Genomic DNA, 54,461 nt, shown 5'->3' on the forward strand with positions numbered 1-54,461 from the left:
CTTCTTTGCCTACTTTCTTGGCGAGACAAGAAAGTAGGTCGCCTCCCCGCAGGGGAGGTGAAACTGCCTTTGACTTTCAGCTTCTGACCTTGAAGTCGCAGGTTAGAAGTCAGTATGGCTCCACCCGGCTGCAGGTCACACAGCTACACCTAGTCTTTGATCTTGACGTTGCCGTCCACCAGATAAGGATCCGGGAAGCCCAGCGCTTGCAGCGTTTCCGTCTCGATGGCTTCCATCTCTTCCGCTTCGCCATCTTCCTCGTGCTCGTAGCCTTGCGCATGCAGGACGCCGTGCACGATCAGGTGTGCGTAGTGCGCTTCAAGCGACTTTTTCTGCTCGCGGGCTTCCTGCTCCACGACCGGGCAGCACAGGACGATGTCGCCGCTGACCGGGTCGGACTCGTGCTCGGCATAGGCGAAGGTCAGCACATTGGTCGCGTAGTCCTTGCCGCGGTAGCTGCGGTTCAGGCTGCGGCCTTCTTCCTCGCCGACGAAGCGGATGGTCAGCGTCGCATCGGCGTACAGCGCTGACTTGGCCCAGGTCTGGACCTTGCGCTGGGTCGGCAGGCCGCGCTGTCCCTTGATGCCTTCGCCATATTGCAGTGCCAGCTCCAGGGATGGCGGTGTGGCGGGGGTGCCGGTGGTGGTGACCGTAGGCGTGGCGGTAACGGCGACCGACAAGGCGTCGTGGTTGTCCGGGCGTACCAGCAGGCCGGCCTGCTGGCGGTCGTCGGTGTGCTCGGCCAGCAGCGCGACTACGCCGTCGGCGGCTTGCGACAGGTCCACGGTGATGCTGCGGCCGTCAGGCAGCTGCACGCGCAGGGCGTGTGCCTGGGTCTTGCGCGCACGGCCTTCGGCGTCGAACAGGATCAGGCTGGCGGGGGAGGAGGATTTTGTGTTCACGATTGGGCGGTTGATCAAGCGTCTCGATGTTGAGCGTGATATTCGTCATAGGCATCGACGATGCGCGCCACCAGCGGGTGTCGCACTACGTCGGTGCTGGTAAAGCGGGTCATGGCCACGCCGCGCACTTCACGCAGCACGTGCTGGGCTTCCACCAGCCCGCTCTTCTGCCCGCGTGGCAGGTCGATCTGGGTGGTGTCGCCGGTGATGACCGCCTTGGAGCCAAAGCCGATCCGGGTCAGGAACATCTTCATCTGCTCGGGCGTGGTGTTCTGCGCCTCGTCCAGGATGATGAAGGCGTGGTTCAGCGTGCGCCCGCGCATGTAGGCCAGCGGCGCGACCTCGATCATCTGGCGCTCGAACATTTTCTGCGTGCGGTCGAAGCCGAGCAGGTCGTAGAGCGCGTCGTACAGCGGCCGCAGGTAAGGATCGATCTTCTGCGCCAGGTCGCCGGGCAGGAAGCCCAGGCGCTCGCCGGCTTCCACCGCCGGTCGCGTCAGCACGATGCGCTTGACCGAGTCGCGCTCGAGCGCGTCCACGGCGCAGGCCACCGCCAGGTAGGTCTTGCCGGTGCCGGCCGGGCCGATGCCCAGAGTCAGGTCGTGCGCCAGCACGTTGCGCAGGTAGTCGCGCTGCATGGGCGTGCGCCCGTGCAGGCCCGCGCGGCGCGTATGCAGCACGGGGGATTCGTCATCGTCGCTTCCGGTATCCGCGCTTGCGCCGTCGGGCACATAGCCGCCGTGCGCGGCGACCTGGCGCGCCTCGACCAGGCCGAGCTGCACGTCGTCGATCGACAGCGCGGTGCGGGCGTTGTTGTAGAAGCGCTCAAGGGCCGCCGCGGCGTCGCGGGCGTAGGCGCCGCGCACGGTCATGCGATGGCCGCGGCGCTGGATGGTGACGTCGAGCGCTTGCTCGATCTGGCGCAGGTTCTCGTCAAGCGGCCCGCACAGGTTCTGCAGGCGGGCGTTGTCGTCCTTGGGGGCGACGAATTCGGCTGAAGGGATTTTCATCTGGGTACGAGTGGCTGCATCAGGCTGCATCGGGCGCGGGTTACTGGCGCACGACGATTTCGCCGCGCAGCGAATGCGGGAAGGCTTCGGTAATGGCCACGTCCACCATTTCGCCGACCATGCGGTCGCGCCTGGCCTGGGGCACGCCGGGCAGCGCGAAGTTCACCACGCGGTTGTTCTCGGTGCGGCCGTGCAGTTCGGTCGGATCCTTGCGTGCCGGGCCTTCCACCAGGATGCGCTGCACCGAGCCGACCATGCCTTTGCTGATGCGCTGCACGTTTTCCTCGATGGTGGCCTGCAGATGCTGCAGGCGCCGTAGCTTGACCTCGTGCGGCGTGTCGTCGGCCAGGTTGGCCGCCGGCGTGCCGGGGCGCGGGCTGAAGATAAACGAGAACGAAGTGTCGTAGCCGATCTCCTCGATCATCGCCATCAGCTTGTCGAAGTCCGCCTCGGTCTCGCCGGGGAAGCCGATGATGAAGTCGGATGACAGCGACATGTCCGGGCGCAGCGCGCGCAACTTGCGGATGATGCTCTTGTATTCCAGCACGCTGTAGCCGCGCTTCATCGCCATCAGGATGCGGTCTGAAGCGTGCTGCACCGGCAGGTGCAGGTGGTTGACCAGCTTCGGGCAGCGCTCGTACATCTCGATCAGGCGCGGCGTGAATTCCTTCGGGTGGCTGGTGGTGTAGCGGATGCGCTCGATGCCGGGGATCTCGGCCACGTATTCGATCAGCAGCGCGAAGTCGGCGATCTCGCTGGTGCCGCCCATGGCGCCGCGATACGCGTTGACGTTCTGGCCCAGCAACGTGACTTCGCGCACGCCTTGCCCGGCCAGCCCGGCGACTTCCGCCTGTACGTCCTCGAACGGGCGGGAGACTTCCTCGCCACGGGTATAGGGCACCACGCAGTAGCTGCAGTACTTGGAGCAGCCTTCCATGATGGAGACAAAGGCGCTCGGGCCATCCACGCGTGCCGGCGGCAGGTGGTCGAATTTTTCGATTTCGGGAAAGGAAATGTCCACCTGCGAGTGGCCGGTCTGCTGGCGGCGGTTGATCATGTCAGGCAGGCGGTGCAGCGTCTGCGGGCCGAACACCACGTCGACATAGGGCGCACGCTTGACGATGGCGGCGCCTTCCTGGCTCGCCACGCAGCCGCCCACGCCGATCACCAGGTCCGGCTTGACGGCCTTGAGCGCCTTCAGGCGGCCCAGTTCGGAGAACACCTTCTCTTGCGCCTTCTCGCGCACGGAGCAGGTGTTGAAGAGGACGACGTCCGCTTCTTCCAGCGTGTCTGTCTTCTCCATGCCCTGGGTGGCATGGAGCATATCGACCATCTTGTCCGAGTCGTACTCGTTCATCTGACAGCCGTAGGTTTTGACGAAGACTTTTTTCATGGTGCCGATCTCAGTGGTTGACCTGGGGGCATCAGGGTTTCATGGGGACGAAAGACATCCGGGCCTCGGCGCGCCGCCGCGCCCCGGACTACGACTATTGCGCTGCTTTTTGTTCCTGCTCGGTCAGCACCCAGGCCGTCAGCAACTGGCCGTAGAGGTCGAGCTTGAACCGCACCGGCAGCTTCTGGCCGGCCACCGCCCCGATGGGCAGCAGCTGGTTGTCCGTGCCAAACAGCCGCAGGCCCGGCGCCACGCCAACGGTCTTGCCGTCCAGCGTGGCCGACTGCGGCGCGCTGGGCGACTGCGCGGCGAGCACCAGCTTGGCCTTGGCGGCGTCCGCGGGGATCACGCGCAACGCCTGCTGCGCATACGCCGTTGGCGGCAGCAGCGCGGCAGGCAAAACAAGCGATGCAGCTAGCAAGGTGGCCCGGACCAAAGCGAAAAGGGCGGGACGCGCGGCACGGTTGGCTGGCATGGAGGCTCCGGCAGAAACGGTTCGGAAAACGAAAGCGGAAAACGAAAGCGATTCGGGTCTTCTCCCCGGTGGCGCGGGCCGGGCAACCTAGTATTCTACCCGGTCGCCCGCCGGCCGCGCGGCGCTAGAACAGCCCGGATGCTTCCTGCAGCACACGCTGCTTGGAGACCGTGCCCATCAGCTCGCGCCCGGCCGTGTCGCGGATCAGCGGGATCCGGTTGAGCGCGTGATGGGTGAACAGCCGCAGCGCGTCGGGCAGCCGCGACTCCGGCGTCAGGGTGGGGAAATCGCGTTCGCACAGTGTCAGCAGGCCCACGTGCGGCCGCTCGCGCAGTGCGCGATGCACCGCATGGATCGACAGCGCGCCCAGCAGGCAGCCATCCGGGCCAACCACATAAAGATAGCGCGTGCCGGTCTCGGCGAACTTGTCGCTGGCCTGCTCCAGCGTGGCCTCGGGGCCGATGACGGTGTCGGTGGCGTCGCACAGCCCGGCCAGCGTCCGCGCCCGCGCGCGTTCCGCTGCGGCGGATGCCTGGGAGCGCTCTGCCACCACGCTGTACAAGGACAAGGTCTGGCAGCGCGATGCGGTGTAGTAGGCCGCAGCCGCGCCGATCATGCCCGGCAGCAGCAGCGCCGGGGCCAGCGTCATCTCGAACACCATCAGCACCGACATCAGCGGCGCCTGGCTGGTGGCGGCCAGGAAGGCTGCCATGCCCACCAGCGGCAGCAGCGGCGCGCCGCTGCCGCCCGGCACGGCGGGAGCCAGCAGCTGCCCGAGCGCCGCGCCGACGAACAGCGAAGGCGTGAACACGCCGCCCACCGCGCCCGAGCCCATGCTGAGCACGGTGGCCAGCAGCTTGGCCAGCAACACCGCCGCCAGCGATACGCTCAAGGGGTGCGCCTGCAGGATCGACTGGATGGTGTAATAGCCGTTGCCGACCACCTCGGGCACCCAGATCGCCAACACGCCCACCATCGCACCGCCCAGCGCCAGGCGCGGCACCAGGCCGCCCGGCACCCGGGCAAAGGCACCCTTGGCCAGGCTGGAGGCGCGCATGAAAAGGGCGCCGGACACGCCGGCGAGCACGCCGAGCAAGACCGCCGCCAGCAGCATGGGCGGATGCAGCAGGTCGGCGGGCACGCTCAGGCCGGGATAGAGCGGCTGCAGGCCACCATGTAACTGGCTGACCACCGTGCCCGCCACGGAAGCCAGGAACAGCGGCATCAGGCGCTGCACTGCCACTGCGCCGAAGACCACCTCGGCCACGAAGACCGCCGCCGATAGCGGCGTGTGGTACACCGAGGCCAGCCCGGCGGCGGCCGCGCAAGCCGTGAGCATGCGCCGCAGGTTGGTGTCGCCGTCCGGCCCGCAGCCACCGCGCGCGGACGGAAACACCGATCCGCACAGGGCCGCGAGCTGGATCATCGCGCCTTCCTTGCCCACCGAGCTGCCGGTGACGATGGAGCAAAACGAAGACAGCGCGCGCAGCAAGGTGATGCGCACCGGCAGGCGCCCGGTGCCGCTGGCAACCGCTTCCATATAGTCGGAGACGCCTGGCTGCGCGGCGTTGAGCTTGGCTGCCGCCGTCAGCAGCAAGCCCGCGATCACGCCGCCAAGCGTCGGGATCGCCACCCGCCAGATCAAGGCGAGGCCTGCGAATACCATGACGATATCGGCATGCGTGCCAAACATCACATAGCCGCTGGCGTCCAGCGCCTCCTTGAACAGGGTGGTGACGATGGCCGCGGCAATCCCTACCGGGATGGCAGTAAAGAGGGTGACTTCCTGGTCTTCGATAAACCTGAACCGCATCGTGTCGGCATCCGGGGGCTGGGATGGGCTGGGCCGGGCTGGCGCGCGCCCGCGCGGTGCGTGGGCTCACCCAGGCAGGGGCCAGGCGGGGGATGGCCGCCATCATAGCGCAGCGGCGCGCGCGTCCCTCGGGGCGCAGCGCGCGCGTGAAAGCGCCAGGCTGGTACACTAGCGGTCTTTCCTCCTAAAGAAGCGGGGGCAGTCGCCTCGCTTCGCCGGTCGGTATTTCCGGTTTTCGGTTTTCTCACTCACGTCGCCCCCGCGATTGGCGCACCACATGCGCAAAGGGCGGCCGAAGCGTCAATTCATGTCTTTTTCCGAACTTGGCTTGTCCGACAAGCTTATGCGTGCCGTGGCCGAACAGGGCTATACCACGCCGACTCCGATTCAAGCGCAGGCGATTCCCGCCATCCTGAAAGGGGGCGACCTGCTTGCCGGCGCGCAGACCGGCACCGGCAAGACGGCCGGCTTCACGCTGCCGCTGCTGCAACTGCTGTCCGAGTCCTCGGCCGGCCGCGAACCCGCGCGTGGACAGCGCCTGCCGGTGCGCGCACTGGTCCTGACCCCGACCCGCGAACTGGCGGCGCAGGTGGAAGAAAGCGTCCGTAACTACGGCAAGTACCTCAAGCTGCGCTCCATGGTGATGTTCGGCGGCGTGGGCATCAACCCGCAGATCGAACAGCTCAAGCGCGGTGTCGATATCGTGGTGGCCACGCCCGGCCGCCTGCTCGATCACCTGTCCCAGCGCACCATCGACCTGGCGCACGTGGAAATGCTGGTGCTGGACGAAGCCGACCGCATGCTCGACATGGGCTTCATCCACGACATCCGCAAGATCCTCAACGTCTTGCCGCCGAAGCGCCAGAACCTGCTGTTCTCGGCCACCTTCTCCGACGAGATCCGTGGCCTGGCCGACCGCCTGCTGGACAACCCCGCCTCCATCGAAGTGGCGCGCCGCAATACCACGGCCGAAACCGTGGCACAGCGCGTCTACCCGGTGGACCGCGAGCGCAAGCGCGAACTGCTGGCCCACCTGGTGCGCGAGAACGACTGGCACCAGGTGCTGGTGTTCACCCGCACCAAGCATGGCGCCAACCGCCTGGCTGAGCAGCTCGACAAGGACGGCCTGTCGGCATTGGCGATCCACGGCAACAAGAGCCAGTCGGCCCGCACGCGCGCGCTGACCGAGTTCAAGGCCGGCACGCTGCGCCTGCTGGTGGCGACCGATATCGCCGCGCGCGGCATCGACATCGACCAACTGCCCCACGTGGTCAACTACGACCTGCCCAACGTGCCCGAAGACTACGTGCACCGTATCGGCCGTACCGGCCGCGCCGGTGCCGAGGGTGAGGCGATCTCGCTGGTCTGCGTGGATGAAATCTCGCTGATGCGCGATATCGAGCGGCTGATCAAGCGCCAGATCGAGCAAACCATCTTGCCGGGCTTCGAGGTCGATCCGAGCATTCCGGCCGAGCCGATCCAGAAGGGTCGGCAGGCACGTGGCCAGGGCCAGGGCAATGGTGGTGGCCGTGGCCGCGGCCAGGCTCCCGCCGGCGGCCAGCCGCGCGGCCGCGCACCGGCAGCGGACGCCGGCGAGCGCCAGCAACGTCCGGCACGCGCGCCGCAAGGCCGCGGCCAGGCTCCGGCCGCGGCCGATGGGCAAGGCCAGCGCCGCGCGCCACAGGCACCGGGCCAGCGCCCTGCGCAGGGCAGCGGCCGGCCGGCTTCGGCCGGGCAAGGCAACCCGCGCAACGGTCAGGCCAATGGCAACCGCACCGGCGAGGCCAATGGCAACCGTGCCGCTGGCAATGGCAATGGCAATGGCAACCGCGATCGCAATGGCGATGTCAACGGCAACCGCGCCGGTGTCAACACCCATGCCGCGCAGCCGCGCACCGGACAGGATCCGGCACGCGGCCGCCGTCCGGCGCCGCAAGCCGCGCTGCTGGGCGGCCAGCGCGCCAAGCCCACGCGCTAACTCCACAACCTTCCCCAACGGCTGCCACGCGTAATGTCCAGTTCAGGGTTTGACCTTCAGGTGCCCGGCGACGGTGGCACGTCCACCGACGGCGATGGCGTGCCCTACGCCCGCCTCACGCCGGACCTGATGCTGGATGCGATGGAGGCCGCCGGTTTCGAGCCGGATGGCCGCCTGCTGGCGCTCAATAGCTATGAGAACCGGGTCTGGCAGGTGGGGATCGAAGGCAGCGCGCCGGTGGTGGTCAAGTTCTACCGCCCGGGGCGCTGGAGCGACGCCGCCATCCTGGAAGAGCATGCTTTCGTGCGGCAACTGGCCGACGCCGAGATTCCGGCGGTGCCGGCCATCGCGCGCGACGGCGCCACGCTGCTGGCGCATGCGGGTTTTCGCTTCGCGGTGTTTCCCCGCTGCGGGGGGCGCGAGCCGGAGCTGGATCGTGCCGATACGCTGACCTGGCTTGGCCGTTTCATCGGCCGCATCCATGCGCTCGGCGCCACGCATCCTTACCAGGCGCGACCTGCCATCGACGTGGACACCTTCGGGGTGGCCCCGCGCGACTGGCTGCTGGCGCAAGACTGTATTCCCCCCGAACTGCGCCCGGCCTGGCAGGCGGTTGCCGATCTCGCCGTGGATGGCGCTCGCCGCTGCTTCGAGCGCGCGGGCGACGTCGCGCAGCTGCGCCTGCATGGCGATTGTCATCGCGGCAATGTGCTGTGGATCGAGGAGTCACATGCGGGTTCGCGCCCGCCCGGGCCACACTTTGTCGATTTCGACGATAGCCGCATGGGGCCGGCGGTGCAGGATCTGTGGATGCTGCTGGAAGGCGACCGCGCCGCCCAGCAGGGCCAGATGGCCGACATCCTGGCCGGCTATGAGGATTTCGCGGAATTCCAGCCGCGTGAGCTTTACCTGATCGAGGCGCTGCGCACGCTGCGCCTGCTGCATTACAGCGCCTGGCTGGCCAGCCGCTGGCGCGATCCGGCCTTTCCGGCGGCATTCCCGTGGTTTGGGACTGCCCGCTACTGGCAGGACCGCATTCTCGAACTGCGCGAGCAGGTCGCGCTGATGGACGAGCCGCCGCTCTGGCCGGTCTGACCTGGCACCGGCCAGCCCAGGCCGGCTGCCTTACTTCTTGCCCGGGGCCTTGACCAGGACTACCGGGCACGGGGCGTGCGCCAGCACCCGTCCCGCCACCGAACCAATCACCGCATCGAAGAACGAGCCGCGGCCGTGCGTGCCCATGACGATGCCGCGCGCATCCACGCTGGCGGCGTAGGCGACGATGCGTTCCGGCGCAAAGCCGTGCAGCGCGTGTTGCTCGAAGGCGACGCCCGCGGCGCCGAGGATGTCGGCCACGGACTGCATGGCCTTACCGCTTTCTTCCTGATGCCAGGCATCGATGGTTTCCTTGCTGACGAAGGCGCGTACCTGTCCGGTGACATCGGGCGTCACATGGACCACATGCACGGTAAAGCCGCTTTGCAGCAGTTTGCCTTCGGCGATGAAGCTGGCGGCTGCGTCGGAAAAGGGCGAACCGTCGGTGGCGAGCACGATGTTGGTCATGGCGGCTATCTCCTGTATTGGCTGTGATCGTTGTCGGCATGGCAACCCCCCGCCGGGGTGGCTCGGGGGCGGCCACTACAGTGATCATGGCATCCTGCGGGCAACCTTGCCTGGATCCAGATCAAGTCGGGCGCAATCGCCGGCGCCTTCCACGAGCCTTCCACGAGCCTTCCAATTTCCCGTTTTGACGGTTTCTTTGCACCGTGCCGTGGCATCTCGGCGCCTTTTTGATGCGGGGAAATCTACGCTGCAGATAGGACAACTCTGTCGGATGTTCCGGCTTGCCGTCATGTGGATCTACTATCGGTTGGCGATCGGCGCGCTGGCCATGCTCGCGCTGATCCTGCTTTTTGCCATGGAATTCGGGCTGGCCAGTGCCATTGCGCGCCGCGAGGAGGGCTTTTCGCAGTCGCCCGACGAGCAGGGTCCCTGAAGGGGCCTGCGCGCCGCCAGGGGCGCCGTGCGTGGACAAGTTGCATGTAGCGGTTCAGACTGCCGGGTGCCGGGCCGCGCGGCTGTCTTGCGGCCCGCCCGTCGTATCCGTCGACATGCACTTTCCTATCCAACAAGAGCCATGAGACTACGTTCCCGCGCCCGCGCGCCAGCCAGCGCGCCGCATCGCGCCCCCCTGCATACCCATTCCTGCATCTTCAAGTTCCCCTTGCGCAGCGCTGTCCGCGCGACCGTGTGCGGCACCCTCGGCGCCGTGCTGCTGGCCGCTGGCGCGCATGCCGCCACGCTCGACCGCGTGCAGCTACAGCAGCAGGCCGACCAGGCCGCGGCGCGCAGTTACCGCGAATGGGTCGAATTGCTGGCGCTGCCCAACGACGCCACCGTGCCGGCGGATATCCAGAAGAACGCGGACTGGCTGGTCAAGGCTTTCGCCCGGCGTGGCTTCCAGGCGCGCGAGCTGCCCAATAACGGCAAGCCGATGGTCTACGCCGAGTATCCCGCCAGCACGCAGCAAAGCGCTGGCCCGCGCAAGACCGTGCTGTTCTACATGCATTTCGACGGCCAGTCGGTGACGCCGTCGCAATGGGCGCAGCCCAGCCCGTGGGGGGCTACGCTCAAGGCGCGCAGCGCCGATGGCAAGTGGGAAACGCTGCCGCTGGACAAACTCTATGCCGGCCAGGTCGATCCCGAGTGGCGCGTGTTCGGGCGTTCGTCGTCGGACGACAAGGGCCCCATCGTGATGTTCCTGGCCGCCATGGATGCGCTCAAGGCCGCCGGGGTGGAGCCTGCGGTCGATATCAAGGTGCTGCTGGATTCCGAGGAAGAGAAGGGCTCGCCGTCGCTGGGCAAGGTGATCGCGGACAACCTGGCGCTGCTGCGCAATGACGGCATGGTGATCTTCGATGGCCCCATGCACCAGAGCAACCAGCCCACGCTGATCTTCGGCAACCGCGGCGTGCTGCTGGTACAGCTCAAGGTATTCGGCGCCAGCCAGGGCCTGCACAGCGGCCACTATGGCAACTATGCCGCCAACCCCGCGCAGCGGCTGGCGAACCTGCTTGCCACCATGAAGGACGACGACGGCCGCGTCACCATTGCCGGCTACTACAAGCCGGTGAAGATCGATGAACGCGCGCGCCGCATCATGGCCGCCGTGCCCGACGACGAGGCCGCGCTGCGCCGCCGCCTGGGCATCGCGCGCGCCGAGCGGGTTGGGGCCAACTACCAGGAGGCCATGCAGTACCCCACGCTGAACGTGCGCGGCATGGCCGCCGGCGACGTGGGCGAGAAGGCCCGCACCATCATTCCGGAAGTGGCGGTGGCCGATATCGATATCCGCACCGTGCCGGAGACCAGCCCGCAATCCCTGTTCGCCCTCGTCAGGCAGCACGTGGAAAAACAGGGCTACCACCTGGTCAAGGGTGAGCCCACCGACGAGGAACGCGCGCGCTATCCCAAGCTTGCCGCGGTCACCGCGGGCGAGGTCTCGGCCTCCAGCTCCGCCGCGCGCACGGACCTGTCGGCGCCGATCAGCCAGTGGCTCACACAGGCCATGCAGCAGTCCTACGGCAAGGCGCCGGTGCAGATCCGCATGATGGGCGGCACCGTGCCGACCGGCGCGGCGGTGCAGGCGCTGCAGGCGCCGTTCGTGATCGTGCCGCTGGTCAATGCGGACAACAACCAGCACAGCTACGACGAGAACATGCGGCTGGGCAACTACCGCGATGGCATCCGTACCGTGATGGGCATTCTGCAGACACCGTTCAAGTAAGGCGCAACGCCGCAGGCGCGCCGCGCCTGCCCGACCCATGCCATCACAGGAGATAGCAAGATGACGCAAGCCAGGCAAGATCCCGCCGCTTACGCGCAAACGCCGGCCTTCGAAGCCGGTCGGCAGGTACGTTCGGAAGTCATGGGCGAACAATACGTGCAGCGCGCGTTCGACGCCGCGCAACAGCAGGGCGACGTTGGCCTGCAGCAACTGGTGACGGAGTTCGCCTGGGGCACGGTGTGGACGCGTGACGGCCTGGATCGCAAGCAGCGCAGCCTGGCCACGGTATCGATGCTGATCGCGCTCAACCGGCCGCAGGAACTGACCGGCCATCTGCGCGGCGCCCTGGCCAACGGCGTGACGCCGCAGGAATTGCGTGAACTGGTGGTGCACAGCGCGGTGTACTGTGGCTTTCCGGCGGCGCTGGACGCGGGGCGCAAGCTGGCCGAAGTGCTGGAGGCCGCCAACGTGAAGGGCTGAGCCGGCGGTAGCCGGCGCGGGACAGGCTTGGGGCAGAGAGATAGGGGCGTTCCCCCAGGCTGGCATTCGTGCCATCCCTGAGATAGGCGCGCGGCCGCAGGCAGTACAAGTGGTACGGCAATGCCGTGCAACGACGCCAGAATTTCCTTGAAATGGCCTCTAGCGCTGCAGCGCCTGCGCGGCGAAAGTCACGAGGTAGCCGCTGCCCAGGCAGGCGGCGATCCATCCGGCGAGGATCAGGGCGGTGTCTTTGATGGTCATGATGTGTTCCTGCTATCCGTGCTGTCTGTGCTTCCCGTGCTGTCTGCGCGGCGCTTGCTGGATGCTCACACGGAGAAACCGAACGGATAGTCGTGCTTGACCGTGCGGGCGCCGTCGCTGAACGCGTCGACCTTGCGCGCGCCATCGGTGTAGGCGTCGGCCGAGCGGTGCACGTAGCCGTAGTTGTCGCCGGCATGGGTGCCGCGGGCGTCCGCGGCAAAGGCGGAGTTCAGGGAGAGCAGGGCGGTGCCAGCGATGGCGGCAGCGAAGAACAGGCGGGCGGTGGTAATTCTCATGATCTATCTGCCTTGTTGAAATTGGGAGAACATGTTCCGTCTCCATGTGACAAAGGATAGATCCGGCGCGAGATCGATAAGGGCCCTTGTATCGTATTCGATGTTCAAATTTTCTGATTAATTATCCCGTGCGTCCCGTGCGTCCCGTGCAAGCCCCGGGGCCCGCCCGGAGGCCTGCCGCGCAGCAAAATCCTGCGCCGCCGCCAGCAGCCAGGTCCGCAGGCGCGACATCGCATCGCTCATTGGCCGCGAGTCCGGCGCCACCAGGTAGTAGGCGCGCTGCGAGCGCATGGCCCGCGCCACCGGCATCGCCAGCAGGCCCAGCGCCAGGTACTCCTCCACCAGGAAGCGCGGCACCAGGCCCACGCCCAGCTTGGCGCGGGCGGCGCTGATCACCATGCTGTGGTGGTCGTAGCGCGTGCCGCGCATGGCGTTGACGTCGCCCACGCCGGCCGCCTCCATCCAGTTCTTCCAGTCCAGCCGGCGCGTCGACAGGTGCAGCAAGGGCGCCTGCGCGATCCGCTGGGCGCTGACCGGCCCCTCGCCGGCAAACAGCTCCGGATGGCAGATCGGCACCGATTCTTCATCGAACAGCGGGTCGGCGCGGCCGCCCGGATAGTTGGCTTCGCCGTAGTGGATGGCAGCGTCGTATGGTGTGCCGTCGAACAGGAACACATCCGCTTGTGCGCTGAAGTTGACCACCACCTGCGGATGTTGCGCGTAGAACGCGGGCAAGCGGGGGATCAGCCATTCCACCGCCAGGGTCGGCACGCAGGCCAGTTCCACGATACCGCCCGCGCCCTCGTGCGCCATGATGTCCAGGGTGTCGCGCTGCAGCTTTTGCAGGCTTTCCCGTACCTGGTAGCCGTAGAGCGATCCGGCCGGCGTCAGGCTGACGCGCTGGTTGGCGCGGTGGAACAGCGCCACGCCGAGCTGGCTTTCCAGTGTGGCGATCTGGCGCGAGACGGCGCTCTCGCTCAGGCAGAGTTCCGCCGCGGCCCGGCGCAGGTTCTGGTGGCGGGCCGCGGCTTCGAAGGCGCGCAGGCTGCTGAGGCTGGGAATGCGGGAGGCGCTCATGGGGCGAGTGGCAAGGGGCGGTTGACTTGGGCATCTCACTGGCAGCCCAGGTTGATGCATGAAAGTCATCATCCTATGCGTAAATCTCGCTTGATGTAAAAAAGTTGATGACTAAAAATGCCGAACTCCCGGAATGTTGCCTATGGGCCTTCCGGCGTTCCCCGCCCCCCAAGAGACCAGAGACGGGACATCACAACCAATAAGGAAACGAGGAGACCGGCATGAATCGACTGCTTCGCATCATCGGCCATTGCGGCATTTCAATGGGTTTGCTGGCCGTGACCGCGGCCACGGCCAGTGCGGACGACTTCCCTAACAAGCCGGTCCGCATCATCGTGCCGTATCCGGCCGGCGGCACCACCGACATGGTCGCGCGCATGATCGGCGACCAGCTCACCGTGATGTGGAAGCAGCCGGTGCTGGTGGACAATCGTCCTGGCGCCGGCGGCATCGTTGGCACCGGCGCGGCGGCCAAGTCGCCGGCGGATGGCTACACGCTGCTGATGGGCTCGGTCGGCGAGTTTGGCATCAATCCCACGCTGTACAAGAAGCTGCCCTACGACGCTGCGGCGGACTTCGTGCCCGTTTCGCTCGTGGCCAAGGTGCCCAATGTCGTGGTGATCTCGCCGGCATTTGCCGAGCGCGCCCGCGTGACCACGCTGGCGGAGTTCATCACCTACCTCAAGGCCAATCCCGCCAAGGTCAACATGGCCTCGGCCGGCAACGGCACGTCGACCCATCTGGCGGGCGAGTTGTTCCAGCGCATGACCGGCACGCAGATGAGCCACGTTGCCTACAAGGGCAGCAGCCCGGCGCTGGCCGACCTGATGGGCGGCAGCGTCGACGTGATGTTCGATAATTTGCCCGCATCGATCCAGTTCGTCCGTGCCGGCAAGCTCAAGGCGCTGGCGGTTACCTCCGCGGCCCGTTCGGCGGCGCTGCCCAATGTGCCCACGGTGGCGGCGGCCGGGCCGGTTGAAGGCTTCGATGCCAGCCCGTGGTTCGGGCTGTTTGCGCCCAAGGGCCTGCCCGCCGCGATTGCACAGAAGATCAGCCGCGACCTGGCACGCGCCACCAGCGATCCCGCCATCCAGGCCAAGCTGCGCGAGCAGGGCGCCGAGCTGGCGCCGAACTCGCCGGAAGCATTCGCCGAACTGGTGCGCAACGATCGCCGCAAGTGGGGCGAAATCGTCAAGCTCTCTGGCGCCACCGTCGACTGATCGATTGATCCCACACCGAGCCTCTCATGAGCACGCCAGTCCATCCGTACGCGTTCGCGCCGGCCATGCGGGAGCCGCAAGGCTCGCCCATTCGCGAGCTGTTTCCCTACATGAGCCTGCCGGACATGATCTCGTTCGCGGGCGGCTACCCCTCGCCAGCCAGCTTCGATGCCGCCGCGCTGCAGGATGCCGCGTCCAAGGCCATGGCCACCAATTCCGCGCAATGCCTGCAGTACGGGCCGACCGAGGGCATGCCGGCGCTGCGCCAGGCATTGTCCGCGCTGATGGGGGAGCGCGGCGCGCCGTTGCCGCCGGAGCAGGTCGTGGTGACTTCGGGCTCGCAGCAAGGCTTCGACCTGCTGGTGCGGGCCTTTGTCGCGCCGGGCACGCCGGTGTGGGTGGAAACGCCGACCTATCCCGCCGCCGTGCAGGCGCTGCGGCTGGCCGGCGCCGCCGTGCGCGCCATCCCTTCCGATCAGGACGGGCTGTGCGTGCAGGCCCTTGCCGCCATGCTGGCGGATTGCCCCGACGCCGAACGGCCGCGCCTGCTCTACCTGGTGCCTACCTTCGCCAATCCGAGCGGGCGCACGCTGGCGCTGGCGCGCCGCCGCGCCGTGCTCGCGCTCGCCGCGCAGCACCGCATCGTGGTGGTGGAAGACGATCCCTACGGCAGCCTGCGCTTTGACGGCGAGCCGCTGCCCTCGCTGCTGTCGCTGGCCGCGCAGGATCCCGCGCTGACACCGTGGGTGATCTACCTCGGCAGCTTCTCCAAGACCATGGCGCCCGGGCTGCGCCTGGGCTGGATGGCCGGGCCCGCCGAAATCCTGCGGCGCGCGGTGATCGCCAAGCAAGTCTGCGATCTGTGCACCTCGCCGTGGCTGCAGCTCGCCATGGCAAGCTGCCTGGAGGATGGGCTGCTGCCCCGCCAGACCGCGCGCATCATCGACCTCTACCGTCACAAGCGCGACCTGATGGTGCGGGCCCTGGCCGATGCTTTCGGCCCTGCGCTGCGCTGCGAAATCCCGCAAGGCGGCATGTTCCTGTGGTGCGAGATCGACGGCGTGGCCGACGCGGCCAGCCTGTTGCCGCACGCCATCGCGGCGCGCGTGATGTATGTGCCGGGCGCCAGTTTTGGCGTGGACGGGCAGCGCTCGCCCGCGCTGCGGCTATCGTTCGCCACCGCGTCCGATGCGCAGATCGTGCAAGGCGTGGCGCGTTTGCGGCAGGCGGTAGTGGCCAGCCGGGGCGGCGCGGGGCAGGCGGCCACAGCCGGCTGACGCGGGCAATGGCATGGTTGCGCAACCTGCCGTATTGCACGCGCGGGATGGCCAGCGCCGAGCTGTTCATCGGGTGCATTTCCACGGCGAATCTCACAGCGATTGATCAGCACTTCAGGCTCGGCCGAACTCGTCGTGAATCGCTGGGCTAACTACCGCCCGCTCGGAGAGCACCGCGCCCTATGGGATACTGAGGCTCCCCCTTGTTTGCTACCCCACCATGGTTGACTCCGCCCCCGAGCGCTGGCCCCATTCCGGCTTCGACCCCGCCGCGCGCGACGGCGACGGCCAGTTGCTGGCCGGCGACCACCTGCTGCGGATGTGGTGGCGCCGCCCGGAGGTGGCGCCGGTGGACGAATCGTGCGACGCCGAGCGAGCGCTGCATGCGGCGTTGATCGCCGAGCCACGGCGGGCCGTGCCAGCCAGCGAGCTCGCCGCCTTGCAAGACCCCGATGCCCGCGACAACTACGCCGTGGTGCTGGCCATGCGCGAGCGCCTGCTTGCCGCGCCGACCATCGAGGCGGCCTATCTGGATATCTTCCGCGAGGGCAACGTCAGCGTGCCACCGGTGTTTATCGACCAGCTCGCGCACCTGATCGTGCACGGCATCCTGCATGACAGTGACAAGCCGGATCCGATGGAGTGGCGCGCCGCGGAGTTGTTCTCCCGCGCACAGAAGGTGTCGCTGCAGGAAGGCGGGGTGATGCTGGCCGATACCGCCACCGTCGAGCTGCACGCGTCGGGCAGTGTCTACGGCGAGCTAGGCCGCATGCTGGCCGAAGCGCAGGTCCCGGCGCGCAAGGTGGAACTGGATGTGCTGGATCGCGATAACGCGCAGGCTTACTGGGGACGCAGCGAACGCCACGACACGGTGATCCGCTTTGCCAGCGGCAGTGCGGCGCTGGCGGCGTTCAGCCGCGTGCTCGCGCGTTGGGTGCGGCATTTCTTCGGGGTGGAGGTGACGGTGATGCCGCTCTCCGCGATCGAGGACCGGCAATGGGCCTGGCATATCGGGCTGGACGCGCAGGCCACGCTGTTGCTCAATGACCTGTATCGCGGTGTGGAACTGGAGCCGGTGCGGCAGCGGCGCATCTTGTCGCTGTTCCGGCTGGATTTTGCCGATCCATCCGTGGTGCGCCCGGATGTGGCTGGCCGGCCCGTCTACCTGGCGGCGGCGATGAGCGAGGCCGGGATCCTCAAGGTGAAGCCGCAGAATCTGCTGCTGAACCTGCCTCTGGCCTCGATCTCGTAGCCGCTGGCCGCAGCAGCACCACGGCCAGCAGGAGGAGCCACGTCCGCGCCATCAACGGCGCCATTCGCGGTCGCGGTCATGGTCATGTTCGTGCCAATCACGCTCGCGCCGATCGCGTTCACGCCACTGCCGCTCGCGCCATTCGCGTTCGCGCACACCGGGGCCGTAGTAGCCGGGGCCATAGTAACCAGGGCCCGCCACTACCACCGGCTGCGGTTGCACATACACCGGGGCCGGTTCATAGACTGGCGCGGCCTGGTACACGGGGGCTGGCTGGTAGACCGGAGCCGGCGCGACAAACACCGGGCCGGGCAAGCCGATGCCGATGTCCACATCCACGCGGGCAGATGCGGCGCCGGAAGCAAGGCCTGCAACAGCAGCAATGGCGCAAAGGGTGGCAAATTTCCGCACGGGTGGCTCCGGTTAGTGATTGGCTCCACTGTAGATCGGCGCGCCGATGTCAGGTATTAGCGGGGTAATACAACTGTGTCTTCTTGTAACGTTTGATGCTTAATTTCCAAAGCATCCTTGCGTGTGGTATGGCGACAAGCATCAGGCGCCGCGCCATTGCAGCCGCCGTCCCAGCCACGGCGCCAGCGCCGACGTTGCCACCCCCAGCGCGATCAGCGCCAGCCCGGCCGACAGATCCGCCGAGATCCGCTCCTGGAACGCCACCGCCGAGACCACCAGCCCGATCAGCGGCACGCACAGCATGGCGATCGAGGTGGCTGCAGGCGGCAAGGCCTGCGTCATGTTGAGCACCACGATAAAGGTCAGCGCGGTGGCCAGCGGTCCGGTGTAGAACAGCAGCGGCCAGATCTGCGGCACTTCGAGGAAGTGGGGCGCGCCGTCACGCAGCAGTGCCAGCACCACCAGCGGCACCGAGGCCACGACGGTTTCCCACGGGATCATGTCCGCGCCCAGGCGCACCGTGCGGTTGGCGCGCAGCTGGATGATGCTGAGCGACCAGGCCAGCGACGCGCCGAGCAGCATCACCAGGCCCACGGCGGTATGCAACTGCCAGTCCCGCACGGCCGGGGCGATCATCAGCGCGATGCCGGCATAGCTCAGGCCGGTGGCGATCCACTGCGGGCGCGATAGCCGCTCCTTGAGCACCAGCGACGACAGCGGAATCACCCACACCGAGGTGGCATAGGCGATCACCGAGGCCCGCCCCGGCGGCACGTACTGCAGCGCCCACAGCGCCAGCGCGGTGAAGGCCGCCATCTGCAGCAGGCCCACGCCGATCACCAGCGGCCATTCCTGCCGCGTGGGCAGGCGCAGCCGGCGAAACGCGCCCAGCACCAGGAAGCTGATGGCGGCGGCCGAGACGAAGCGCGCTGCGGCAAACCAGAGTGGGCTGACGTGGGTCAGGCCCAGCTTCATGACCGGCCAGTTGCCGCCCCAGATCGCCACGGCGCAGGCGAGGGGAATAAACCGGCGCCATCCTTGTTGTGCTTGCATGCTTCGACTCGACGCTTTGAACAGTTTGTCCCGCCGCCACGAGCTGGGAAGGGGGAGGCTGGAAAGTCTACGGTTTATTGCGCCGCAGCAAAAACCGAAGGCGGCTGCAAATGCGTGTCGTTGCGGCATAGAATGCTGCTATACGAATAAACAGGAGCGCAACGTGCTGGACATCGACCTGGACGCCACGGATATCCGGATTCTCAACGAGTTGCAGCGAGACGCCAGCCTGACCAACGTGGAACTGGCCAGCCGCGTCAGCCTGTCGCCCTCGCCCTGCCTGGCGCGGGTCAAGCAGCTGGAAAAGCAAGGCGTGATCTCGCGCCGTGTCACGCTGCTGGACGCGCGCCGGCTCGGCCTGAAGGTGGTGGTGTTTATCCAGATCTCGCTGGACAAGCAGCGCCGCGAAACCCTGGATGCCTTCGAGCGGCGCATCACCACGCTGCCGCAGGTGATGGAGTGCTACCTGATGTCGGGCGATGCGGACTACCTGCTGCGCGTGGTGGTGGCCGATGTGGAAGCGCTGGAGCGGCTGATCATCGACCAGATCACGCGCATTCCCGGCGTGTCCAGCATCCGCTCCAGCTTTGCGCTCAAGCAGGTCCTGTACAGCACGGCGTTGCCGCTGGGCTGATGGCCCGGTTCAGGACGCCGCCCGCAGCGCTTCGCGCGCCGTGAGCGCCACCACGCTGTCGATGCGCGTGTCGGCGCAGGCCACGGCGATGCCGTCCGGCAGCAGCGGCGCGGCCAGCCGCGTCAGCACATTGCCGGGTGGCAATTCCACCGCCAGGCGCACGCCGCATTCGCGCGCCAGCAGCATGGCCTCGTGCCAGCGTACCGGCACGGCAAGGTTGCGCGCCAGGTCGGCGGCGATGCGCGCCGGATCGCGCAGCTCGCGTGCCGCGCTAGCACTGAAGTAGCGCAGGCGCGGGCGGTTGATGCGCACACCCTCGAACGCGCGCGCGAGCCTGGTTGCCGCGCCGTCGAGCAGCGCGCAGTGCGAGGGCACGCTGATCGCAATGGGTTTGGCCGCGTGCGCGCCACTGTCCAGCGCCAGCTCCGCAACCCGCGCCATGGCCGTCGCGGCGCCGGCAATCACGAACTGGGCGGGCGCGTTGAGATTGGCCAGGTAGACCGGCGACGCCGGTCCGTGCACCTGCGCGATGATGCGTTCCAGCGGGCCCTGCTCCATGCCGAGGATCGCCGTCATGCCATAGCCGCTCGGATATGCCTGCTCCATCAGCCTTGCGCGCAGCGCCACCAGCCTCGCCGCATCGGCATGGTCCAGCACGCCTGCGCAGACCGCCGCCGGGAAGGCGCCGATCGACAGGCCGGCCACGGCATCGGGTTTGGCGCCTTCGGCAAGCAGGCAGCGCGCCATCGCCACGCCAGCGGTCAACAGGCACAACTGCACGGCCACGGTGGACGCGAGCTCGGCCGCGCTGTCCAGCGCCAGCACATCGCGCCCGAGCACTTCGCTGGTCTCGCTTACGGTCGCGCGCACGGCAGGGTGGTCGGGCAGCGCATGCAGCATGCCGGGGCGCTGGGCGCCTTGCCCCGGAAAGGTGAATAGTGTGCTCATGGCTGCGGCTGCCAAGGGTCCTGGCTCATGACAGGGCCAGTCGCCGTTTTGAGCAACACTCGGCCGCCGGTGCGCACGCGCTCGCGCAGCGCGAATGCGCCAAACGGCGTGGCCACCTGGATGTCGATGCGCGCTTGCGCATCGTCGAGCAAGGCAGCCAGGGTGTGGGCCAGTTCGGCCGAAAGCGGCGCGCTCGCCGTAACCAGCAGGTCCAGGTCGCTGCCCGCGTGCAGCACGTCGATGCTGCTGGCCAGCGTAAAGCCGACGCTGCCGGTCACGCCCCAGTCCACCTGCGCAGCATCCAGCGCTGGCGCGATGCGCGCCAGCGCGGCGAGCGCAGGCAATGCGGCGCGGCGCGGATGATCCCGCCAACGTGCCTGCCGCGCGAGCATGCCCGGCGTGACCACGCGCGCTACCTGCGCGGCGGGCAGCCACGCTGCGTGGCGCTGCGCGCGCGTGGTGCCGCGCAGCCCGACCGGGATGCGGCCATCGATGGCGCCATCGCGCCGCACCACCAGCGGGGCTTGCGCGAGCCAGTCGGCACTGGCCCACTGCGGCAGCGCATTGGCACGGGCGAAGCCTGGTGCGTCCGTGAGCCACAGCAGGTCATGCGGCAGGAGCGTGCTTGTGGTCATCTCATGCGCCGGTCGTGCAATGGCTCAGTCCTGCCACTGCTGCGCGAGCACTTCGCGCACACGGCTGGAAGCCTGGCGGTTTTCTCCACCCAGGCGGCTGCGCAGATCCCGTTGCGGATCCGCCTGGATATCCGTCAGCGCGGCTTGCAGCGCGCCATGCACGGTATCGAGATCGGCCTCGTCGGGCAGCGCCGCGTGGTTGACGCTGACCCGCTTGCACAGCAGGCCCAGCGTGGCGTAGTTGCCAATGTCATACGCCATTGGCGGCACGGTGGCGGCGAAGCTCTCCAGGTCCTCCACGCTGCGCATGGTGATGCGCGCGGCGGCCTGCTTGCCCATGGCGTGTACCTGCACGCCGGCATCACTCAGCGCGATCAGGCGGTTGGCCTGGTAGCCGTGCGCGAGGAAGGCCCCCGACATGGCGCGCCCGACCAGCAGCGCGATCACCGGATGCCCTTGCAGCCGCGCCGTGGCGTAGGCATCGGCCGCGCCCGCCAGCGACTGATGAATGCCGAAGGCTTCCTCGCGCCGTCCATAAGCCTGGCTGGGCGTATCGACGATGGCCACGATGGGCCGCTTGATGGCGGCACCGCGGTCGGCCTGCACGATCTCGTGCACGGCGCGCGCCAGCGACCAGCCTTCGAGCAGGCCGACTTCGCCGTCGCGCACGCGCGGGTAGGCGTTGGTGGGGTCGGGCACCACGGCGATAAAGCGTGCCGGCTGGCCGGCCAGTTCGGCGTCGGCTACCTGCACGGTGGCGGGATAGCCGGGGCGGCGCGCAGCGTTGCGCGTCAGCGCGGCGAGCCAGGCCTCGCCGCGGCCCTGCGTGTTTGCTGAACTCATGGCGTTGCTCCGTGTGTGTAGATGGTGCGGACGGTTTGCGGCTCCGGCTGGCGCGCCGGATCGTATTCGGCCAGGCGTTGCAGGTAATGCGCGTAGCGCTCGCTGCGGTGCACGGCCGGCACGCCTTGTGCCAGGACCTCGCGCACCGTGGTGCGGATGGCATCGCTGTCATCCTCCACGTAGCGATCCGCCAGGCCCGTGGCAATGCGTTGCTCGCCCCCGGTAAAGCTCCAGATAAAGGGCCGGTCACGCGAATCGTATTCGGCAATGCCCGCTTCCTGCTCGATCACCGCCGGCCCGTTCAGGCCGAGGCGAGCTTCGCGCGTCACCACCAGGCAGCTGCACAGGCCGGCCGCGATCGACATGCCGCCGAAGCAGCCCACGGTGCCGGCGATCACGCCCACCACTGGCTGGTAGCGGCGCAGGTCGACGATGCCCGCGTGGATCTCAGCGATGGCTGCCAGTCCCAGGTTGGCCTCCTGCAGCCGCACGCCGCCGGTCTCGAACAGGATCACCGCGCGTGTGGGCACGCCGTGCCGGTTGTCCTGCGCCGCCAGCTCCAGCGCGCCGGCGATCTTGGCGCCGCCCACTTCGCCCAGGCTGCCGCCCTGGAACGCGCCTTCGATGGCGAGGACCACCGCAGGATGGCCGTCGATGCGGCCCTTGGCCACCACCACGCCGTCATCCGCCTGCGGCACCACGCCCTGGCGCTCGAGCCACGGCGAGACCAGCTGGTCGAAGGGGCCGGCGAGTTCGCGCAAGGTGCCGGGATCGAGCAGCGCATGCACGCGGGCGCGCGCGCCGAGCTCGACGAAGCTCTCGCGGTTCAGCAGCGATGCGTGGTTCATGCTTGCTCCTTGCCATCGCCGCCGAGCGCTTCGAACGCTTGCGCCAGCCGCATGCCCACCACGCCCGGCGTGGCGCCGAAATCATGGATGCGGATGCGCATCGCGGCGCGCGGCTCGGCGCTGAACACGCGCGAGAGCTGCGCGTCCCAGACCTTGCCGTAGCCGTCCACCGACGTGGTGACATGAACCAGCGTGGTGCCGGGCGTGCCGGGCTCCACCATGACTTCGAGATCGCCGGAGCCGACCACGCCAACCAGCACGCGCTGGCTTGCCGGCGCGCCGGCGGGATATTCGAACTGAAGCTGTTCCATTATTTGTCTCCTTGCACGGGGGCATTGGCCGGCCGCGCTGCGGGTGGCAGCCGGTCCAGGAAGAAAGTGGCGGCGAGCAGGTCCGCAGCGCCGCCGGGAGAGGCGTTGCAGGCCAGCATGCCGCCTTCGAGCTGGCGCAGCAGGCGGCGGCCGGCCAGCGTGCCGATGCCGCCCGCTGCCAGCACCCGGCTCGCACCTTGCTGCATCAGCGCCAGCCCTTCGCGGCCGGCGCGGGCCAGCACGCAGGTGTCGTCGAGCCGCTGCATGATCGCCAGCAATGCATTCACGCGCGCGCTGGGCTCGGCGTCGCCGCGCGCCCGGCTGCGCATCAGCTCGGGCAGGCCAGCGCGCAGCACATGCGGAAAGCCCGCCTGCGCCTGGCCGCGCGCGCCGGCGACGCCATAGTCGATGCAGGCGCGTTCGCCCTTGTTGCCCGTGCGCGCGGGACGGTGCCGGTCGGGCAAGCGTGCGATGGCGCCCGCGGTGCGGGCTATGCCATGCGCGCTATGTCCATGCCGGTGCAAGCCCGCCGCGCCGACCAGCAGCCCCAGGCTCCAGATCGCGCCGCGATGCGTGTTGATGCCGCCGGTGGCGCGCATCATCGCGGCCTCCGCTTCGCGGCCCAGCGCACCGAGCCGCTCGCGCAACGCCACGCTGGGCTGCGCCGCGCACATGCCCGCCGCCGCCATCTCGGCAAAGGCGGGATGCAGCGCGCGCGCCGAGGCGCGCATCAGGTCCAGGTTGAGGTCGGCGTGGGCGCCATTGCCGCGGCCATCCACCAGCCCGGGCTTGGGCGACAGCGCGGCCTCGTCGATCAGTGCCTTGACGGCGAGATCGGCCAGCGCGATGGCGGCGGGGTTGAAGGCATCGTCACGGTGCCCGGCAGGTAACGCGAGGCTTGCCATCACCAGCTCCGGAAGCGTGCCGGCGGCTCGTACAGCCCGCCGGACCAGTCGACCAGGTCGGCCATGCTCTTGGCCGCCAGCAGCGAGCGCGTAGCTTGGCTGCGCTGCACGCCGAGGTCTTCGGGCAGCGCGATCAGGCCATCGCTGCGCATGCGGCGCGTGGTGCTGGTGTCGTGGCGCAGGCCGATCGGCGTCACCCCGGCCACAGCCGCCAGCATGGCGCGGCGCTCCTCCAGCGAGCGTGCCTTGTAGAGATAGGCGATGCCTTCCTCGGTCAGCACGTGCGTTACATCGTCGCCGTAGATCATCACCGGCGCCAGCGGCATGCCGCTGTCCTTGGCTACCTGCACCGCATCGAGCGATTCGACAAAGGTCGGCTTGCCGCCAGCCTGGAAGGTCTCCACCATCTGCACCACCAGCTTGCGGCCGCGCGCGAGCGGGTCGTCGGTCTCGATCAGGTCGAGCCACGCCGGCGTGGGATGACGCCGGCCGCCCGGGTTGTGGCCCATGTTGGGCGCGCCGCCAAAACCGGACAAGCGCCCGCGCGTGACCGTGGAGGAGTGGCCGTCGCCGTCGATCTGCAGCGTGGAGCCGATGAACAGGTCCACCGCGTACTGGCCGGCAAGCTGGCAGAAGGCGCGGTTGGAGCGCATCGATCCATCCGCGCCGGTGAAGAACACATCCGGGCGCGCGGCCACATAGTTCTCCATGCCGAGCTCGCTGCCAAAGCTGTGCACGCTCTGTACCCAGCCCGACTCGATGGCAGGGATCAGCGTGGGGTGGGGGTTGAGCGTCCAGTACTTGCAGATCTTGCCCTTGAGGCCGAGCGACTCGCCATAGGTCGGCAGGATCAGTTCGATGGCAGCGGTGTTAAAGCCGATGCCATGGTTGAGCGACTGTACCTGGTGGCGCTCGTACACGCCGCGGATCGCCATCATGGCCATCAGCACATGCACCGGCTTGATCAGGCGCGGGTCGCGCGTGAACAGCGGCTCGCAGAAGAAGGGTTTGTCGGCCTGCACCACGTAGTCGATCCAGGAACCGGGGATATCCACGCGCGGCAGCCCGGCGGGGTCATCCACGATCTCGTTGACCTGGGCCACCACGATGCCGTCGCGGAAAGTCGCGGCCTCCACCAGCGCGGGCGTGTCCTCGGTGCTGGCGCCGGTGTAGAGGTTGCCGTCGCGGTCGGCCTTGTAGCCGGCGATCAGCACGATGTTGGGCGTCAGGTCCACATAGAGCCGCGCGTACAGTTCGATGTAGGTGTGGATGGCGCCGACCTCAAGCTGGCCATCTTCCAGGAACTGCGAGATGCGCAGGCTCTGCGCGCCGGCAAAAGCGAAGTCCAGTTTCCTGGCGATGCCGCGCTCGAACAGGTCGAGATGCTCCACCCGGCTCACGCTCGGGATGATCATGTGCAGGCCGTGGACCTTGGCCGGGTCCACCTCGGCCAGCGAGCGCGAGAGGAAGTCGGCCTGCTTCTGGTTGTTGCCCTCCAGCACCACGCGGTCGCCCGGCGCGGTGATGGCTTCGAGGAATGGGACGATGTCGGCGGTGGGCACGACCCGGCCGCTGGCAAAGGCGGCGCCGCGTGCCATGCGTCGGCGCTTTTCGCTGCGGCGGGTGTCCCACTGTCGGTCCGTGGCTGGGTTCGGCATCGCGTCTCCGGTGTGCTTGCTGCAAGGAATGGCACCAAGATACGCAGCGCGCGCAGCGCAAGCAATGACGCCCGGCGCGGCATCGTTACTCTAGGTGTAAGTGTCGGCGGCCCGACATGCAAGGCGTCTGGCCCCGGCCTGGGGCGCACAGTACGCCGCCACACCAAGCACGCAAGAGCCGGCCTGGTCACTAGTGCGCCGGATGGCGGCGTCCCGCCATTAATCCCACGCTAACGATTCTCCCGCCGGGTTGATTGATGCAGCGCGATGGCTGGCCTAGATTGCATCCATCAAACCTAGAACCAGCCCGCGCGCAACCGTGCCGACGGGCCAACAGGAGACAGCACCATGATCATCTACGGAACCGCCTTGCTGGCGCTCTGCCACCTCATCGGCTTGTTCCTTGGGGAACTGCTTGGCATGGCGATCGGCGTCAAGGCCAATGTGGGCGGCGTCGGCATTGCCATGCTGCTGCTGATCTCGATACGGCTCTTGCTGCACGGGCGCGGCCTCCTGCCCAAGGAGACCGAAGCGGGCGTTGGCTTCTGGGGCGCGATGTACATCCCGGTGGTGGTGGCGATGGCGGCGCAGCAGAACGTGGTCGCCGCGTTGCGCGGCGGGCCGGTAGCCTTGATCGCGGCAGTCGGCGCGGTGCTGGTCTCGGCCTGCTGCATCGCGGTGCTCAGCCGCACCGGCGACCACGCGCCATTGCCGCCGCTGCCCTCGCCGGAAGCCACCCCCAGCCACGCATCGCGCTAAGGACACTGCCATGCCGCATTCCATTTCGCACATCATCGAGAACATCCTGCTGCAAAACGCCCTGGTCACCGCGTTTGCCGCGGTTGGCATCATCATGTGGCTGTCGTCAAGGCTCTCGCGCTGGCTGACCGTCGGTCGCGTCCACGCCTCCGCCATTGCCATCGTGATCGGCCTGCTGCTGGCCTACTATGGCGGCATCGTCACCGGCAAGGAAAAAGGCCTGGCCGACCTCTCGCTGTTCTCCGGCATCGGCCTGATGGGCGGCGCCATGCTGCGCGACTTCGCCATCGTCGCCACCGCCTTCGAGGTGCAGGTGACCGAGGCGCGCAAGGCCGGGCTGGTCGGCGCGGTGTCGCTGCTGCTCGGCACCATCCTGCCGTTTATCGTGGGTGCTGCCGTGGCGCGCGCCTTCGGCTACAGCGACGCGGTCAGCATGACCACCATCGGCGCGGGCGCGGTGACGTATATCGTGGGACCGGTCACCGGCGCGGCGCTGGGCGCCAGCTCCGACGTGATCGCGCTGAGTATTGCCACCGGGCTGATCAAGGCCATCATCGTGATGGTCGGCACGCCCATGGCGGCAGGCTTCCTCGGGCTGAACAACCCGCGCGCCGCGATGGTGTTCGGTGGGTTGGCGGGTACCGTCAGCGGTGTTTCCGCCGGGCTGGCCGCGACGGACCGCAGGCTGGTGCCGTATGGTGCGCTGGTGGCTACGTTCCACACCGGCCTGGGGTGCCTGCTGGGGCCGTCGTTGTTGTTTTTGGCGACCAAGGCGGTGGTGGGCTAGGCGGTGTCCTGAGAGGAGAGGCGCTCGTTGCAGCGGTTGACAAGCTCGTTTGCCGGATTTCCGATTTGCCCGCTGCAGCGACTGCGTCGATGTGCCCCCAGATTAGGATCTCGTCGTGCTGCGCAATTGGGAGTGCTCACGGATGGTTGTCCCCCGGCTTGATGGGGATGAGACTTCTCGCGTCTTCCGCACTTAGCCATCCCATCCCCGCGCGGCACTGAATTTCGATCCGCCTCGGTGGGAGGCTCTCTTGACGCCCAATTGCGCACCGTTCCCACCTCTGCGCACGGAACAGCGTCGGTAAGTCGTCAGCCTCGGAACTGGCAAGCACGGATACGTCCTTCTTCAGTATCACCAGCGTAGGGAAATCGCTGCTGCGCTGTACTTCGCGGATACTGTGCAGGTATTCGTTCTCGACCTGGAGCTTGTGGACATAGCTTGTCGCCGATGCGCCGCCAACTAACAGCGCAAGTACGACGAGCCGGAGGAGCCAGTTGGTCCAATGGGAAGCAGGGCTCCGAAACCAGAAAATGCCGGCAAGCAGGAAGAGGACTGCTGCGCCAAGCGACCAGGACGCAGTTTGCACAAGTCGCTGCCCTGAACAATCTTCTCCGCAAATCGGGATAAATCGAGCGAGCGGCAAAGACGCCAAGAACCCAATGACTGTCCCGATGGTACTTAACAAGACAACGGAGGTCACGCGTCTCACTTGATCTCCCAAAACAGTATTTCGCTGGCGTTGCCCAGATCAGAGTAAAAGGGCGTGGCATTGACGCCTACCGCAAAGCGCAGGAAGTTGGTTACTGCGCCCCGACCACTGCTTGACGTCATCCTGGAGCCATTCCAGAGGTCAATATGACCGCCAGTTGCGTTGGACTGGCCTGAGCGCCTCCAATAGTCTCTGAATGCAACGATGCCAGTACGACCCTTGATTCTCCTCTGCCATTCAGCACCGGTGATATTTTCCGGTACACCAATGCCGGCGAACGGCTTTAGCCGAAGCCAGTCCGACATTTCCGAAGCAAGGACTGCTGTCCGCCTGCCTTCCAGGCGAATCTGCCCTTTGCCGCGGAAGGACTTCATTTCGATGCCCATCTTGTGAAGGGTCACGCTTAGGCGTATCGCGCATTGATTCTCGAAGCCCGGAGGTACTTCCCCCGTTTTGGCATCAACATACGGCGTTCCATTCGGAAAGGCTGCCCACAACTCAGCAAAGGTAACAACTTTTACCTGCGCCTTCAACTCGGAGTTTCTTGTCGTATTGGTTGTGACTCTCGTTTCCTTGTTAGGCATCTACGTCTCCGATGTGCATCGCAAGAGCCTCGTCTCCCCAATAAACGATGTAACTATTGCCTGTTGGCGTAGCGACACGTGGCAGGTGTCCAGATTCATTCGTGTAGCCAAACAGACTACGTCCGTCAGTCGTCTCGATAAAGTACGGATAGTCGGCCACCGCCTTGTCCTGATTTTGCGCGACCACCATCTCATCGAGTTGCTCGCTTTGACCGGCGGATTCCTCGCTCCCCCAAGCTGTGCTCGCCGGTGACCTGCCTGGTCCGGATGCCGCCTGCGCGGTGAAACGCATTGAGTGCGACCTGGTCGACGCGATGAGCCGTGGTGGCGTTGGGCATTTGCAAATGCATAAGTCACCGTCCAGGTTGGCCTGCCGTCCGTCCGGGCCCGTCCATGGCCGATATGGCGGCATGCACTTGGTATGGCCCATTGAGTTGCAAACCGGGCACCAGACGGGATCGCCCTCAAAGGCGACGGGTAGAGAGGGGCTCCCCATGCATATTGTGGGTGTGCCACCCTCCACCCTGCCTCCAGTCGTGGTCACGTCGCCGTGTCGAACAAAGTACCGTATCAGGATGATCACTCTCTCAGCCTCTCGGTGCGTTTTTCAAAGAATGGCTTGCGCGCTCCCATGGCTTCTCCATTTTTGATTCAAATACGTGCACCAATTGGTGCCGCTGTGGCAGCGTAACGCAGTAAGCGAGTGGAAAGGTCTGCATTTGCATGCGGAAATTTCCACTTTCCGCCATGTCATTTCCGGATACGTGCCTGACGCCCACATTGGGTTTGCTAGAAGGGCTTGGCCGAGGATTCGGTGCAACTGCGGCTCTTCGTCAGGTGTGCGTGGCAAAGTGCAGAGAGGCTATTGCATAAACGTGCCCACGGGTTCGCACTGAGTGCGAGTGCAGAACCCGTTCGAATGGCTGTCAGGTGGAAGCGCCTGTGCGGCGCCCTATGGGACGCCGGAGGTGTCACCAACACGTACCCCACAAGCGTTGGCGCTGATGTCGTTGTCGGAAATTACTTAGCTCGGCACCCGCATCGCCAGCCGGCAAACCGCCGCCAGCGCCAGCAAGTTCGGATCCCGCTCGCGCCGCCGCAAGAAGCTCAGGCCAATGGTCTGGCGCAGCCGGTACTGCGAGGACAGCGGAACCAGCGTCACCTTGTGCGCAAACACGTCGCGCACGCGCCCGGGCAGCAGCGCGTAGCCCACGCCGCCGCTGACCAGGTTCATCAGCGAGAAGATGTCGCCGACCTTCATCACCACATTGGGGGTGAAGTCGGCGATGCGAAAGGCGTCCATGAAGCCCTGGTAGGTGATGAAGCCTTCGCTGAGCGTGACGAAGGGCTCGTCCCGGCATTGCCGCAGGTCGATGGAGGCTTGCCGCGCATAAGGCGAATCCGCCGGTGCGGCGAAGTAGATTTCGTCTTCGAACAGCGCAATGGATTCGATCTCGGGGTCCGGCTCGGGCATGGCCATCAGCGCGGCGTCGATGGCGCCTTGCTTGAGCTTGAAGAGCAGGTCGGCGTTGGAGCCGAGCACCAGTTCGGCCTGTAGTTCGGGCCGCCTGACCTTGATGCCGATCACCACGTCGGGCACCGTGCGGATGGTCAGCGAATAGAGCGAGCCGATCTTCATGTGATCGGCCGAATACCCGGCGGCCTGGCGCGTGGCGCGGATGCCGTCGGCCATGGCCTTGATGACATCGGTGGCCACATCCGCCAGCACGTGCGCGGCTTCGGTCGGCAGCAGGTTGCGCCCTTCGTGGCGGAACAGCGCGCAGCGCATGCCTTCCTCCAGCGAGTGCAGTGCGCGGTGCACGCTGACCGTGCTCACATCCAGCGCCTCGGCGGCCTTGGCGAGGTTGCCGGTCTCCATATAGGCGAGCAGGACTTCGAGCTTGCGCAGGGTGATTTCTTCGTTGATCCGGTTTCGCATGGGAGGGGCGGCGTTCGTGCGTGCGGTGGCGGTGACCGGAGCATGATAACCAGATTCGATGCCGGATGGCTCGGGGGCGCTCTTCAGTCCAGGTTCAGGTTCGAGGCGCGGATGGTTTCCCCCCAACGTCTTTGCTCGCTGGCGACGAACATGGCGAAACTCGCCTGCGGCTGTCCACCGGCCAGTCCCCCCATCTCCCTGAACCTGGCCGCCACCTCGGGATCGCGCATGACGCTCGCCAGGCTGGCCTGGAGCTTGGCGACCACCGCCGGCGGCGTGCGCGCCGCGGCGAATATGCCCAGCCAGCCCATCACCACGAAATCGTTCACGCCCGCCTGCGCCATGGTTGGCACGTCCGGCAGGCCGGGCAGGCGCTCGGCGCTGGTGAGCGCCAGTGCGCGCAGCTTGCCCGCGCGGACGTGCGGCAGCGCCTGCGTCAGGTTGTCGAACATGAAGGTGATTTCCCCGGACAGCAGCGCGGTGGTGGCCGGGGTCGAGCCACGGTAGGGCACGTGGATGACCTCGGTTGCGGTACGCATGCGGAACAGCTCGGCGGTGAGGTGCGTGGTCTGCCCGATGCCGGCGGAGCCATAGGAGAGCTGGCCGGGTTGTTTCTTCAGTTCCGCGCGCAGGTCGGCCACGGTCTTGATGGGCGATTGCGCGTTGACCACCAGCACGTTGGGAAACGAGATCATGTCGGTGATCGGCACGAAGTCCTGAGGCCGGTAGCTCAGGTGCTTGTAGGCACTGTAGTTGATGGCGTGGGAGCCGGTGTTGCCGACCAGCAAGGTGTAGCCATCCTCCGGTGCGCGCAGCAGGGCCTGCGTGCCGATGATGCCGCCGCTGCCGGGGCGGTTGTCGACGATGACCGGCTGGCCCAGCATGGCGCTGAGCTTTTGCGCCACCAGCCGGGTCGGGATGTCGGCGGTGCCGCCCGGCGCGCCCGGCACGATGATCGTGACAGGGCGTTCGGGCCATGCCGGCTTGGCCAGGGCCGTGCCGGCGGCTGGCAGTATCGCGGCCGCATACAGGGTAAGAGTGGCCGCGCGCAGGGCGACGGCGGAAAACCTGCCGAACAGCTGGATGCGCATAGGGGTGTCTCCTCCGGTAGGCATGATTGCCCACCTGCGAGCGTGGCGGCCGGCAGTCCGGCTCGAAGGTGATGGCGGGGATGCGGCAACGGCCGCCGCATCCCCGTTGCGACGGCTGTGCCTTTAGCGCGGCGCCATGCGGATCGCGCCGTCGAGCCGGATGGTCTCCCCGTTGAGCATGGCGTTCTCCAGGATATGCAGCGCTGTCGAGGCGAATTCATCCGGCATGCCGAGCCTTGCCGGATGCGGCACCGAGGCGCCCAGCGAGGCGCGCACGTTTTCCGGCAGGCGTGCCAGCAGGGGTGTATCGAACAGCCCCGGGGCAATGGTGCACACGCGGATCATGCGCTGGGCCAGGTCGCGCGCCGCTACCAGCGTCATGCCGACGATGCCGGCCTTGGCGGACGCATAGGGGATCTGCCCGATCTGCCCTTCATAGGCCGCCACCGACGCCGTCAGCACGCACGCGCCGCGCTCGCCGTCGACCAGCTCGTTGCGGGCCATGCGCGCGGCGGCCAGGCGCAGCGTGTTGAAGGTGCCGACGAGATTGATGCGCACGATCGATTCGTATTTTTCCAGCGAGCCGGGCTGGCCGTCCTTCTCCACCAGGCGCACCGGGCCGCCCACGCCAGCGCAATGGATCAGCGCGCGCATGGTGCCGAGCGTGTCGGCCGTGTCGAACACGCGGGTCATCTGTGCGGTGTCGCAGACATCGGCCTGGACAAAGCGGGCGAGCGCGCCGAGCTCTTGCACGGCGGCCGCACCGTTCTCTTCGGACAGGTCGGCGATCACCACTGCGACGCCGCGTTCAGCGAGGCGGCGCGCGCAGGCGAGGCCCAGCCCGGAGGCGCCCCCGGTGACGACGGCGGACAGGTTGGCAAGCTTCATCTGGTATCTCCTCGTTCTCGTTCTGGATATGGGTGCGTGCCGGCTCAGAGCCGTTCGATGATGGTGGCGTTGGCCATGCCACCGGCTTCGCACATCGATTGCAGGCCGTAGCGCCCGCCGCTGTCTTCCAGCGCGTGCAGCATGGTGGTCATCAGCCGCGCGCCCGAAGCGCCCAGCGGGTGGCCGAGCGCGATCGCGCCGCCACGCGGGTTCAGGCGTGCCGGGTCGGCGCCCAGCGCGCGCTGCCACGCGAGCGGCACGCAGGCAAAGGCCTCGTTGATCTCGTAGTGTGCAATCGCATCGAGCGCAAGGCCGCTCTTCGCCAGTGCGCGCCTGCTCGATGGGATCGGCGCGGTCAGCATGGTCAGAGGGCTGTCGCCGCAGGCATCGAAGGCGACGAAGCGCGCGCGGGCGTTCAGGCCCAGGCGGGAGGCGGCGCGCTCGCTCATCAGCAAGATGGCGGCGGCGCCGTCGCTGATCTGCGAGGCATTGCCGGCGGTCACATGCCAGCCGATCTGCGGGAAGCGCTGGCCGAGCGACTCGTCGCGGAAGGACGGCGCCAGCGTGGCCAGGCGTTCGGCGGTGGTGGCGGGGCGGATGGTCTCATCGTGCGCGACGAGACCCGCGGCGGTACGGATCGGCAGGATCTCGCGGTGGAAGGCGCCGGCCTCGCGCGCCTGGTGCGCGCGCTGGTGCGATTGCGCGGCGTACTGATCGAGATCGCCGCGTGACAGTTCCCACTGCGCCGCGACCAGCTCCGCCGCGACCCCTTGCGACACCAGCCCGGGCGCATAGCGCGCCTCGAACGACGGGCCGTACGGATTCTGCCCGATGCGCCCCGAGCCCATCGGCACGCGGCTCATGGATTCGATGCCGCAGGCAATCACGATGTCGTAGGCCCCCGCCATGATGCCTTGCGCGGCAAAGTGCACGGCCTGCTGGCTGGAGCCGCATTTGCGGTCGATGGTGGTGGAGGGCACATGCTCCGGGAATCCCGCCGCCAGCCAGGCCACGCGGCCGGGCGTGGCGGATTGCTCACCCACCTGGCTCACGCATCCGGTGATGACGTCTTCCACCAGCCCGGGGTCCAGCTGGTTGCGCTCGACCAGCCCCGCCAGCACCTGCGCCAGCAGCTCCGTGGGATGGAGTTCGGTGAAGGCCGAGCCGGGCTTGGCGCGGCCCATGGGCGAACGGATGGCGTCGACGATGACGGCTTGCTGCATGGCGGGTCTCCAATGACTCTTGATGGAAATGGGAACGACGATGGATCAGCTGCCGGTGAACTCGGGCTTGCGCTTGTCCAGGAAGGCCGACACCGCCTCGCGGTGATCCGAGGTCTGGTGCGACAGCGCCTGGAAGCCGGCCGACAACTCCAGCAGCGTATCCAGCCGGGTATGCAAGGCCTCGCGCAGCAGGCGCTTGGCCAAACGCACCGCATGCGGCGGATTGGCGGCAATGCGTTCGGCCAGGTCATTGGCAGTGGGTAGCAGCTGGTCCGGCGGCACCACGCGCGAGACCAGGTTCCACTCCAGTGCCTGGCGCGCATCGATGACCTGTCCGGTGAAGGTCAGCTCGGCGGCGCGCGCAAGGCCGATCACGCGCGGCAGCAGCCAGGCGCCGCCATCGCCCGGAATGATCCCCAGCTTGACGAAGCTCTCGGCAAACTGCGCCTGCTCGGATGCAATGCGCATGTCGCACATGCAGGCCAGGTCCAGGCCCGCACCCATGGCCGCGCCGTTGACGGCGGCGATCACCGGCACCTCCAGGTTGAACAGCGCCAGCGGCAGGCGCTGGATGCCCAGGCGATAGTCCTGGCGAATCTCCATGCCGGGGACCTGGCCCGAAGCCTGGCGTTCCATGTCGCGGATATTGCCACCTGAGGAGAACGCGGTGCCGGCGCCGGTGATGATCACCGCGCGCACGCTGGCGTCGCGGTGGATGCGGTCGATGGCCGCCAGGAAGTCGGCCACGGCGGTGTTGCCGGTGAGGGGGTTGCGCCGCTGCGGCTCGTTCATGGTCAGGGTCACGATGTGGCCCTGCTGCTCGTAGCGCAGGAAGCTTGTCATGCTGGTCTCCGGTCGTTGTTGTTGTCGTCGTCGCCTTGGCTCGGGACGGCCGGCGCGGCGCCGCCGACAATCGCTTGTCCAAAAGGCTAAGGGACCGTGCCCTCGGGTGTCCAATATTCATTTCGGCGATGCCGATATCCCGCATATATCGGCGCCAGCGCTGTTTGGCGTCGCCGCGAGCCTGGATGCGCAAGGCAGGTTCAACTGGCGATGCGACTTTCATGTGCTTCCCGCATCGCCCTGCATCGGCTCGTATCAACGGGGATTGCTTTGTAGTGTGATAATTTGCATCCTAACTATATGGCTGCTATCATTCCGTCCATGTCTTCCATCGACGCCCTCCGTTTCGCCTTTACCGGCCAGCTCATGCTGGCCGGGCGCCAGTGGCGCCACATTTCGCAGGGCGCCGTCACCGCCTACGGGATTTCCGCCGCCGCAGCGGGGCCCTTGCTGTTTATCCGCCGCCTTGGCGGCGGCGTGCGCCAGGTCACCCTGGCCGACTATGTCGGGCTGGAAGGGGCATCGCTGGTCCGTCTGGTTGACCAGCTCTCCGCCGCCGGCCTTGTGCGCCGGGAAGTGGATGCGAACGATCGGCGGGCCAACGCGCTCTGGCTCACCGACGCCGGCGAGGCGCTCGCCGAAAAAATCGAGGTCGAGCTCAAGCAGCTCCGCGCCAGCGTCTTCGCTGGCGTCAGCGAGCAGGACTTCGAGGGCGCCATGCGCGTGCTCAACGCGCTCGCCCAAGCGGCCGAGTCCGCGCCCACCACTGCTTTCGGGTCGTAAGAACATGGTCAGCTGGCCCACCGGACGGGACTGGATCTTCTCCCTCAAAGCCTTTGCAGCGGCCATGCTGGCGCTGTTCATCGCTCTGTACCTCGGCTTGCCGCGCCCGTACTGGGCCATGGCCTCCGTGTATATCGTGGCACATCCGCTCACCGGCGCGACGCGCTCCAAGGCGCTGTATCGCGTGCTTGGCACGCTGCTTGGCGCGGCAGCGTCCGTCGCCATCGTGCCGCCGCTGGTCAATGCGCCAGTGCTGCTGATGGCAGCGGTGGCGTTATGGACCGGCATCCTGCTCTATGTCGCGCTGCTGCACCGCACGCCGCGCAGCTATGTGTTCATGCTGGCTGCCTATACGCTGCCGATGGTGGCTTTACCCTCGGTGAGCGATCCCTCGGGCGTGTTCGACATCGCCGTGGCGCGGGCCGAGGAAATCTGCCTGGGCATCGTGTGCGCGAGCATCGTCGGCTCGACCATCTTCCCCGCCAAGGTGGCCACGGTGCTCGGCCAGAAATCCGCCCAGTGGCTGGCGGACGCCGCGCTATGGGCCACCGATATGCTCTCGGCGCATCCGGCCGCGAAGGTGTCGCGCCATCACAGCCGCCATCGCCTGGCCGCCGACATCCTCGCGCTCGACCAGTTGATCAGCCATCTCTCCTACGACGCCGAAAGTGCCGCGCGCGTGAAGCACGCGCAGGAGTTGCGTGGCCGCATGACCATGCTGCTGCCCGTGCTGTCGTCGCTGGCTAGCGTGGTGGACGCCTTGCACCAGCACGCTGCGGGCATTCCGCAACGCCTGTCGCACAACATGGCGCTGGTGTCGGCATGGATCAGCGCGGGCGCGCAGGCGCCGCTGCCGGCGTTGCAGCTTTCCCAGGACGCGCCGATCGACGACGCCGGCCTGGAGCCGGGCAGTGCCGGGCCAGACTGGCACGCGGCGCTCGCCGCCACGGCCGAAGGCCGTCTGCGCGAGCTGATGGAGTTGTGGCAGGACTGCGTATCGCTGCAGCGCCGTATCGGCGAGGCCGCACCGCAGGGCGACTGGGCGCCGGTGTTCCGGCGCTGGGGCGTGGGCGCTGCGCGCCACTACGATCACGGCATGCTGCTGTTCTCCACCGCCACGACCGCGCTGGCGATCTTCAGCATGGGCATGGTGTGGATCTGGACAGGCTGGGCGGATGGCGCGGGCGCGGTCGCGCTGGGCGCGGTATCGTGCTGCTTCTTTGCCGCGATGGACGAGCCGGCGCCCATGATCCGCTCGTTCTTCCGCTGGAACGTGGTCTGCCTGGTGCTCGCCACCATCTACCTGTTCGTGGTTCTGCCGAACGCGCACGATTTCGAGATGCTGGTACTGATGTTCGCGGTGCCCTACCTGATCATCGGCGTGATGATGGCGCAGCCCAGGCTCGCGCTGATCGCCATGCCGCTGGCCGTGGTCACGGCCAACGATATCGGTATCCAGGGCGCCTACAACGCCGACTTCAACGCCTTCTTCAACGGCAACGTGGCCGGCATCGCGGGCATTCTGTTCGCGCTGGTGTGGACCCTGGTGGCCCGCCCCTTCGGCACCAGGGCCGCGGTGCGCAGGCTGGTGCGCGCCAGCTGGGGCGATATCGCCCGCAACGCCACCGGGCGCGAGCCGGGCGAACACGCGCATCTGCGTGCCCGCATGCTGGACCGCCTGGCGCAACTGGTGCCGCGGCTGGCGGCCAGCGAGGATGAAACCACCGGCGACGGCTTTACCGAAGTGCGCGTGGAGCTCAGCACGCTGGCGCTGCAGCGCGAACTGTCCGCGTTGGCGCCGGAGCACCAGCACTCGGTACGGCGTGTGCTGCAGGGCGTTGCCAGCTACTACCAGGCGCGCCTGGACGCCCGTGCCGAGGCGCCGCCGCAAGTGCTGCGCGACCGGCTGGCCAAGGCGATCCGCAAGGTCGCCTCGCGCGCCGACCAGGCTTCGCGCGAGGCCTTTGCCGCGCTGGTGGAAATGCATGTCGCGCTGTTTTCGGCGGCACCGGTGGCGATGAGCGCGGCCGGTGCCTTGCCCGCGGGCCAGGCGGCAGACCCAATGAGCAAGCAAGCGAGCAACAAGCAATGAGCGGTGAAGTCGACGTCTATGGTGTGTTTGTCCCGAGCCTGCTGGCGTGGATGCTGGTGGCGTTCCTGATCACCGCCTGCGCGCGTGCCGTGCTGGCGCATGTGGGTTTTTATCGGCTGGTCTGGCACCGGTCCCTGTTCAATCTGGCGTTATATGTGATCGTCCTGGGTGGCATCGTCTACCTGGCCTATCGGCTGCAGTCATGAAACTGAATCTTCGTACGCTTGGACCCATCGTCCTTACCCTTGTCGTCACCGCGGTCGCGGTCGTTGTCGTCAAGCACCTGTGGGATTACTACACGGTGGCGCCATGGACCCGCGACGGCCATATCCGCGCGGACGTGGTGCAGATCGCGCCGGACGTGTCCGGGCTGGTGACCAAGGTCCTCGTCAAGGACAACCAGCGCGTGCAGCGCGGACAGCCGTTGTTCGAGATCGACCGCGACCGCTTCGCGCTGGCCTTGCAGCAGGCGCAGGCCACGGTGGCGGCGCAAAGCGCCATGCTCGCGCAGGCGCGCCGTGAAGCCCGCCGCAGCCAGACCCTGTCCGAGGTCGTCTCCAAGGAAGTGGTGGAAGAAGGCTTGGCCAAGGTCCAGCAAGGCGAAGCCGCACTGGCGCAGGCACAGGCCGCGGTCAACCTCGCCAAGCTCAACCTGGAGCGCACCAGCGTGCTGAGCCCGGTCGACGGCTACCTGAACGACCGGCTGCCGCGCCTGGGCGACTACGTCAACACCGGCCGCCCGGTGCTGTCGATGGTGGATGCGAATTCCTTCCACGTGGAAGGCTACTTCGAAGAAACCAAGCTGCACGGCATCCATATCGGCAATCCGGTGGACATCCGCATCATGGGCGAATCCCGCGTGCTGCATGGCCACGTGCAGAGCATTGCCGCCGGCATCGAGGACCGCGACCGCACCAACGGCTCCAACCTGCTGCCGAATGTGAATCCGACGTTCAACTGGGTCCGCCTCGCGCAACGCATCCCGGTGCGCATCGCGCTGGACGAACCGCCCGCCGACTTGCGCATGGTCGCAGGCCGTACCGCCACCGTGTCGGTGCGCGAGCCCTCGGCCCGGGACAAGGCGCAGGCCGGGCCGGAAGGCCAGAAGGAGCAGAAGGACCAGAAGGACAAGCTCGCGCTGGCCGCCAAGGGAGCCGCCAGCCAGGGAGGCGCGCAGTGAACACGTTGCGCAAAGCCCTGCTGCCGGCGCTGGTGCCGCTGCTGCTTGCTGCCTGCACCACGGTCGGGCCCGACTACCATGTGCCGGACAACGCCGCCGTGAAGGCGCAAGCGGCCAACGGCCCGCTGCTCGGCACGAACAACCCCGCCGTATCGATTGCCGAGGTGCCCGATGGCTGGTGGCGCCTGTACGACGATCCGAAGCTCGACCAGCTGGTGCAGCAGGCGCTTGTCGCCAATACCGATCTGCGCGTGGCCGCGGCCAACCTGAAGCGCGCCATCGCGGTCTACCACGAGGTGGAGGCGGAGAACCTGCCGGAAGCCAGGCTCTCCGCCGGCGCGGAGCGCGGGCAGATCGCCGGCGAGCCGCTGCTCAAGGAAGAGAAGATCCCGGTGATGAACTTTGGCGATGTCGGCTTCAAGGTTTCCTACCTGATCGACTTCTTCGGCAAGCTGGCGCGCGCGGATGAAGCGGCGCTGGCCGGCGCGCAAGCCAGCCAGGCGGCACTCGACCAGGCCCGTGTCGGCGTGGTGGCCGAGACCGTGCGCGCTTACGTGCAGGGCTGCGCTGCCACGCATGAACTGACTGTGGCCGAGCATCAGCTGGCGTTGCAGCGCCGCGGCGTCGAGCTGGCCCGCAAGATGGTCGATGCCGGGCGCGGGCAGCCGGTGGACCTGCTGCGCGCACAGGCGCAGGCCGACGTGCTGCGCGCGGCCTTGCCGCGCTTCAAGGCCGAGCAAGAGGGCGCGGCCTACCGGCTGGCGGTGATGCTGGGCAAGCCGCCCAGCGCCACCTCGCAGGCGGAGTACGCCTGCCACGAAGAACCCAGGCTGCGCCAGGCGCTGCCCGTGGGCGACGGCGCCGCACTGCTCAAGCGCCGCCCCGACGTGCGCCAGGCCGAGCGTGAACTCGCCTCGGCCACGGCCAAGATCGGTGTTGCCACGGCGGATCTGTACCCGTCCATCCGCATCGGCGCCTCCGCCGGCTTCACCGGCATCCTAGACCACCTCGGCCAGGCACCGACCGCGCACTGGGGCTATGGCCCGCTGATCACCTGGAACATCCCGACCAGCGGCACGCGCGCCCGCGTCCACGGCACCGAAGCCGGTGCCGAAGCGGCGCTCGCCCACTTCGACGGCGTGGTGCTCAAGGCGCTGCGCGAAACGCAGTCAGCGCTGAGCAGCTACACGCGGGAGCTGGAGCGCACCCAGGCGCTGCGCGATGCCCGCGACAAGGCCAACGAAGTCGCGCGGCAGAACCGCCAGCTATACCAGGCCGGCCGCTCGCCGTACCTGTCCAGCCTGGATGCCGACCGCACGCTGGCCAGCACCGAAGCGTCACTGGCGGCGTCGGAAAGCCAGGTCGCGCTGGACCAGATCAATCTCTTCCTTGCGCTGGGCGGCGGATGGCAAAATGCGCCCAAGGTCGAGTCGCGCACGATGAGCGAGCAGGCGCACTGAACGTGCACCGGACGCGCGCTCGGCTGTCATCATGGTTAAAGCCATGCAAGCTGGCTTGCATGGCGGAAAGGAGCACAAGCAGCATGTCCAACTTCTCTGGTTTTTCCGGGATTTCCGGTTTCTCTTATCCCTCCCTCCGGCAAGCGCTGTCCGTCGCGGTCGCCACGCTGGGCATCGTGGCATCGGGCGCCGCGATGGCGCAGGAGCAGACCCTGCGCGTGGGCACCGTCAGCGGCCCGGACGCGCAAGTCTGGCAGGTCGTGCAGAAGGTCGCCAAGCGCGAAGGGCTCAACATCAAGGTCGTCGAGTTCAACGACTATGTGCAGCCCAACGCCGCGCTCGACGCGGGCGACCTCGACGCCAACAGCTTCCAGCATCAGCCTTACCTGGACAGCCAGGTGAAGCAGCGCGGCTACAAGATGGTCAGCGCGGGCTACACGTATATCTCTCCGCTGGGCATCTACTCGCAGAAGCTGAAGTCGCCCAAGGACCTGCCGCAAGGCGCCAAGGTCGCCGTGCCCAACGATCCCTCCAACGAGAACCGCGCGCTGCTCCTGCTGGCCGCGCAAGGCGTGATCAAGCTCAAGCGTGGCGTTGGTGCCAACGGCGTCAACGCCACGCCGCTGGATGTGAGCGACAACCCGAAGAAGCTGAAGCTCGTCGAGCTCGACGCCGCGCAGCTGGCGCGCTCGCTGCCCGACGTGGCCGCGGCGGTGATCAACACCAACTACGCGCTTGCCGCTGGCCTGCAGCCCACCCGCAACGCCATCGCGCTGGAAGACATCCACAGCCCGTACGCCAACATCATCGCCGTGCGCACCCAGGACAAGGACAAGCCGTGGGTGAAGAAACTGGTTGCCGCTTACCAGTCGGAAGAGGTACGGCAGTTCATGAAGAACGAGTTCAAGGGGGCAATGGTGCCGTCGTTCTGATCGGGCAGGTGGCCGTGGACATTGCGCCGTCCCGGTTGCGCAGGCCTGGCAGACAAGCCCTTTCGGATCGCAAGGTCCGAAGGGGCTTTTTGTTTGTGGCCGGCCGCTATTCCCGTGGCATGAACGTGATGTTGACGCCGGGGGGCGCCACGCCGTTCTCGTCGCGCGGCAGCGGGTCGGATCGCTCCACCGCGCGCAGCACGGCGTTGTCCCAGCCGGCATTGCCGCTGGACTTGGCCAGCCGCACCGACAGCAGCGAGCCATCCGGCGCCATGCGCACCGCGACCACCGCGGCCGGGTTGCCAGCGATCTCTTCGGTAAAGATGATGTTCGGCTTCACGCGGCGCCGCACGCGGTCCGCGTAGCCGGGCGAGGCGTTGCCGCCAGCACCGGCGCCGGTGCCCGCGCGGTTGCCTGCGCCACCTGTGGTGGGCGCGCTGTTGGCCATGGCCTGCAGGCGTGCCAGTTCGCTCTGGCGCTGCTGCTTCAAGGCCGCCTGGCGCTCCGCCTCCCGCGCATTGCGCTCGCGCTGGTCGGCCTGCCTGGCTTGCTCGGCCGCCTGCTTGCGCTTTTGAGCCTGCAGGGCGATGTCGGCGTTGTCGTCCGGCTCCGGCTTCAAGACAGGCTGCGGTTCCACGGGTGTCGGCTGGACCACCGGCTGGGGCTGCGCAATCTCGGGCACGGTGTCCCACAACTCCGCCTCCACGCCGGCCGGCGTGCGGCTCTGCCAATGCACCCCGTAGTAAAGCATCAAGCCCAGCAGCAGATGCATGAACAGAGCCAGCAGGAAACACTTCAGCGTTCCTCGCTCCTGCACCTGTTGATACGGATGGGCAATGGTCATCATGACGTGCGGCAGGCCACGGACGGGCGATGCATAGTCAGTGCTGTGTCATTCCAGAATCACTCTCACATCTCAGTGAAAGGAGCCGGTGCGGTGCTTTGTGCACGACCCCGCGCATGGCATCCACTGCATGCAGCTTAGGTCGGCATCGTCGCGGCAGGCAAGCGGGATTCTCTGCGGCGGGATGCCCTGAAGGTGGAGCGTGGATCTGGCGAGAAACAGAAGCCCCAAAAGCAAAACCCCTCCCGATCTTGCGATCGGGAGGGATTTTTGTTGTAGCCCGTTTCCAGGCTTCAACGAATATGGTGGCGAATCAGGGATTCAGCGAATTTCTCGAAACCCTATGTAAATCAAAGGGTTACGAAATCCATATGCCGCACTTTGTACCCGGTATTTGTACCACGGCTGGTGCCCCGGGCGCAAGCCTATGGAGACCGAGCACAGACGGGTAATGACCAGGTCGCCCTCGGCGCACAGTAGGCTTCCATCGAATTTGACGACAAGAACGGTCCACTATTCGGGAACACCACAGCTCATTTGCGAGTCAGTCCAGGACACCGAGTGCCTCGACGTTGATGTCTTCATCAAGAGCAGGGCAGGCACTATTCGACGTTTTGTCGAAAGCATAAAACACATATCCTTGCAGCCGAATAAAGCTCGCTTTGGAATGACCTCCCAAACAGGCTGGGTCGACAGCTACAAGCATCGAGTGCATCGGAGACGTCGATGAATTAAATTTTGGCGCACGTTCTTTTCAAGCGGTGAAATGGGCGCACCATGGTTCCCGGGCGCGACGCATGAAGAATACTTCCACCATCGATGTGCCTGTAGACGGTACGACCGGCATACCAAGTCCGATAACGTTTGTGCATCGACCATGCACCCTAGGAGGCACTATGACTACAAGGACGTCAAGCTATATCTACAAAGCAAGGTCAAAACCGGAAAGCGGAACCGTGTACTTCTCTGACAGGCAGGAAGACGAGAAGGGCTTGGCGTTGCACTGACATATCATAGAAAACCCTGGTTTGGCGAAGAGATGTACTTTAGCAACGAGGAAGTCACCATGCGCAACTCGTCAAAATGGGTTATCAGTCCAAAACTCAGCAGGAACATGCCGATATGGAACAACCCTTGGTTCCGGCTGGAAAAATTCAGAACCGGAGCCGCTATAAGCTGGCGGTAACGCGTTCGATTCAGCAACAAGCACATTAACACGCCCAGCACAGCCCCTCCCAGCACGTCCGTCGGATAATGTAGCCCAACATAAACACGCGTCACGCTGATAAACAGGAAGGCATACGCCAGCGCAAAGATGCCAATTCGCCAGGACGCCACCAGGACGCCGGTCGCCACAGCGCACCACAACATCGCATGGTCGCTCGGGAAGGCGCTCCAGGTTCGCAACTCTTGTTCCGATGAAGCGAGAAAGTGCAACCCCAGTTCAGGGTTGGCAACGGGGCGGATGCGGAATGGTAGCCAGTGCGCCAGGAACCGGCCCAGCGCCAACGCGCAAAGGCCGGCGACGAGTGTCGCGATGACGATTTCCCGGTCGCGCTGCTTAGTCGGGCCATCGCGGAACCAGACCCACCACAGCAGTGTAATCATTGGCAAGCCGCGCAGAATATAGAAATGCGTCGTTGCCAACGCGGCACGGTCCATGAAGCCAGAGCGGAAAGCGAACTGGTTCAGGAAATGAATAATGGTGCTATCAAATGAATTCATCTCGCTCTCCCCGCTCGCAAAAATGCAATCGCGAATCACTTTGATAAGTCTAGGGCGGGGCACGCCTTGCATGTGTGCGGAACAACACGCTTCGGTTCGTTGGTCCAGACCCAATACCAGAACATTGATGTGCGGCGGTTCGAGCGCAAGGACTTGCCACGGGCCGGGATGGCTTACGGCTGGTACCATCATCAGGGGGAGCCCGGTGTACCCGAGGTAACGGAATGGTTGTGGCAGGAATGTGTAAGCACTACCGCCTCGCCGAGGTGGCACAGCTAGCGGAAGAAGTCTAGTAATGCACATACAGGGAAGATGAAACGTGGCGCTTGTAATCTACCTCGACTTCGACGGTGTGCTGCACCCGGAAGCGGTATTCCGCACGAGCAAGGGACCTTGGCTGCAAACTCCAGGCCACAAGCTTTTCGAGAACGAAGCAATCCTGGAAGCAGCACTGGAGCCTTACCCCGATGTTCGCATCGTACTGTCCACGGCTTGGCTGCTTTGGCGCGGCGGGTACAGCTATGCGAAGAAGCAGCTGTCGCCCGCGTTGCAGCAGCGCGTTATAGGCGCTACTTACCACCAGCGGCACACCCGACGGGATGAGTACACCGAAACATTCCGTGGCGTTCAGATTTGGCAGGACGTGCAGCGGCGCTGCCCTGATGCGTGGCTAGCGCTCGACGACGACGGCGAACATTGGCCCGCGTGGTGCAGGGAAAAACTTGTTCTCACGCACCCGGTCTTAGGTATCGCTGAGCCCTCGGTTCTGGCGGAGTTGGAGCAGAAGCTGCGCGCAATGTGTAGCCGCTAAGGAGCCCACTTAGCCCAGCAATTCTACGACGCGCTTGAATACCCACGAGACCTCATCTTGGGAGAAGTCCCATTTCCCGCCTTGAACTTTCTTGTCTACGCCACTGCGTGTTCGGGCAAGGTTGAACTCCCGCGACCACGAGGGATTCTCACGCTCCTTACGCAGGCAATAATCCCGGAGCTGCTGTGCGAGGTCTTCGCATATCTCCCAACGTTCTTGGCGTTCCTCATCGGATGCAGCTGGCCGCACGTACCGGACTCCGGCTAGCACTACCGCAACCTTGGACTGAACACCCGCCAGTGCGCTCACAAGCTTTGCGCGTGGGAAATCTGCGGGTACTGGAATTTGTTCGCTGTCGTGTGGCATGAAAAGGCGAGCGCTGCATCAGCCCAGTGGGAATAACTGCAACTGATTCTACGCTGTATGTGCGCGCGTCCCAAATGAAAGAGAATCTCCAGTTGGCCATTGGAGATTCTTGTAGCGTTCGTAGCTTGCGAAGCGCGATTAGATTTATGAGAACGTCTTTACCGGGGGTTGAACTTGCACCGAGGCAGGCACACGCTGGGCCGCTTTGTCTTCGCCAGCGCTCTCGCCGCTGACGGTCTTTTTGATTGCGCCGCGTTGTGCGGCCGTCAGCCCTTCGTTGAACTTCACGTAATCTTTGTCCTGGTCAAACCACGCCCCGAGGAGCTGTTCGATAAGTTCGCTCCGCTCGCACGTTTCGCAGTACGTCGCGAGGTAGTACTCGCGGTAGGTCTCAATCGCAATGCGGGTCGATTCTTTGAAGCTGAGGCTCACGCGTGCGGCGGGGTCGACGACAGTAAATTTTCTGAGAGTTGCCATGATTGTTAACCTTTCGGTTTCGTTGTAGGTACTGCGTATAGCACCTTCAAAAACACCGGGTATGACCACGTTGCGGGCTGTGCCCGCTGGCAGCGCTTATCGAGTGCCGAAGCCCAACACTCTCAAAACAAACCCCGGGGTCCCTCTCTGTACGCGGCCTGGACCGCAAGGCTTCGGGAGCGGGACATTCCTGCAACCGCGGTACTCGCAGCCAGATGTCATCATCCACATCCTGCAGGTTGAACTCCAGGGCCGGTATCCCTACCTTCTGGCCGAGCCGACCAAGTTCAATCGCGTCCTGCCAGCCGGCCTCATAGTCCAATTCCACTACGGTCACGCCTTCTGTCTACAGAAGCCTTAGCGCCTCCCATTTGGTGCCAGCTCGAGCTGTCGCCATTTCGTTCTCCCCACTCACATCCTCGGCGCCCATGGGCCATGCCCTGCATCCGCACAATATTGTAATCGCCGGCGGAGCATTGAACCCGATACGCCTCTCCGGAGATTGATTTCCACGGGTACTGCGGGATGCGGGGGGCGCGCAATGGCGAACAACAAGAGAGGTTTACAAGGTCTCCACTTCCGGGGCGAGCGTCATTCAGCTAGCGGGACACCCGGGAGGAACTCCACGCCAGTTCGTTTTACGAGTTCGCGGTACAGGATGGGGCGTCCAGCGCGCGCCGAGTCTGAATTTTCAATCCAATGCGCCCAGGCTCGATGGGTCGCCGTGTCGTACACGAGCTTGAAGAGGTATTGTGGCACCCATACTTGGTCTGGGCCGATGGCGGCGGGCGGCGTGGACCTGAACACCGGGCCGGTGATGACATACGCATCCCCCTTGGCGCGCCGAACGTATTTTCGCGTTGCCTTCTCGATGCCAGCCCAACTCTTTCGGTTGTTCTGCGGGGCCTGGGGCACAACGTTGGCAAGGGAGAAGTTCTGCGCCATAGCCGTGGCATTGGGCATATCGCCCGCCGGCGCCATGTGTAATACCCGGTGGAAAACTATACTCAAAGTGAGGGGAAGCTTCCCGCTGATAGTGAGTGCAGTGCGCGAGCGGGCATTGCAATCTGTGTGCAGCGGGGCGGCGGTTTGGTCGCTCATACGACGCGGTCAGGGGAAAGGAACTGCTGGAGCTTCTGTCGGCGAGCGCAGGATCGACTGAATAGCGGTGACAAAGGCTGGCGGGAAAAGCTTATCGCCATGGTCGTTCTCGATGCTGCCATCCTCACCGACGCGCAGCCCTTGTTGAGCCAGTCTAGAGCGATCAATGCCTTTGCCGAGCGCTGCTTTCAGTCTAGGAGGAAGCGCACCCTCGGCCACGATGGACACTGGTAGCGATGGCGGGGATTCTGCTGCAGGCGAAGGCATTAGCGAGGCTCCGACCCGCAGTGCCTTGAATGCGGTATGAAGATTGTCGTTGACGACCTTGAGCCGCTTTGCTTCATCGAGAGCAACTCGGATGGTCGCCCGGATGCTTGGATCTGTTACCAAGTCCAGCGCCTGCTCTACGTTGGATTTCGTCTTGGCCACGTACCGAGTCGCGCCGCTGAGGGCGTTCGCATAAGACGAAATGATCTCCCGGTAGTGGGAGCCCTGTGCGTTGCGGAGGCTTTGGGTCTTCGGGCCACCAATTTTTGCGAGACGGCGTCCTACCTCTGCGAGGGAATAGTCGCGGCTTTCCTCATCCTGAATGGCGTTGAGCACTTCCCACAACTTATCGAGGTTCTCAACCTTTGATTGCTTAGTTGCCGCGTTCCGGTGCGCATGATAGAGCCGTCGGGCGTCCTTAAGGATATCGGGAACGGCAGTAGCTTGCGGCTTGGTCATGCTTGCTCCAAAATGTAATGCGCGAACTCTAATGCCCTGGGTTGAAGGTGCTCCAGCTGGGCGATAAAGGCCTTGTCCAGCCCCACTGCCTGCAGGGTCGTGCGTCCGTCCACCAATGCGTGTACTGTGTTGGCCTCCAGCCTGGCGTAAAGGAACTGGCCCATTGCATTTGCCGCTTGCAGGGCGTGCCCGTCATCAAGCAGAGAGAACTGCGGCGCGTAGCCAGAATTGCGAAGCATCCGGTCAAATAGGCGTGCGCGTTCAAGGTTTGGCTGCTGCCAACTTATGTTGAGCCCGTCGAACAGTGTCGCGCTCATGCATATGCGGTTGAGCTGCTCAAATTCGTGGCCCTCGGATAGCACGGCCTCGACCTGCCCGGTGCCGCCCGCGGCGACCAGTGCTAAGCCGTCACCTTTGTTCTGGCTGGCAATGCGAATGCACTGTTCGGTGAGCGCATAGGCGGCTTGCAAGCTCAGCGCAATGGCGTCCACCTCGGCAGTCGACGACTCGAAAGCTGTTTCGGCAATCTCTAGTTCGCGCTGCCGGTGAAAGGCCACTCCATCTCCCAAGGACGCGGCATGGGCGTCCGCTAAGGCGTCGAATCGTCCTTGGGCTTTCTCGAACGTGTAGGAGGCCTTCTTGAGCCGGTAGGACAAGTCGTTGACATGGGCCTCTAGTCCGAAAAGGAACGCTGGACCTGTGATAAAGAATCTGCAGCGAGTGCAGTTGGTGGCGCCGCCGGGTACGGCCTGATATCGGGTGACACCGGTCGCCGGGTCCGTTGCCGCGAGCCCTTCGTGGCAACGCTTGGCGGAGACAGCGCAGATGCCATGATCCATCACTAGCATACCTACCCCTGTTCCACTGACCGCTGCGTCTAGGGCCGCAGGATGTCGGACGGCCACTGCTTGCTCTAGTTCGTGTCGGCTAGCTCGCCTGATGAACCCCGCCATTTCCACCTGGGACTTGCGTTGCCGCTCGAGTAGAGCCTCATCCATCCGCAAGCTCAGGGTCTCGGCACTGAGCTTCGTGTAGTAGAGGGTCATCAGAACCGTGGCGTGGCCGACGATCTTCATCAGATATTCTGGGGGAATTCCTTCCTCGTACATGGCAGTGATGATCGACACCCGCAGGCTATGAAGATCGAACGTGGCAGATGCCGGCTGCCCAGTGTCGTCCCGGGTTAGCACCAGCTTGATTGGATCGCCATTGCTCAACGTCTCGCCTGCCTGGGTTAGCCGCCGTTCCATCTCATCCATGAGCTTTAGCCACAGATTACGAATCCGCACGTCGGTCACCGGCAGGTCGGGGCGCGTCCTGTTGGCAGGGTCACGAAAGAGGAAGAAGTTCGCTCCCATCTTTGCTAGGTCGTCGGCGTGCTTTACCTTTTTTAACTCCACGATGTCGGACCATGCGGTAGGCGCCCGGAGCGGGTTGTACTTCTCCTGCCAGTTCCGCAGCTTCACCAACAATTGCAAGGCGTCTTTCTTCTCCCAAGGCATGACATAGCCCTTGACTACGCTTTCGATGTCGGCAGTCTTGTTGGTATTGAAGTAGAACACAGCGCCGTTGCTGCCATCCTTGCGCTTGTAGCGACGAAACACTCCACGATCGACAAGCTTACTGCCGGTCGCTGGACGATGGTTACCCAGGTTCACTTCCCATTGGCCGTCGCCCTCGTAGCGGTAGGTATCTCCTTCGCCGCCATCGAGCATGCGGACTTGATATGTCCGTGCGGGCAGTAGAAGCTTAATCAGTATGGCGTAAGCTCGGACAGGACTCCACACGGTTTCGAAGGCCCCTGTCTCGGGGTTTAGCCAGCGGAAGACATCCTTGATGCGCCCCGCCTCTCTTGCCCAGGCGAAGTCGTTTTCAGTCAGTATGTGAGCCGCCAGGCTAATAAGCCTGGTTGGCATGGCTTCCCGATGGGTTTCGCCCTGGTTCACGTTCCTGTAGCTGGGCCTGGGAAGCGGGTTGGCGAAGCCCGGCATCAGAATGGGTATTTCATTGTCATCCGGTTGTACGCACACCTTGAAGAGCACTTCGTTCAGGAAATCGTGGAGGACCGACATGGTTTGCCGACCTTTATTTCCCGGGGCGTGAAACAAGGCAGTTGGGCGTCGGCGGATGTCGAAGTATTCAGCCGGATTGCGCGGCAACGCTGGATGTTCGAGGTAATGTTGCAGAAAACTGTTCAGAGAAGATTTACGTTTGCGGAAGTTTGCCGGGGTGCTTTCCAAATGCTCGATGGCCAGCCGCGCCCATTCGCTCATTGCCGCGTCTTTCGAGACGAGCCAGGCGAAGTTGTCATCTCGTGCCAAATGACCCATCTTGACCTTGAAGAAGCCGAAATCCTCCGGCGACCATCCTATGGCCCGATCGTAGTGTTCCTCGCGGAGGACACTAAGAACGCCCTGAATGCCGGTGGACCTCATTTTGCGCAGGCGGGAGCGCTCCTCGGTCAGATAGAACGTGCTGGGCGTTAGGTCGCCGATTTCAGCTATCCCGGCTCGCGCAAGAATGTGGTCTAGGATAAAGCGGAAGTTTGCGGCGTCATCCGTGCTCCCGCGGTTGAGGTATGCACCGATCCGCGACAAGTAGGACAGCGGCTGCTCGGTGAAGCCGGGATTGCTCAGCTTCAAGAACGGATTGACGAAGGGGACTTGCTGCTTTACAGGCCAAGCCACCGCACCACAGGACCAAAGCTGCAACAGCAGCTCTACCAAGAAGGGTTGGTGGCTTGCTACGGAAGTTGTATCGCGCTTTGCTTCGAACTCGGTGATCAGAATAGTCTGCAGTGCTTCTGCAATGTTTTCGCGGCTGCGGCATTCAGTCAAGTCCATAACCACTTTACGCAATCCTGGTGTCGGCCTAGCTTCAGGACGCGCCGCATCGAATTTGGCCAGCCACTCTTCCCCCATCTCCGCTACCTTCTCGCACGCGCCGTCCGGCGAGACAAGATACTGGTCCGGGGCATCATTGACATAGATGGTGCGCCCGGTTAGCTCGCTCACAATGGCGGTGTATCGATCGAGCTGGCAAATGAAGTTCATGCGGTTTCCGTGAAGTGAGGCAGGGAGGTAATAGATAAGTTTCCGATCGCGGCGGCCACGCCAGCGACACCACTTTGCCGATAGACGTCCTGGCTTTTTGCGTTTACATGGTGCATGGCCACTTGACCTTCCTTGTCGCCCAGTCCAAGGTCGTTCAGCCATTGGCCGTATCGATGACGTAGCCCATGGGTGGAGGTGCCTGCCCACTTGGCTGGCGTCAGGCCAATACGGCGCACTGCCACCTTAAAGGAGTCAGCGAATCCCTCAACGCCGAGAGGCTGACCTTCTTTGGTTAGAAAGGCCCAGGGTACCAGCGGGACCACAGGCCTGACATGTTGGATGTACACGCGCCACAGCGTTAAGAAGAGCCGACCGGCGTTCTTGTCAATCCATAACACCTGGAATGCCTTGCGCTCACGATGCGTCAAAAGGCATCCCTTCCATCCGGCATGCCGACGACCTGTTTCCGCAGTAAGCGGCTTCCGACCACCGCAGAAGCGCTGCAGGAAGTCAGCTCGGGTTGTCCTCCGGCGTACGCGGGTCATCGGATCCGTGTACTCCGCCAAGCCGTCGCTAGGCTCGTGCACCAGCACCAACGCCAGTTCGGTGTCGTCGGGGTCGACGAAGACATCGTCCACCCATAGATGGAGTGGCTCAGAAGCCCGACACCCGCCGTAAGCGCAGAGTAGCGTTATGAGGATGTCGCGCAGCTTGTACTTCATCCAAATGCGAGGATCCAGTTCATTCCCAGGATTTGCAAAGCCTCGCCAGAGTAGATCTTCAAGGTGCTCTGCGGGAAATGCCTTGACCTCTTGAAGCAGAGCATTCCGGTTCCTCGGAAGCCGCAGTTTCCGGCTGGTATGGGCGTCTGCTTCGGCCTGTGAGCGCCCCTTGGTGTGAGCCAAGAGAGAGCCCACCCTCTGCCTATTCCATTTGCGCCAGAAGACCAACTGCTCTGCTGGTGAAGCCCGGTGGTGAATCGGATTCAGCAGCGTGGTGCCGAGGCGAGTGTTCAGCCAGTCGCTAAAATGGAGCAGAGCCCGAGTCAGCCGTGCCAGATTCTGCTGACTGGTTGGCCGCCAGTGAAGGCCATAGAGGTCCTTTCCTTCCCGGTATGTTCCGAATCGCAGGTCGTGGGTGAAAGCGGTGAACAGAAGGCTGCGCTTTGAGGTATCGTTGAACTCGATAGCGCGCACGGAAAGCCATTCGATAAACCGCCCAGTAGCCTGTGCATAGGTGCGTTCCGCTGAGAGGGAGACACATTTCTCTCTAAAGAACTCTAGCAACTGCTCGAACGGAGCGGTGCCTACGATTAGAAGTATGGTCGGAGTGTCAGCACGGATCCTGTCCCGCACGAGGACCGTATCGGTGTAGATCATCGCGCTGTTATGAGCGACAAATCGTACCCGCGACCGGCAGCCCATTCGGCAAACGAAGGTTCCGAGCCGTACACGCGTTGCTCTTGGCGAACGATGAGATCCAACAAACTGCGGGCATCTGCTATGCCGGCAAAGAGCACAATCAGGGCAGACGGCCACGCTACGGTTTTGCGCAATTAGATGGTTGGAAGCTCTTAAGGGGGGGCGAGTATATCGGGTCGAGTATGGATACTCAATGCTTGGCCGCGTGATTACGCGATGAGTATGTTTTTCGCCGGGTATCTGAGGTGGCCACGGTCATAGCCGGAGCCCTTGTAGTCACCGAGCTCAGCTCGTTCCGCTCGCGGCAACCGAGCATCGGCGAAGAACCGATTAGTCCTCTCCTCATCTTGCGCATCTGCAACTTGCTCTGCAGTTAGCCGCTCGGCCACATAGATTGGCGTTTTCATCGTGCCAGAATGCAAGACCGCGAACGCCTCAAAACAAAGAGCGCGTGGCTTCAAATCTCGGGCATTGCGAACCTGAGGGATTGCCCCTTACGCAAAAAACTGAGGGCAGCGTTCAAAGTCCGTTGCCGCGTGAGCGGTGGCGGAGATGCCAAGAAAAAAGGGCGGCAGATGCGACCAACCGTAAAGCGAGATGCATTGATTCTTTCCTATGACTGTCTACCTCTTCCCGACTGGGAGGCGGCCGGAAGAATAGCATTTACAGAAAGATATTTCAGCGCCCGCTTAATATCATTCAGCTGGACTAGATTCACAGAGTTGATGAAAGTCCGGCAAAGTGCTGTAGGATATCAAACTGTTATTAATAGACGGAGATTGAAATGGCAACCTACAAGCAACTCATGGCAGAGAAGGAAGCGTTGGAAGCAAAGCTCGTCGAAGCTCGTGCGACCGAGGTCGCCGGCGTAATCGAGCAGATTCAATCGTTGATGACAGAATACGAACTTACGGTCGATGACTTGGCTCCGAAGCGACGCCGTGGACGCCCGGCGGCCGGCGATGAGCCTAAGGGTGCGGCGAAGGAGAAGGCCTCGCTGCCGCCAAAGTACATGGACCCGAAGACTGGTGCAACTTGGACAGGCCGTGGTCGTGCGCCGGCTTGGCTTGGCAAGAATCGCGACAAGTTTCTCATCGCCGAGTAGGCATAGGATGGCATGGTGTGACAGTCGCCAGTTGAGCACTGGCGTACTGTCCCGCTATCGGAGTTTACATCGCATGCATAGAGACGAAGACGCCTCGGCTTGCCGGAACTCTGGGTTCGCCTGGACAGCGGCTGGCAGCTTGTCGCTAGGGAAGAGCAAAAATCCCCACCGAGCGAAGAATGCGGGCGCTCGCTTGGAAAAGAGAAAAACGTTATGAGTCTCCTTGCCGCGTGCCCGCATCAGAAGCACCTCGACCAAACGGCTGGCAATGCCCTGGTTGCGAAAGAGTGGGTCTACCGCGACGGAGCGTATGAGGATGGACTCGCCGTGAGGTTCTGCCGCTGCGCAACCTACGATACGGCCACCACGTAACGCGACGAAGAAACTTCCGATAATTGAGACGACATTTGCCGCCGACAGGTGGCATCGTTCAAGCAATGCCGTTATTCGTGGGCAATCCGAGTTTGATGCAGTACGTAAGCGGACGTCGGTAAGCATTGGATGACTGAAAGAAATGTTCGTTTGGGCGATTGCCAGTGGTGATGCTCTCTAGACTGGGGGAGATACATGCCGCACGTAGCTTTTCACCGGATACGGTGCGTCATCAGTCGGACATCGCGGCTCCGATTGGAGTGATGACCCACCCTCGCAGAATCGTCTCAGTTTCATTTCGACCTGAGATTTCCAATCTATCGCATTGGAGGGCTGTGTCCGCGCTTGGTTCCCGAGTCCCCGTGGGTGCTTTGGCGGGCAACGATTGCCCAATGGGGCGGGGATAGCACGGGGGCAACTATGGTTTGAGTACTGCCGGCACAAACACTCTGACTCTTTGACTGCCGTGCGAGCTTTCATTGGTTGGGAAGCGCTGGCTTTGCGAGACGGAGCGTTGCAAGCATATGCGGGTTGTTCGCGAGCCTAAAGAGCTGGGTCCTCATGGTCCTCGTCCCGTCGTTTGCGACCGGTCAGCATGGCGACGATGAGGTTCTCTTTGTGAACCTTGCCCATGGCGATGGCGGCAATGACGTGCACCACTATTAGTACCATCAAGATATCTGCGAGTAGTCCGTGCACATCCTTAGGCCAGTCCTCGCCCCAGAATGCGTCTAGCCTCGACATCCATCCCGTCACCGCTAGCGCAAGGATGAGCGTCCACATTGTGAGCATCATCAAAGCACCGAGCGGTGTATGGCTTAGATGTCGCGTTGGCCTGCGGGAAATCATTCCTTTGAGGTCAGAGATGACCCGGGAGGGCACGGGGACCCAGGCGGAGAACCGTGCGGGCTCAGTGCCAATGAAGCCCCAGAGAATTCGAAACAGGACAAGGCCTGTGGCAACATATCCGGCGATGCGGTGCTGCGTTCCGCCGAAGTCCACGAACAGGTTCCACAACACAAGCGCCGCCACGCTCCAATGGGTCAGGCGAACCACAATATCCCAGACGCGCACTGAAGCGGTGCTTGTCACCATGTTGAACTCAACCGGCTACCGTTACTTCTCGATTTCCGATTTCACGACATCCAGCGTCTTGGTGTCGTAGTAAATCTCGGCCTTCTTGCCTTCCTTCGTGGTGCCATAGATTTCATAGCAGTTGCCATCTACTTTGAACTTCTTGATGTTGTAGCCCTGCGCTTCAATCTTCGCTTTGGCATCGGCTTCTTTCATCCATTCGGCTTTGGGATGTGCGACGCATTTAGCTCCGGCGAATGCGCCGGTAGAGAACACGCCCGCGAGGACGAGCAAGGCAATCCGCAACATAGAAGGTTTCCAGTTCAGTAATGGATGGCCACATAGGATATCGAAGGCGATAGTGATTCGCAATACACATTCGCCCCCAACATCCCAAGGTCAATCTTCGTCGTCGTGCCAGCGATGCCACTCGCGGTGACGTTCTCTCCACTCATGCTCTCTCCAACGCTGCTCACGCCATTGGCGTTCCCGCCACGCACGCTCCCGCCAGTCGTCGTAGTAGCCAGGGGCAACAACGACCGGCTGCTGTTCGACCACGACCGGGGGCGGGTCATAGTAGGGTGCGGGAGCATACACCGGCGCAGCTACGAAGGGCATCGGGACGCCGATGCCGACACCAACATTCACA

At 64.9% G+C, this 54,461-nt stretch carries 53 protein-coding genes and 4 pseudogenes (1 of these 57 running past the window's edge); 19 read left to right on the forward strand and 38 right to left on the reverse strand.

The annotated features are described in order from the left end of the window. Positions 1-149 precede the first annotated feature (149 nt). From ybeY to AC1RWI_RS19365, 5 genes are all read right to left on the reverse strand, one after another. Complete coding sequence (ybeY, locus tag AC1RWI_RS19345) at positions 150-902, reverse strand: rRNA maturation RNase YbeY (protein WP_492868063.1); 753 nt, start codon at positions 900-902, stop codon at positions 150-152. A gap of 14 nt (positions 903-916) precedes the next feature. Then, a complete protein-coding gene (locus tag AC1RWI_RS19350) occupies positions 917-1,912 on the reverse strand; it encodes a PhoH family protein (protein WP_043343789.1) in 996 nt (331 codons plus the stop codon). A 40-nt stretch (positions 1,913-1,952) separates the two neighbouring features. Then, positions 1,953-3,305, reverse strand: a complete 1,353-nt coding sequence (gene miaB / locus AC1RWI_RS19355) for a tRNA (N6-isopentenyl adenosine(37)-C2)-methylthiotransferase MiaB (RefSeq protein WP_492868065.1) — start codon at positions 3,303-3,305, stop codon at positions 1,953-1,955. A gap of 94 nt (positions 3,306-3,399) precedes the next feature. Next, positions 3,400-3,780, reverse strand: coding sequence for a hypothetical protein (locus AC1RWI_RS19360; protein ID WP_492868067.1), 381 nt, complete (start codon positions 3,778-3,780; stop codon positions 3,400-3,402). A gap of 124 nt (positions 3,781-3,904) precedes the next feature. Continuing rightward, positions 3,905-5,593: a ClcB-like voltage-gated chloride channel protein gene (locus tag AC1RWI_RS19365; protein ID WP_043343796.1), complete on the reverse strand. Its 1,689-nt coding sequence runs from the start codon at positions 5,591-5,593 to the stop codon at positions 3,905-3,907. A 307-nt stretch (positions 5,594-5,900) separates the two neighbouring features. On the opposite strand from AC1RWI_RS19365, the gene AC1RWI_RS19370 reads away from it, so the two are divergent. Together AC1RWI_RS19370 and AC1RWI_RS19375 are read left to right on the forward strand one after the other, a co-directional pair. Further along, on the forward strand, positions 5,901-7,571 hold the full coding sequence (locus AC1RWI_RS19370; RefSeq protein ID WP_492868069.1) for a DEAD/DEAH box helicase: 1,671 nt from the start codon (positions 5,901-5,903) through the stop codon (positions 7,569-7,571). A gap of 33 nt (positions 7,572-7,604) precedes the next feature. Continuing rightward, positions 7,605-8,666, forward strand: coding sequence for a serine/threonine protein kinase (locus AC1RWI_RS19375; RefSeq protein ID WP_043343798.1), 1,062 nt, complete (start codon positions 7,605-7,607; stop codon positions 8,664-8,666). 30 nt (positions 8,667-8,696) lie between these two features. Here the strand turns inward: AC1RWI_RS19375 and AC1RWI_RS19380 are convergent, their stop codons facing one another. Next, positions 8,697-9,134 (reverse strand): universal stress protein, encoded by a 438-nt coding sequence (locus tag AC1RWI_RS19380; RefSeq protein WP_043343800.1) that lies wholly within the window; start codon positions 9,132-9,134, stop codon positions 8,697-8,699. Positions 9,135-9,405: 271 nt separating this feature from the next. Between AC1RWI_RS19380 and AC1RWI_RS19385 the strand changes: the two genes are divergently transcribed. From AC1RWI_RS19385 to AC1RWI_RS19395, 3 genes are all read left to right on the forward strand, one after another. Continuing rightward, on the forward strand, positions 9,406-9,567 hold the full coding sequence (locus AC1RWI_RS19385; RefSeq protein ID WP_158408260.1) for a hypothetical protein: 162 nt from the start codon (positions 9,406-9,408) through the stop codon (positions 9,565-9,567). Between the two features lie 141 nt (positions 9,568-9,708). Beyond that, positions 9,709-11,358 (forward strand): M20/M25/M40 family metallo-hydrolase, encoded by a 1,650-nt coding sequence (locus tag AC1RWI_RS19390; protein ID WP_236701966.1) that lies wholly within the window; start codon positions 9,709-9,711, stop codon positions 11,356-11,358. 60 nt (positions 11,359-11,418) lie between these two features. Continuing rightward, positions 11,419-11,838, forward strand: a complete 420-nt coding sequence (locus AC1RWI_RS19395; RefSeq protein WP_183034478.1) for a carboxymuconolactone decarboxylase family protein — start codon at positions 11,419-11,421, stop codon at positions 11,836-11,838. Between the two features lie 326 nt (positions 11,839-12,164). Here AC1RWI_RS19395 and AC1RWI_RS19400 read toward each other — a convergent pair whose 3' ends face one another. Together AC1RWI_RS19400 and AC1RWI_RS19405 are read right to left on the reverse strand one after the other, a co-directional pair. After that, on the reverse strand, positions 12,165-12,395 hold the full coding sequence (locus tag AC1RWI_RS19400; protein ID WP_492868073.1) for a hypothetical protein: 231 nt from the start codon (positions 12,393-12,395) through the stop codon (positions 12,165-12,167). 117 nt (positions 12,396-12,512) lie between these two features. Next, on the reverse strand, positions 12,513-13,472 hold the full coding sequence (locus AC1RWI_RS19405) for a LysR substrate-binding domain-containing protein (protein ID WP_492868075.1): 960 nt from the start codon (positions 13,470-13,472) through the stop codon (positions 12,513-12,515). A 263-nt stretch (positions 13,473-13,735) separates the two neighbouring features. On the opposite strand from AC1RWI_RS19405, the gene AC1RWI_RS19410 reads away from it, so the two are divergent. The 3 genes from AC1RWI_RS19410 (at position 13,736) to AC1RWI_RS19420 (ending at position 17,221) form a co-directional block, all read left to right on the forward strand. Beyond that, positions 13,736-14,692, forward strand: a complete 957-nt coding sequence (locus tag AC1RWI_RS19410) for a Bug family tripartite tricarboxylate transporter substrate binding protein (protein ID WP_492868153.1) — start codon at positions 13,736-13,738, stop codon at positions 14,690-14,692. Between the two features lie 26 nt (positions 14,693-14,718). Then, entirely contained in the window at positions 14,719-15,969 is a 1,251-nt protein-coding gene (locus tag AC1RWI_RS19415; RefSeq protein ID WP_043343809.1) for an aminotransferase-like domain-containing protein, read from the forward strand. A 220-nt stretch (positions 15,970-16,189) separates the two neighbouring features. Further along, the gene (locus AC1RWI_RS19420; RefSeq protein ID WP_043343812.1) at positions 16,190-17,221 is read left to right on the forward strand and encodes a DUF6352 family protein; all 1,032 of its coding nucleotides are present in this window, start codon (positions 16,190-16,192) and stop codon (positions 17,219-17,221) included. Positions 17,222-17,272: 51 nt separating this feature from the next. Here the strand turns inward: AC1RWI_RS19420 and AC1RWI_RS19425 are convergent, their stop codons facing one another. Together AC1RWI_RS19425 and AC1RWI_RS19430 are read right to left on the reverse strand one after the other, a co-directional pair. Beyond that, on the reverse strand, positions 17,273-17,632 hold the full coding sequence (locus AC1RWI_RS19425) for a hypothetical protein (RefSeq protein ID WP_492868078.1): 360 nt from the start codon (positions 17,630-17,632) through the stop codon (positions 17,273-17,275). Between the two features lie 141 nt (positions 17,633-17,773). Then, complete coding sequence (locus AC1RWI_RS19430) at positions 17,774-18,685, reverse strand: DMT family transporter (RefSeq protein WP_492868080.1); 912 nt, start codon at positions 18,683-18,685, stop codon at positions 17,774-17,776. A 163-nt stretch (positions 18,686-18,848) separates the two neighbouring features. On the opposite strand from AC1RWI_RS19430, the gene AC1RWI_RS19435 reads away from it, so the two are divergent. Further along, entirely contained in the window at positions 18,849-19,319 is a 471-nt protein-coding gene (locus tag AC1RWI_RS19435; protein ID WP_006158020.1) for an Lrp/AsnC family transcriptional regulator, read from the forward strand. Between the two features lie 9 nt (positions 19,320-19,328). Here AC1RWI_RS19435 and mdcH read toward each other — a convergent pair whose 3' ends face one another. The 7 genes from mdcH to mdcA are packed head-to-tail and all read right to left on the reverse strand — an operon-like array spanning position 19,329 to position 25,467. Further along, positions 19,329-20,267: a malonate decarboxylase subunit epsilon gene (gene mdcH, locus AC1RWI_RS19440; protein ID WP_492868082.1), complete on the reverse strand. Its 939-nt coding sequence runs from the start codon at positions 20,265-20,267 to the stop codon at positions 19,329-19,331. Beyond that, the gene (locus tag AC1RWI_RS19445; RefSeq protein ID WP_492868084.1) at positions 20,264-20,902 is read right to left on the reverse strand and encodes a malonate decarboxylase holo-ACP synthase; all 639 of its coding nucleotides are present in this window, start codon (positions 20,900-20,902) and stop codon (positions 20,264-20,266) included. Before AC1RWI_RS19445 ends, mdcH begins: the two co-directional genes overlap by 4 nt. A 24-nt stretch (positions 20,903-20,926) precedes the next feature. Next, a complete protein-coding gene (mdcE, locus tag AC1RWI_RS19450; RefSeq protein WP_492868086.1) occupies positions 20,927-21,745 on the reverse strand; it encodes a biotin-independent malonate decarboxylase subunit gamma in 819 nt (272 codons plus the stop codon). Continuing rightward, positions 21,742-22,593 carry a biotin-independent malonate decarboxylase subunit beta gene (locus AC1RWI_RS19455; RefSeq protein ID WP_492868088.1) on the reverse strand — a complete coding sequence of 284 codons (852 nt, stop codon included), beginning with the start codon at positions 22,591-22,593 and terminating at the stop codon, positions 21,742-21,744. Before AC1RWI_RS19455 ends, mdcE begins: the two co-directional genes overlap by 4 nt. Beyond that, positions 22,590-22,904 carry a malonate decarboxylase subunit delta gene (locus AC1RWI_RS19460; protein WP_043343838.1) on the reverse strand — a complete coding sequence of 105 codons (315 nt, stop codon included), beginning with the start codon at positions 22,902-22,904 and terminating at the stop codon, positions 22,590-22,592. The genes AC1RWI_RS19455 and AC1RWI_RS19460 overlap by 4 nt, the downstream gene beginning before the upstream one ends. Further along, on the reverse strand, positions 22,904-23,809 hold the full coding sequence (locus AC1RWI_RS19465) for a triphosphoribosyl-dephospho-CoA synthase (RefSeq protein WP_492868090.1): 906 nt from the start codon (positions 23,807-23,809) through the stop codon (positions 22,904-22,906). The genes AC1RWI_RS19460 and AC1RWI_RS19465 overlap by 1 nt, the downstream gene beginning before the upstream one ends. Beyond that, positions 23,809-25,467 carry a malonate decarboxylase subunit alpha gene (mdcA, locus tag AC1RWI_RS19470; protein ID WP_043343845.1) on the reverse strand — a complete coding sequence of 553 codons (1,659 nt, stop codon included), beginning with the start codon at positions 25,465-25,467 and terminating at the stop codon, positions 23,809-23,811. The genes AC1RWI_RS19465 and mdcA overlap by 1 nt, the downstream gene beginning before the upstream one ends. A gap of 348 nt (positions 25,468-25,815) precedes the next feature. Between mdcA and madL the strand changes: the two genes are divergently transcribed. Further along, positions 25,816-26,226, forward strand: coding sequence for a malonate transporter subunit MadL (madL, locus tag AC1RWI_RS19475; RefSeq protein ID WP_043343848.1), 411 nt, complete (start codon positions 25,816-25,818; stop codon positions 26,224-26,226). Between the two features lie 10 nt (positions 26,227-26,236). Further along, positions 26,237-27,013 (forward strand): malonate transporter subunit MadM, encoded by a 777-nt coding sequence (madM, locus tag AC1RWI_RS19480; RefSeq protein ID WP_043343851.1) that lies wholly within the window; start codon positions 26,237-26,239, stop codon positions 27,011-27,013. Between the two features lie 705 nt (positions 27,014-27,718). Here the strand turns inward: madM and AC1RWI_RS19485 are convergent. The 8 genes and pseudogenes from AC1RWI_RS19485 to AC1RWI_RS19520 all read right to left on the reverse strand — a co-directional run bounded on the left by AC1RWI_RS19485 (position 27,719) and on the right by AC1RWI_RS19520 (position 34,290). Beyond that, positions 27,719-28,306 (reverse strand): type VI secretion system amidase effector protein Tae4, encoded by a 588-nt coding sequence (locus AC1RWI_RS19485; RefSeq protein WP_043343858.1) that lies wholly within the window; start codon positions 28,304-28,306, stop codon positions 27,719-27,721. Next, a complete protein-coding gene (locus AC1RWI_RS19490; protein ID WP_492868159.1) occupies positions 28,299-28,598 on the reverse strand; it encodes a hypothetical protein in 300 nt (99 codons plus the stop codon). Before AC1RWI_RS19490 ends, AC1RWI_RS19485 begins: the two co-directional genes overlap by 8 nt. Positions 28,599-28,649: 51 nt before the next feature. Further along, a pseudogene (locus AC1RWI_RS19495) lies at positions 28,650-28,889 on the reverse strand (PAAR domain-containing protein); the annotation flags it as partial. Positions 28,890-29,330: 441 nt separating this feature from the next. Continuing rightward, positions 29,331-30,245 carry a LysR family transcriptional regulator gene (locus AC1RWI_RS19500; RefSeq protein WP_043343861.1) on the reverse strand — a complete coding sequence of 305 codons (915 nt, stop codon included), beginning with the start codon at positions 30,243-30,245 and terminating at the stop codon, positions 29,331-29,333. An 83-nt stretch (positions 30,246-30,328) separates the two neighbouring features. Continuing rightward, complete coding sequence (locus AC1RWI_RS19505) at positions 30,329-31,336, reverse strand: Bug family tripartite tricarboxylate transporter substrate binding protein (protein ID WP_492868093.1); 1,008 nt, start codon at positions 31,334-31,336, stop codon at positions 30,329-30,331. A 123-nt stretch (positions 31,337-31,459) separates the two neighbouring features. Next, positions 31,460-32,224, reverse strand: coding sequence for an SDR family NAD(P)-dependent oxidoreductase (locus AC1RWI_RS19510; protein ID WP_043343863.1), 765 nt, complete (start codon positions 32,222-32,224; stop codon positions 31,460-31,462). Positions 32,225-32,268: 44 nt separating this feature from the next. Further along, positions 32,269-33,447 carry a thiolase family protein gene (locus AC1RWI_RS19515; protein WP_043343866.1) on the reverse strand — a complete coding sequence of 393 codons (1,179 nt, stop codon included), beginning with the start codon at positions 33,445-33,447 and terminating at the stop codon, positions 32,269-32,271. Positions 33,448-33,492: 45 nt separating this feature from the next. Beyond that, positions 33,493-34,290, reverse strand: coding sequence for a crotonase/enoyl-CoA hydratase family protein (locus AC1RWI_RS19520; protein WP_492868096.1), 798 nt, complete (start codon positions 34,288-34,290; stop codon positions 33,493-33,495). Between the two features lie 321 nt (positions 34,291-34,611). On the opposite strand from AC1RWI_RS19520, the gene AC1RWI_RS19525 reads away from it, so the two are divergent. The 6 genes from AC1RWI_RS19525 (at position 34,612) to AC1RWI_RS19550 (ending at position 40,737) form a co-directional block, all read left to right on the forward strand. Further along, the gene (locus AC1RWI_RS19525) at positions 34,612-35,073 is read left to right on the forward strand and encodes a MarR family winged helix-turn-helix transcriptional regulator (protein WP_043351256.1); all 462 of its coding nucleotides are present in this window, start codon (positions 34,612-34,614) and stop codon (positions 35,071-35,073) included. A gap of 4 nt (positions 35,074-35,077) precedes the next feature. Next, entirely contained in the window at positions 35,078-37,165 is a 2,088-nt protein-coding gene (locus AC1RWI_RS19530; RefSeq protein ID WP_052494419.1) for an FUSC family protein, read from the forward strand. After that, entirely contained in the window at positions 37,162-37,371 is a 210-nt protein-coding gene (locus AC1RWI_RS19535; RefSeq protein ID WP_043343871.1) for a DUF1656 domain-containing protein, read from the forward strand. The genes AC1RWI_RS19530 and AC1RWI_RS19535 overlap by 4 nt, the downstream gene beginning before the upstream one ends. Then, positions 37,368-38,345 carry an efflux RND transporter periplasmic adaptor subunit gene (locus AC1RWI_RS19540; protein WP_492868099.1) on the forward strand — a complete coding sequence of 326 codons (978 nt, stop codon included), beginning with the start codon at positions 37,368-37,370 and terminating at the stop codon, positions 38,343-38,345. Before AC1RWI_RS19535 ends, AC1RWI_RS19540 begins: the two co-directional genes overlap by 4 nt. Next, entirely contained in the window at positions 38,342-39,805 is a 1,464-nt protein-coding gene (locus AC1RWI_RS19545; protein WP_492868101.1) for an efflux transporter outer membrane subunit, read from the forward strand. Before AC1RWI_RS19540 ends, AC1RWI_RS19545 begins: the two co-directional genes overlap by 4 nt. An 83-nt stretch (positions 39,806-39,888) precedes the next feature. Continuing rightward, positions 39,889-40,737 (forward strand): MetQ/NlpA family ABC transporter substrate-binding protein, encoded by an 849-nt coding sequence (locus AC1RWI_RS19550; protein WP_052494420.1) that lies wholly within the window; start codon positions 39,889-39,891, stop codon positions 40,735-40,737. A 106-nt stretch (positions 40,738-40,843) separates the two neighbouring features. Here the strand turns inward: AC1RWI_RS19550 and tolA are convergent, their stop codons facing one another. Next, the gene (gene tolA / locus AC1RWI_RS19555) at positions 40,844-41,584 is read right to left on the reverse strand and encodes a cell envelope integrity protein TolA (protein WP_492868103.1); all 741 of its coding nucleotides are present in this window, start codon (positions 41,582-41,584) and stop codon (positions 40,844-40,846) included. Between the two features lie 1,008 nt (positions 41,585-42,592). Continuing rightward, complete coding sequence (locus AC1RWI_RS19560; RefSeq protein WP_492868105.1) at positions 42,593-43,306, reverse strand: phosphatase PAP2 family protein; 714 nt, start codon at positions 43,304-43,306, stop codon at positions 42,593-42,595. Between the two features lie 319 nt (positions 43,307-43,625). On the opposite strand from AC1RWI_RS19560, the gene AC1RWI_RS19565 reads away from it, so the two are divergent. Continuing rightward, a complete protein-coding gene (locus AC1RWI_RS19565) occupies positions 43,626-44,117 on the forward strand; it encodes an HAD domain-containing protein (protein ID WP_492868107.1) in 492 nt (163 codons plus the stop codon). Between the two features lie 510 nt (positions 44,118-44,627). On the opposite strand, the gene AC1RWI_RS19570 is transcribed toward AC1RWI_RS19565, so the two are convergent. From AC1RWI_RS19570 to AC1RWI_RS19600, 7 genes and pseudogenes are all read right to left on the reverse strand, one after another. After that, positions 44,628-44,960, reverse strand: a complete 333-nt coding sequence (locus tag AC1RWI_RS19570) for a hypothetical protein (RefSeq protein ID WP_492868109.1) — start codon at positions 44,958-44,960, stop codon at positions 44,628-44,630. Positions 44,961-45,216: 256 nt separating this feature from the next. Then, positions 45,217-45,357: pseudogene (locus AC1RWI_RS19575) on the reverse strand (PHA-granule associated protein 4); the annotation flags it as partial. A gap of 194 nt (positions 45,358-45,551) precedes the next feature. After that, positions 45,552-45,944 (reverse strand): annotated as a pseudogene (locus AC1RWI_RS19580) (DNA/RNA non-specific endonuclease); the annotation flags it as partial. Between the two features lie 126 nt (positions 45,945-46,070). After that, positions 46,071-46,787 carry a gamma-mobile-trio protein GmtX gene (gmtX, locus tag AC1RWI_RS19585; RefSeq protein ID WP_492868111.1) on the reverse strand — a complete coding sequence of 239 codons (717 nt, stop codon included), beginning with the start codon at positions 46,785-46,787 and terminating at the stop codon, positions 46,071-46,073. Beyond that, positions 46,784-49,840, reverse strand: a complete 3,057-nt coding sequence (gene gmtZ, locus AC1RWI_RS19590; RefSeq protein WP_492868113.1) for a gamma-mobile-trio integrase GmtZ — start codon at positions 49,838-49,840, stop codon at positions 46,784-46,786. Before gmtZ ends, gmtX begins: the two co-directional genes overlap by 4 nt. After that, positions 49,837-51,219 carry a gamma-mobile-trio recombinase GmtY gene (gmtY, locus tag AC1RWI_RS19595; RefSeq protein ID WP_492868115.1) on the reverse strand — a complete coding sequence of 461 codons (1,383 nt, stop codon included), beginning with the start codon at positions 51,217-51,219 and terminating at the stop codon, positions 49,837-49,839. Before gmtY ends, gmtZ begins: the two co-directional genes overlap by 4 nt. A gap of 284 nt (positions 51,220-51,503) precedes the next feature. After that, positions 51,504-51,836 (reverse strand): annotated as a pseudogene (locus tag AC1RWI_RS19600) (DNA/RNA non-specific endonuclease); the annotation flags it as partial. Positions 51,837-52,045: 209 nt separating this feature from the next. On the opposite strand from AC1RWI_RS19600, the gene AC1RWI_RS19605 reads away from it, so the two are divergent. Further along, positions 52,046-52,366 carry an H-NS histone family protein gene (locus AC1RWI_RS19605; protein ID WP_492868117.1) on the forward strand — a complete coding sequence of 107 codons (321 nt, stop codon included), beginning with the start codon at positions 52,046-52,048 and terminating at the stop codon, positions 52,364-52,366. A 54-nt stretch (positions 52,367-52,420) separates the two neighbouring features. Here AC1RWI_RS19605 and AC1RWI_RS19610 read toward each other — a convergent pair whose 3' ends face one another. From AC1RWI_RS19610 to AC1RWI_RS19625, 4 genes are all read right to left on the reverse strand, one after another. After that, on the reverse strand, positions 52,421-52,864 hold the full coding sequence (locus AC1RWI_RS19610; RefSeq protein ID WP_492868119.1) for a GNAT family N-acetyltransferase: 444 nt from the start codon (positions 52,862-52,864) through the stop codon (positions 52,421-52,423). 417 nt (positions 52,865-53,281) lie between these two features. Next, the gene (locus tag AC1RWI_RS19615; RefSeq protein ID WP_492868121.1) at positions 53,282-53,833 is read right to left on the reverse strand and encodes a cytochrome b/b6 domain-containing protein; all 552 of its coding nucleotides are present in this window, start codon (positions 53,831-53,833) and stop codon (positions 53,282-53,284) included. A 21-nt stretch (positions 53,834-53,854) separates the two neighbouring features. Continuing rightward, a complete protein-coding gene (locus tag AC1RWI_RS19620; protein ID WP_492868123.1) occupies positions 53,855-54,121 on the reverse strand; it encodes a PepSY domain-containing protein in 267 nt (88 codons plus the stop codon). Between the two features lie 90 nt (positions 54,122-54,211). Further along, positions 54,212-54,461, reverse strand: partial view of a hypothetical protein gene (locus tag AC1RWI_RS19625; RefSeq protein ID WP_492868125.1) — the 3' portion only. It continues 71 nt past the right edge of the window; 250 of the gene's 321 nt are visible here — the last part of the coding sequence; its start codon lies off the right edge, out of view; its stop codon occupies positions 54,212-54,214.

The organism is Cupriavidus sp. MPR-AND1C, from assembly GCF_058809705.1.

Excerpts from the sequence above, each read along its gene's own strand:
- AC1RWI_RS19350 (WP_043343789.1), bottom strand. The coding sequence starts at position 1,912 with ATGAAAATCCCTTCAGCCGAATTCGTCGCCCCCAAGGACGACAACGCC.
- miaB (WP_492868065.1), bottom strand. The coding sequence starts at position 3,305 with ATGAAAAAAGTCTTCGTCAAAACCTACGGCTGTCAGATGAACGAGTAC.
- AC1RWI_RS19360 (WP_492868067.1), bottom strand. The coding sequence starts at position 3,780 with ATGCCAGCCAACCGTGCCGCGCGTCCCGCCCTTTTCGCTTTGGTCCGG.
- AC1RWI_RS19365 (WP_043343796.1), bottom strand. The coding sequence starts at position 5,593 with ATGCGGTTCAGGTTTATCGAAGACCAGGAAGTCACCCTCTTTACTGCC.
- AC1RWI_RS19370 (WP_492868069.1), top strand. The coding sequence starts at position 5,901 with ATGTCTTTTTCCGAACTTGGCTTGTCCGACAAGCTTATGCGTGCCGTG.
- AC1RWI_RS19375 (WP_043343798.1), top strand. The coding sequence starts at position 7,605 with ATGTCCAGTTCAGGGTTTGACCTTCAGGTGCCCGGCGACGGTGGCACG.
- AC1RWI_RS19380 (WP_043343800.1), bottom strand. The coding sequence starts at position 9,134 with ATGACCAACATCGTGCTCGCCACCGACGGTTCGCCCTTTTCCGACGCA.
- AC1RWI_RS19385 (WP_158408260.1), top strand. The coding sequence starts at position 9,406 with ATGTTCCGGCTTGCCGTCATGTGGATCTACTATCGGTTGGCGATCGGC.
- AC1RWI_RS19390 (WP_236701966.1), top strand. The coding sequence starts at position 9,709 with ATGAGACTACGTTCCCGCGCCCGCGCGCCAGCCAGCGCGCCGCATCGC.
- AC1RWI_RS19395 (WP_183034478.1), top strand. The coding sequence starts at position 11,419 with ATGACGCAAGCCAGGCAAGATCCCGCCGCTTACGCGCAAACGCCGGCC.
- AC1RWI_RS19400 (WP_492868073.1), bottom strand. The coding sequence starts at position 12,395 with ATGAGAATTACCACCGCCCGCCTGTTCTTCGCTGCCGCCATCGCTGGC.
- AC1RWI_RS19405 (WP_492868075.1), bottom strand. The coding sequence starts at position 13,472 with ATGAGCGCCTCCCGCATTCCCAGCCTCAGCAGCCTGCGCGCCTTCGAA.
- AC1RWI_RS19410 (WP_492868153.1), top strand. The coding sequence starts at position 13,736 with ATGGGTTTGCTGGCCGTGACCGCGGCCACGGCCAGTGCGGACGACTTC.
- AC1RWI_RS19415 (WP_043343809.1), top strand. The coding sequence starts at position 14,719 with ATGAGCACGCCAGTCCATCCGTACGCGTTCGCGCCGGCCATGCGGGAG.
- AC1RWI_RS19420 (WP_043343812.1), top strand. The coding sequence starts at position 16,190 with ATGGTTGACTCCGCCCCCGAGCGCTGGCCCCATTCCGGCTTCGACCCC.
- AC1RWI_RS19430 (WP_492868080.1), bottom strand. The coding sequence starts at position 18,685 with ATGCAAGCACAACAAGGATGGCGCCGGTTTATTCCCCTCGCCTGCGCC.
- mdcH (WP_492868082.1), bottom strand. The coding sequence starts at position 20,267 with ATGAGCACACTATTCACCTTTCCGGGGCAAGGCGCCCAGCGCCCCGGC.
- AC1RWI_RS19445 (WP_492868084.1), bottom strand. The coding sequence starts at position 20,902 with ATGACCACAAGCACGCTCCTGCCGCATGACCTGCTGTGGCTCACGGAC.
- mdcE (WP_492868086.1), bottom strand. The coding sequence starts at position 21,745 with ATGAGTTCAGCAAACACGCAGGGCCGCGGCGAGGCCTGGCTCGCCGCG.
- AC1RWI_RS19455 (WP_492868088.1), bottom strand. The coding sequence starts at position 22,593 with ATGAACCACGCATCGCTGCTGAACCGCGAGAGCTTCGTCGAGCTCGGC.
- AC1RWI_RS19460 (WP_043343838.1), bottom strand. The coding sequence starts at position 22,904 with ATGGAACAGCTTCAGTTCGAATATCCCGCCGGCGCGCCGGCAAGCCAG.
- AC1RWI_RS19465 (WP_492868090.1), bottom strand. The coding sequence starts at position 23,809 with ATGGCAAGCCTCGCGTTACCTGCCGGGCACCGTGACGATGCCTTCAAC.
- mdcA (WP_043343845.1), bottom strand. The coding sequence starts at position 25,467 with ATGCCGAACCCAGCCACGGACCGACAGTGGGACACCCGCCGCAGCGAA.
- madL (WP_043343848.1), top strand. The coding sequence starts at position 25,816 with ATGATCATCTACGGAACCGCCTTGCTGGCGCTCTGCCACCTCATCGGC.
- madM (WP_043343851.1), top strand. The coding sequence starts at position 26,237 with ATGCCGCATTCCATTTCGCACATCATCGAGAACATCCTGCTGCAAAAC.
- AC1RWI_RS19485 (WP_043343858.1), bottom strand. The coding sequence starts at position 28,306 with ATGCCTAACAAGGAAACGAGAGTCACAACCAATACGACAAGAAACTCC.
- AC1RWI_RS19490 (WP_492868159.1), bottom strand. The coding sequence starts at position 28,598 with ATGCGTTTCACCGCGCAGGCGGCATCCGGACCAGGCAGGTCACCGGCG.
- AC1RWI_RS19500 (WP_043343861.1), bottom strand. The coding sequence starts at position 30,245 with ATGCGAAACCGGATCAACGAAGAAATCACCCTGCGCAAGCTCGAAGTC.
- AC1RWI_RS19505 (WP_492868093.1), bottom strand. The coding sequence starts at position 31,336 with ATGCGCATCCAGCTGTTCGGCAGGTTTTCCGCCGTCGCCCTGCGCGCG.
- AC1RWI_RS19510 (WP_043343863.1), bottom strand. The coding sequence starts at position 32,224 with ATGAAGCTTGCCAACCTGTCCGCCGTCGTCACCGGGGGCGCCTCCGGG.
- AC1RWI_RS19515 (WP_043343866.1), bottom strand. The coding sequence starts at position 33,447 with ATGCAGCAAGCCGTCATCGTCGACGCCATCCGTTCGCCCATGGGCCGC.
- AC1RWI_RS19520 (WP_492868096.1), bottom strand. The coding sequence starts at position 34,290 with ATGACAAGCTTCCTGCGCTACGAGCAGCAGGGCCACATCGTGACCCTG.
- AC1RWI_RS19525 (WP_043351256.1), top strand. The coding sequence starts at position 34,612 with ATGTCTTCCATCGACGCCCTCCGTTTCGCCTTTACCGGCCAGCTCATG.
- AC1RWI_RS19530 (WP_052494419.1), top strand. The coding sequence starts at position 35,078 with ATGGTCAGCTGGCCCACCGGACGGGACTGGATCTTCTCCCTCAAAGCC.
- AC1RWI_RS19535 (WP_043343871.1), top strand. The coding sequence starts at position 37,162 with ATGAGCGGTGAAGTCGACGTCTATGGTGTGTTTGTCCCGAGCCTGCTG.
- AC1RWI_RS19540 (WP_492868099.1), top strand. The coding sequence starts at position 37,368 with ATGAAACTGAATCTTCGTACGCTTGGACCCATCGTCCTTACCCTTGTC.
- AC1RWI_RS19550 (WP_052494420.1), top strand. The coding sequence starts at position 39,889 with ATGTCCAACTTCTCTGGTTTTTCCGGGATTTCCGGTTTCTCTTATCCC.
- tolA (WP_492868103.1), bottom strand. The coding sequence starts at position 41,584 with ATGATGACCATTGCCCATCCGTATCAACAGGTGCAGGAGCGAGGAACG.
- AC1RWI_RS19560 (WP_492868105.1), bottom strand. The coding sequence starts at position 43,306 with ATGAATTCATTTGATAGCACCATTATTCATTTCCTGAACCAGTTCGCT.
- AC1RWI_RS19570 (WP_492868109.1), bottom strand. The coding sequence starts at position 44,960 with ATGGCAACTCTCAGAAAATTTACTGTCGTCGACCCCGCCGCACGCGTG.
- gmtX (WP_492868111.1), bottom strand. The coding sequence starts at position 46,787 with ATGACCAAGCCGCAAGCTACTGCCGTTCCCGATATCCTTAAGGACGCC.
- gmtZ (WP_492868113.1), bottom strand. The coding sequence starts at position 49,840 with ATGAACTTCATTTGCCAGCTCGATCGATACACCGCCATTGTGAGCGAG.
- gmtY (WP_492868115.1), bottom strand. The coding sequence starts at position 51,219 with ATGATCTACACCGATACGGTCCTCGTGCGGGACAGGATCCGTGCTGAC.
- AC1RWI_RS19605 (WP_492868117.1), top strand. The coding sequence starts at position 52,046 with ATGGCAACCTACAAGCAACTCATGGCAGAGAAGGAAGCGTTGGAAGCA.
- AC1RWI_RS19610 (WP_492868119.1), bottom strand. The coding sequence starts at position 52,864 with ATGCTTACCGACGTCCGCTTACGTACTGCATCAAACTCGGATTGCCCA.
- AC1RWI_RS19615 (WP_492868121.1), bottom strand. The coding sequence starts at position 53,833 with ATGGTGACAAGCACCGCTTCAGTGCGCGTCTGGGATATTGTGGTTCGC.
- AC1RWI_RS19620 (WP_492868123.1), bottom strand. The coding sequence starts at position 54,121 with ATGTTGCGGATTGCCTTGCTCGTCCTCGCGGGCGTGTTCTCTACCGGC.